The following is a 53,791-nucleotide window of genomic DNA, read 5'->3' as shown; positions in this document are numbered from 1 at the left end:
TGAAGACCGCGCTGGTGTTCGAGATCCTGGGCAAGGACGCCGGCAACGACCTGAGCGCCGTGGTCGCGACGCTCAAGCGCCTGCCGCTGCGCCTGCTGCGCCCGCGGCCGATGGCCGAAGTGATCAGCACCGCCGGTGGCGTGCGCCTGCAGGCGCTGGATGACGGCCTGATGGTGCGCGCCCTGCCCGGCGTGTTCTGCGCCGGCGAGATGCTGGACTGGGAAGCGCCGACCGGCGGCTACCTGCTGACCGCGTGCTATGCGAGCGGGCTGCGGGCGGCCGAGGGTGTCATCGCGTGGCTGGCGGGACGCTGACCCGGGCTTTGTAGGGCCGAGCCCATGCTCGGCTGCAATCAACAGCAGCCGAGCGTGGGCTCGGCTCTACACGTTGCGGTGCATGCGCACCGAGGCCAGGGCCACGCCACTGGGGTGCGGGTAGGCCTCCTCCGCTCCTGCGATGAAACCCTGCCGCTGGTAGAACGGCACGGCATTGAGCGAGGCCGACAACACCACCTCACGCGCCGGATCGGCCAGTGCCAGCAGGCGCTGCATCAGGGCCTGGCCGATGCCCTGCCCGCCCTTGTCAGGATCGACGAACAGCGCATCGACCTCGTTGCCGGCGGCATCGAACACACCAAAGCCCAGCAGGGCGCCCTGCCCGTCCTCGGCCACCACGCAACCGCCCTGCGCCAAGAGGCGTTCGTACTGTGCCGGTGGCGGCGAGGCCGACCACGGCGCGATCACCTCGGGCGGGTAATGGCTGCTGCAGGTTTCGCGTACGCAGCGCGTGCGCAGGGCCCACAACGTGGCCACGTCATCGGTCGTGCCGGTCCTGAACTGCATGATGCCTCCCCGTAGAGTCGAGCTTGCTCGACTGCTCTTGTAGATCGAAAAGCAGTCGAGCGTGGCTCGACTCTACACCAGGGTTACCGCGATTTGCTCGCGCGCAACGCCTGGATGCGCGGCGGCGGCTGGAACGAATCGCTGCGCGCTTCTGCCCAGAACGAATGGAACACCGCATGGTCCGGCACCTTGTGCAGCAGCTCGCCCGGCTCCAGGTAGCGGTACAGCGAGGCCAGCGAACGGATCTCGACCGGCGAAACACGACGCAGGATGTGCTCGGGCCCCAGCTCGGCCGGGTCGTTCAGACCGGCCGCGCACAGCAGTTCCTTCAGCGCATGCAGGGTGTGCTCGTGGTAACTGTGCACGCGCGTGGCCTTGTCCGGTGCGTCCAGATGCTTCCAGCGCGCCGGGTTCTGGGTGGCGATGCCGGTCGGGCACTTGTCGGTATGGCAGCTCAGCGACTGGATGCAGCCGAGCGCGAACATGAAACCGCGGCCGGCGTTGCACCAGTCCGCGCCGAGCGCGATGGTGCGGGCGATCTCGAAGGCGCTGGTGATCTTGCCGGCTGCACCGATGCGGATGCGCTCGCGCAGGTCCAGGCCGACCAGGGTGTTGTGCACCAGCAGCAGCGCCTCGTGCATCGGCACGCCCACATGGTCGACGAACTCGGCCGGCGCCGCGCCGGTACCACCTTCGGCGCCATCGACCACGATGAAATCGGGCAGCAGGCCGGTTTCCTGCATGGCCTTGGCAATGCCGAACCATTCCCACGGGTGGCCGATGGCCAGCTTGAAGCCGACCGGCTTGCCACCGGACAGCTCACGCAGGCGGGCGACGAACTGCAGCAGTTCCACCGGCGTGGAGAACGCGGAATGGCGCGAGGGCGACACGCAGTCCACGCCCATCGGCACGCCGCGGGTGGCCGAGATCTCGGCAGTCACCTTCGGCGCCGGCAGCACGCCACCGTGGCCCGGCTTGGCACCCTGTGACAGCTTGATCTCGATCATCTTGACCTGATCGTGGGTGGCGTTGGCGATGAAGCGCTCCTCGCTGAAACCGCCCTTCTCGTCGCGGCAGCCAAAGTAGCCCGAGCCGATTTCCCAGACCAGGTCGCCGCCCATCTCGCGGTGATACGGCGAAATCGAGCCCTCGCCAGTGTCGTGGTAGAAACCGCCGCGACGCGCGCCGTCATTCAATGCGCGGATCGCGTTGGCCGACAGCGAGCCGAAGCTCATCGCCGAGATGTTGAACACGCTGGCCGAATAGGGCTTGGCGCAGGTGGGGCCGATCAGCACGCGGAAATCATGCGCGGCGATGGTGGTCGGTGCCAGCGAATGGTTGATCCACTCGTAGTCCACCGCGTAGGTGCTGCGCAGGGTACCGAAGGGCACCGTGTCCATCTCGTTCTTGGCGCGCTGGTAGATCAGCGCACGCTGCTGGCGCGAGAACGGCACGTCCTCCAGGTCGCTCTGCACGAAGTACTGGCGGATTTCCGGGCCGATGGACTCCAGCCCGTAGCGGAAGTGCGCCATCACCGGATAGTTGCGGCGCAGGGTGCTGCGTTTCTGCAGCAGGTCCCAGGTGCCCAGTGCCACCATCGCAGCGGTCAGGCCGACGCCCCAGTACCAGGCCGGCCAGATCGTGGCCAACCACAGGCACAGGGGAAACAGCAGGATGGCGAGCAGGTAGACGATATACCGGTGCATGGCGTTCCTCGGTTGCAACCGCCACAGTCTACCGTGCAGGTGTCTACAGGCGGTCGTCGACCACGCTGCGCGGCCAGGCCGACTTCACGTCGTAGACCAGCCCGCCCGGCGCCAGCAGGGCACGGATGCGGTCTTCATCCAGCGCCTTGAAGCTGGCATGGGCCACTGCCAGCACCACCGCGTCGTACTGCCCGGCCTGCGGCTCGGCCACCCAGTGCACGTTGGCATCGGCTAGCGCGGCCGGCCCCACCCACGGGTCGCTCACCTGCACCTGTGCGCCGGCCGACTGCAGACGTTGGGCCAGTTCCAGCGCGCGGCTGTTGCGCAGGTCGGGGCAGTCTTCCTTGAAGGTCACGCCCAGCACCAGGATGCGCGACTGCGCTGCCGCACGACCGCGCTCGGCCAGCATCGCCAGCACGCGGGTGGCGACGTGTTCGCCGACACGGTTGTTGACCTGCCGCGCGGTGTGGATCAGGTCCGGGTGGAACCCCACGCTCTCGGATTTGTGCAGCAGGTAGTAGGGATCCACGCCAATGCAATGGCCGCCGACCAGGCCGGGCCGGAACGGCAGGAAATTCCACTTGCTGCCGGCAGCGTCCAGCACATCCTGGGTGTCGATGCCGAGCCGGTCGAAGATCAGCGCCAGCTCGTTGACCAGCGCGATGTTGACGTCACGCTGGATGTTCTCCACCACCTTGGCCGCTTCGGCCACGCGCATCGACGGTGCCGGGAAGGTGCCGGCGGCGATGATGCGCTGGTACAGGCCGTCGACCACCGCCGCCACCGCCGGGGTCGATCCGGAGGTGATCTTGCGGATATCGGCCAGGCGCCGCTGGCGATCCCCCGGGCTGACCCGTTCGGGGCTGTAGCCGCAGTAGAAATCCTCGTTGAAGCGCAGTCCCGAGCCCTCTTCCAGCAGCGGCACGCACACTTCCTCGGTGGTACCCGGGTAGACCGTGGACTCGTAGATGACCAGGTCGCCGGCGCGCAGATGGCTGGCCACCAGGCGCGTGGCCGAGCGCAGTGGGTCCAGGTCCGGCTGCTCGTACGCATCGATCGGCGTGGGCACGGTGACGATGTAGACGTTGCAGGCATCCAGCTGTGCAGGGTCGCTGCTGTAGCGCAGCTGCACGGCCGCGGCCAGCTCCTCCGGCTCCATCTCCAGGGTGTGATCCTGGCCGCCGCCCAGTTCGGCGATACGTGCCGCGTCGATGTCGTAGCCCAGCGTGGGAACGTGACGGCCGAACGCCACCGCGAGCGGCAGGCCGACGTAGCCCAGCCCGATCACGGCCGGCAGCGGTTGCTGCGCGGCGCCGATGGGCGCGCTCATGGGCGATGCCCCGTGGGCAGCGACAGGGTCTGGGTCATCCGGGTGTCCGCGGTGAAGGCAAGCATGCCCGCAAGGTTAACCGCCCCGGCGGCGACAGGCCACGCCGGGCTCAGGAGCCCAGGCTGACCGCGGCCGGTTCCAGTTCACCGTGGCCGCCGGTCCAGGCCTCCAGCAGCAACGCAAAACCGTGGCTGCTCGACGGCAGCGCGTTGTCGAAGCCCGGCCACGGCGCGGCCACGATGCTGTCCAGCGTAGCCGCATCGATCATGCGGTTGGCCATGGTCCAGCGCGGGAACCAGCGCGACTGCAGGGCGCCCGCAGCCAGCTCGCTGACGCTGCCATGACGGCGCGCATTGAGGATGCGCGCATGCACCGACGCCACGCCATCGCGCGGCCCTTCGATGTACTGCAGGAAGCGGGTGCCATCGAACATCAGCACACCGGTGACACCGGCCATGCGGTTGAAGGTGGTCGCGTCGGCCAGCAGCGCATCGAGATCGGGCACGTCCAGCCCTTCCCTGGCCGTACTGACATAGGCAAACGCATGCAACGCCATCTCCACCACTCCCCTTCCCCTGATACAGGGAAATATGACAGGAAGCTCGGGGACTTCAAGCGCTCGCTATTCCGGCGGCGCCTCGATCACGTAGCCGCGCTGCGTCAGTTCTTCCAGATAGCCTTCGCCCAGCAGCTGGCTGACCGGCACCGTGGCAAACGTGCCGGCATGTCTGGCCAGCGCGGCATCGGCCGCCTGCAACCACCGCGCGCGGACCTGCTGCGGCAGGTTGCTCCAGCCACGGCGGCGCACGAACTCCGAGTCCTGCAGCATTTCGCGGCAGCTCTGCGCCATCGTCGAGGAGGACAGGCGCTTCAACGCGGCGACATCACCCAGCGCCCAGGCATTGGCGCGCTCGCGCAGCACCGGCGCCTGGAACTCCACCGTGTCGAGCGTGCGCTCGAAGCACGCGCGGTCATCCACTTCCGAGGCCTGCAGTTCCTTCAGCGCGCCACGCATGTCGTCGATCTTCAGCTTCACCTGCACGTCTTCCGGCTGCAGGTCATGGGCCTTGTAGACGCGCTTCAGTGCGTCCTTGACCTGCTTGCTGTCGCGCAGGCTATTGCGCTTGAGGAAGGCCTGATACAACCGGCCGGAGGCCACCAGCGGACGCTCCTTTTCCACGCTGCGGTCGTTGCCGAGGTAGGTCTGCTTGAGGCCCAGCCAGCGCGCATAGGTTGGTGCGGGCAGCAGCTGGTCCAGTGTGCGCCCCTGCGGATCACGCGCGGTCTTCTTCGCCAGCGGCAGCAGGGTCAGGCCCTTGAAGAAGCCGATCTTCGCGTCCAGCCCGAAGCCAGGGTCGCCCAGCACGTGGTCGACGCTGGCGATGGTGCGTTCGACTTCATCCGACCGCCATTCCACGCGCGCCGGCAGCGGCGATACCGTACCGAGGATCCACAGGACATGGCCCTGCGGCCCGGTCACTTTCCACAGGCCGGGACCTGGCTGTTCACCGGTGACCTGCACGGTGTCCAGATCGACCACCGCGTCAGGCCCTGCGGGCGGTGGTGCCGGCTGCGCCGACACGGCCCCTGCGGCCAGCCACGCGGCCAGCACCAGCCCACACTTCACCCACTGCCTGCCACGTCCGTGCATGTCGCCATTCCCGGGAGAGTGGGCGGACTGTAACCAGCGCCGCAGCCAGCTGCGTAAAAGCCGCGTTATCCGCCGGCGCGGGCAGCGATTCCGTTACAATCGGCGCGCGCTGCAGGCCCGGATGGCGAAACTGGTAGACGCATCGGACTTAAAATCCGCCGGGGGCAACCCCATGCCGGTTCGATTCCGGCTCCGGGCACCATCGCAGGTTTTGTGGAGCCAACGCGTTCGCCACGATTCACCCCAATCCGACACGAAATCAGTCACTTAAGTTGATCTTGATTTCCTACATCACCACGATTTACCCGGGCTTGCCCGGCCACTCTCCCCAGAAATTCCCCATATGATGCGGCCATGGCCAGCATCCAGAGATCAGAGAACAAGTGGCGCGTCCAGGTGTATGTAGCCGGCGTTCGCGACTCCACTATCAAGTACACGAAGCAGGAGGCTGCGAAGTGGGCTCTTGACCGCGAGGCCGAGTTGCGGGGAGGTATGCTTCCTGATAAGTCGCTGCGCGAAGCCATGCAGCGCTACGTCAAGGAAGAGGCACCCAAGCGAGCCGGCGAACGATGGGAGTCTGTTCGCATCGCGGCTTGGGAAAGATCTCTACCGCTTCTGGACCGGCGCATCGCGGCAATCGACAGTGCGGACATCATTGCGTAGCGAGATGGAAGGCTGAAGCAGGTGAAGCCGGGTACAGGCGCGCGCGAAATGAACCTGATGCGGTCCGTATTCGAGACTGCGCGCCGGGAATGGAAGTGGATTAAGCAAAACCCCATGTCGGATGTGCGTTGGCGCCAGCAACCTAAAGGCCGAGCGCGACGCGTGTCGCCCAACGACGAGGCTGACCTGATCGCAGCGTTTGGGCTCAGTACAGCGCGCGCCAGATCGCGTAAGGCGTCTGGCTTCAATTACGCAAATTGCTTGCGTTAGGCGCCGCCGGCGTGCAACTCCCGGCGGCGCGTTCTACCTCAGCGCAGCAGAAGCTGCGCCTTGGCCATTTCAACGGTCTGGACAGTCACACCGATCGCGCAAGGTCCTGGTCCTGGTGCCATTCTAAATGTGGCCAGTGCACCTCCAATGGTGGTGCCGACAAGCGAATTGGCCCGCGGGTCATGCGGAACCTGAAGAACCAGCAGATTGGGATACTGCGACAGAAGAGTTCGCGTCGAGACGCAGCCTCCGCGAAGGTCAAATGAAAGCTCTTCCAGCTTTCCTGCAGGATCGAGCTGTAGCGCAACATTTGTGCCAGTGAGTCGATCACCGATAGCCAGCTCAGATACTTCTCCGCTAGGCAGACGGCCGTGCTCCAGCGCAACAGCACGCTTGACACTGTCCGCACCCGCCACGGCGGCAAATGAGAGTTGTTCCACCTTTTTCCACAAAGCTTTTTGGTCTTCACGAGAAGCCGGTTTTGAGGCTTTAGGAACGGATAAATCCGTGCCTGCCGCTCGCACGTGCAAAGGCGCCACATGAAGTATCACTAATGCCGACATGGCGGCGAAAAATTTGGTCTTCATAGTTCAGACCTCCGTGCCATAAAGGGATTGTACGCCCACGTTCTCGTCGTACCATCTCCCGTAGAAGGTGCGATAGTTTTCGCCTGTCAATGAATTGGTGTTGTTGTCGCAGAAGCTGCTTCCAACCCTTTCGTCAAGCTTCTCGCCGCCGGCCAATATGAGTGCCTGTAGCTGTGGTGCATTCGAAGCGATAAGTGGAATTTCTGCCATCCCCTCTGATGTATCTAAGATCTCTGATCGGGCTGTCCAATTATTCAGGACAGCACGCCCCTCGTCCGTGCACATGCGCTTGACGAATGCATCCCTGGGCCCTGCCAAGGATGCTGGCGCATCAAAAAAGGCATGCCCCATCTCATGGGAGACCTGGCCCACGGCTCCGTATAGGCCGTGAAGATTGTCAGGAGAACAGGTGTAGTTCATCACGTAAACGACCTTATTATCCTTATCAATCCATGAAGCGTTCGAGTACTGAAAGGTGTAGGGGGCGGTATTCACCTAGTTTGTCAATGTAGACGAACCATAGATCATGAAATCTACGCATTCGCCCAATCCCGTCTGCACGGGCTGCTGCTGCGCTTTTGTTGGCGCGCTTACCACTAAAGCCAACAGCAGTGCCCCAGATATGACCAACTTCATGCATGCTCCTTTGCGAGAAAGTGGGGTCCCCCCTTGCAACGCCACAGCGCTGCGGTTCCGATCTTAGAGGGGTATTTCTCAGCAAGCAAAGCGCGACGCACGTCTCATGAACGGATCCGTGAGTGATGACAGGAGGCTGGTCAAGGCCTAAAGCTTGAGACTCGAGCGAACTCTTGAATTGGTTGAGAAAAATAGACTAGCTCAATTAGCAGTTTCTATTAAAAACGATATTAGCAATCCTTGATCTGCACCCATCAGGCCGGACTCACCGGCCGAGGGGAGCCACAGATGGAAACAGCAAAGCAATCCTGGCGCAGCAGCTACCGAGACGCGCGCAAGCTGGCGCGCTTCATCGTGACCTTCCACGGTCAACTGAGCACACTGCCGGCCAGAGAGCGCACCTTCCCCCAGTGCAGGGGCTTCGGGATTACGCGACTGTCCGGCGACACCCTGGGATGGATCGGCGACGGCCTGTTCGCGCCTAGCATCAAGTGCCAGCGCGCGCGGCTAGCGTGCCTCCGCCATCAGCAACCGATGCTTCCGGCATGAAATCCAACTGCCATCGCAATCGAGCCAGTTACGACCACGAGTCACGGCCGCAGGCATCTACGCTGCTTCGAGTCGGGTGGGTGCTAGTCGCCTGCATCGCAGCCGCAGTCGTGCCACTCCGCATCGCCCGGCCTCCACGCACTGGTTCAGGTCCAGAAGGCCAAGGAGGCGGAGAGCGCCTCTGATGGGAGCGGCCACCATTGGCCGGACGATCTGCGACTCGCTATGCCGGGCGAATCGTTTGCTTCAAGCGTCCAAGAGCTGGTCGATACGCTGCTCTGGATGGAATACGCCAGCCACGTGAGGGAGGTGCGCAATGACGCTGCAGCTGATCGCTGAAGTGCGGTCCGCAGCTGCCCCCCTCCGCCGGCCTGGTGGCACGACCACCGACCGGATCAGCGCCGAGTTGCTCGAACGGGCGGCGCAGACTCTCGCGGTACTGCAGCGCGTGCCGCTGCCGGCCACTACTGTCACGGAGTTTCTGCCGGATATGCGGGACGACTGGACACCAGAGATTCACGGGGCCTGGGCGATCCGTGCGGCCGAGCGCGCGCACGGCATCGGGCCAACATCCCGAACCCACCGGCGCCCAGCTGGGCCGAGGCCCCGGACGGCTACAACTACCGGGCGATGGACAGCGATGGGCGCTGGTTCGGGTTCAAGCGCGGCCGTACACCGGGACATTTGGCAGCTACGACGGATGGGACTGTTAAGAAGGCATCCGCGTGGCGCGTGGGCTGTACTTCTACCCCAAATGGAAGGAAACGCTAGGGGGAAGATCGGAGGCTGCAGATGGCAGATCATGAAACCACGCTCGCCACTCTTGCTGCGCTCATTGAGGGCGACCGTTGGCTCAATGCCGACTCCTGTTCGGTCGTACTGGGCCTAATCACAGCGGAGGGAAAGCCCAATCGGCGAGGGTTCCTGGAGAGTCGCCTGCCGCCCCAGCTTCCCTGCCCCGCTTCAGATCGGTAATGAAAGTGGAAGAGGTCCGAGCTCCTCCGATGGGCGGATGATGAGCGCAGGAGCGGCCGATAAGGCCGTGCTTTCCTCTTTGGCGGCCCTCAAGCACGCTGCCCAAAATTTCCCCAGACTCCCTGTGAAGCCTTGCGCCACAAGGTCTTATGATTCCGGCTCCGGGCACCACGCGCAACACGCCTCAGATCGCCCGCGAATACCGCGGCTGTTCCTGCGCAACGCGCAGATACGGATCGAAGCACATCGCCAGCAGCCGCAGCAGCGGCCTCCCCGGCTCACTGGTGCGCACCACCCCATCGCTGTACTCGGCCAGGCCATCGCGCTGCAGCCGCTGTACGGCCTGCAGATCCTGCGCGAAGTACTCCTCGAAGCGCACGCCATGGCGCTGGGCCAACGCATGGCCATCCACCTCGCCCTGGCACATCAGCTGCTGGATCAGCTCGGCGCGCAGCTGGTCGTCCTCGCTGAGCGCGACGCCGCGCCAGACCGGCAGCTGGCCCTGGTCCACCGCGGCTTCCCATGACGGCAGATCACGCGGGTTCTGGCTGTAGGTCGCGCCCACGTGGCTGATGGCACTGACCCCCAGGCCAAGCAGATCGGTGTCGGCGTGGGTGGTGTAGCCCATGAAATTGCGGTGCAGCTGACCGGCACGCTGCGCGCGCGACAGGTCCTCCTCGGGCAGCGCGAAGTGGTCCATGCCAATGTACTGGTAGCCCGCTGCGGAGAGGCGTTCGACCGCCAGCCCAAGCAGGGCCAGCTTGTCTTCCGGTGAAGGCAGCCGGCTCTCGTCGATCTGCCGCTGTGCGCGGAACAGGTGCGGCAGATGCGCGTAGCCGTACACCGCCAGGCGATCCGGACGCAGCGCCAGCACCAGCTCCAGGGTGCGCCCGAAGCCTTCCAGGCTCTGCCCGGGCAGGCCGTAGATCAGGTCGACGTTGACCGAGCGCATGCCGCTGTCACGGCAGGCCCGCAGGATGTCCAGCGTCTGCCGCACGCCCTGCACGCGGTTGATCGATTCCTGCACCTGCGGGTCGAAATCCTGCACGCCGAGGCTGGCGCGATTGAAGCCCAGGCGCGCCAGCATCGCGACGTCACCGGCATCGATGAAACGCGGATCCAGCTCGATGGAGAAATCGCGCTGTGACGAGTCACTGAAATCAAAACGCCGACGCAGCCCTTCCACCAGCGTGGTCATGGCCTCGGCATCGAGGAAATTGGGCGTGCCGCCACCCAGGTGCAGCTGGATTACTTCGCGCCCGTCATCGAACTGCGGTGCCAGCAGGTCCGCCTCGGCCAGCACCCGCGCAACGTAGCTGTGGCCACGGCCGCGATCGCGGGTGATCACCCGGTTGCAGCCGCAGTAGAAGCACGGGCTGGAACAGAACGGCACGTGCACGTACAGCGACAGCGCGCGCGCCGTCTGGTTGCTGTCGGCGATCGCCTGGCGCAGGGCCGGCGCGTCGAAGCCATCGTGGAAATGCGGCGCGGTCGGATAGGAGGTGTAGCGCGGCCCCGGCCGGTCATGCCGGCGCAGCAGATCAGGGTCGAAGGTCCAGGCAAGGCCACCAGCAGCGGGAGAGAACGTGTCCATGGCGCCAGCATCGCGCCGGCGCGGCGTCCCCGCCTTGACCTTGATCAATCCTGGCCGCGAGCACCCAGCACCGGCAGGCCCACCTGCGGCCAGCGCAGCATCTGGTAGCGGCGCCAGAAGGTCTCGGCGATGCGCTTGGCCACGTCGTCGGCCAGCGCCTGCATCGGCGGGTTGCCGCACTCGGCCGTGGTCCTGTGGAACAGCACCAGCCAGCGGTCGAACAGATCCTTGTCCAGGTCGATGGCCATGTGCTTGGACATCGGCGAACCACTGAAGCGGCGGGTACCGCGCAGCATGGCCGACCAGAAATCGACCAGCTGGTCCAGGTGCGAGGGCCAGTCATGGACATGGCCGTTGAACACCGGCCCCAGCCGCTCCTCCTCGCGCACCCGCGCATAGAAATCGTGGACCAGGCGGGTCACTTCCTCTTCGCTGCACAGCGCCAGCGAGGCGACGGGAAGTTCGGTGGGGGATGCTGCGTTCATCGGGTTACCCAGTACGGATCGGCAGTGTGCCGAAGGCGGCGGCTGCCGCTGTTGATCCAGATCAATGTCGGCGCGGACAGGCCCGCCTAGGCTGACGCGCTTGCAGGACGCATGCCCTGCGGATGCTGCGCCGACCACCGCGAAGTATACGCGCCGCCCTCTTCCTCAGACCTGGGACAGCATGAACACATCGTCTTCCGGCCGCCGCCAGCGGCTGATCCAGCACTGGGGCGCGGTCCTCTGGCCCAGCTTCATCGCCGCCGGCCTGGCCAGCGTGGTGTTCTTCGCCTTCGTCGATCCCCTGCGGCTGCAGGCGATCAGTTTCCCGGGCAGCACGATCAGCCGTGAGCTGGGCTACACCGCGGGGTTCTTCATGTTCTGGGCGGTCACTGCGCTGTCCAGTGCAGTGACCGGCTACCTGCTGCGCCCGATCGGCGATGGCGACGACGATGAGCTGCCACTGGGATGAGCTGCGCCCTGCCCTCCCTGCCGCGCCCCTGGCGCTGGCGTGGCGCCCTCAGTGCCACTCTGCTGGCGCTGTTCTACGTGCTGCCCTGGCTGCGCTGGGATGGACGCCAGGCGCTGCTGCTCGACCTCGCCGCACGCCGCTTCGATCTGTTCGGCTGGACGCTGTGGCCGGATGACATCGGCATGCTGCTGGGCCTGCTGGCGGTGCTCGCCGTGGGCCTGGCCCTGCTGACCCACCTCGCCGGCCGGGTCTGGTGCGGCCACGCCTGTCCGCAGACCCTGTGGATGCGCGCCTTCGACGGCATCGCCCGCGTGCTGGCGCAAGGGCTGCCCCCGCGCGCGGCCACGGTCGCGACCCGACTGTGCTGGGTGCTGCTCTCGCTGTGGACCGGCATCACCTTCGTCGGCCTGTTCAGCCCCATCCACGGCCTGTTCGGCCTGCCCGCCGCAAGCGGCTGGAGCGGGTGGAAAGTGTTCTGGGTGCTGTTCTATGCCGGGGCCACCTACGGCAATGCCGGCTTCCTGCGCGAACAGGTGTGCCGTTCGCTGTGCCCGTTCGCGCGCCTGCAGCCGCTGCTGACCGATCCGCATACCCCGCGCATGCTGTACGACGCGCGCCGTGGCGAACCCCGTGGCGCACGACCTGCCGCACTGGGCGGCGTGCAGGCGCGCGGCCGTGGCCTGCTCGATCCGGTCACCGCGCAGGACTACGTGTTCCGTGCCGCCCATCCGCTGCTGGCGGGGCCGATGCCCACCTTCAGTGCGGACCGGCTGGGGGATTGCACCGACTGCGCGGCCTGCGTGACGGCCTGCCCGATGCAGCTGGACATCCGCCATGGGCCCCAGGCCGATTGCCTTGCCTGCGGTGCCTGCCTGGAAGCGTGCGCGCAGCAGCAGCACCGCGCCGGATTCGGCCCGGGACTGGTGCGTTACTGCAGCCCGCAGGTGATGGCCGGGCAGGCGCCGCGCTGGTGGCGCACACGCACCACCGTGCTGGCATCCCTGCTGGCGGCCCTGCTGGCGTGCGGCGCCTGGCGCCTGTGCTGACTCAACGCGGGCGGCTGCTGCCGTCCGGCGGCACCAGCTGGGCACGGCGGACGATGCCGAGCTGCTCGATGATCAGCGCCAGATCGTTGGTCACTTCGGTACGCTCGGTTCCCTGCGGAACCAGGCGATCAAGCACCTGCTGGTAGGTATCCCAGAACGCCGGACCGCATCCGTGTTTGTGATAACTGGCTTCCAGTTCGCGGCGTACCCGTTCAGCCAAGCCATTCATGCCGTATTCCATACGACCTCCGTTGGACTTGTCCTGCATCTTTGACGGTCAACCGATCTACGTGCGTGGTACTGAAAGACTCCCGGCCTTCACAACCGGTTGATGCCAATTAGTCATAATTTTCACGACAGGTCAATTACAGGGTGCGACTTTTGTGATTGAAATTATTAATCGTTCATGATCTGAGCAACTGGGCCGCCCCGCCCCGCCGTCGCGCCAAAGCCGACACCCTCGCCCGACACGCATTCCGCCGCGCCCCTGCCGCGCCGGTTTCAATCGAATTCAACTATGGCGATAAGCGCGCTTAACAAATCGGCATAACCACGCTAACCGCGACAGTTTCAGTCGTTACTTAGATGGTTTCTACCTGTTCGCTCTTTTCCGCGGGAAACAGACTCGGATAGCGCTGCTGCAGCATGTAGCGCCGCAGCGGCGGAATCGGAAAGTCGCGGGGCCATTGGGAGACAGCGGATCTGCTGATTCCAAAGAGCCTGGCCAGCTCGGCGTCGGTCTCCAGTCCCAGCCGGTTGCGCACCTGACGCTTGCACCAGATTTCGTCCATTTTCGATCTCTTTCGTCATCAGACTTATTCTGGTGGCAAGGATTCTTTTGAATCCACGCGTTAAGCTGGCTTGCATAGATGAATACTCTTGGACAACGACTCGCCGCCGCCATGAAGGATGCCGGGCACCCCCGCCCGGCCGACCTGGCCCGCGCTGCGCAAAGCACCACCGCCACCGTCAGCAACTGGCTCAACGACAACGTCAAGGCCGACCACGTAAAAGCCGAGCAGCTCTTCCGCATCGCCGATGCAGTGAAGATGGATCCGCGCGAACTGCTGTTCGGTCCGGTCGATGGCGCGGTCGGCGAACGCGGCAGCGCCTATATGTACCTGCCCAGCGAGGCCTATCTGGATGTGTGGGAAACCGCCTATGAGCTGGTGGCCAACATCCTCGACCGGCGCGGGCTTGATGTTGGCTTCCGCCGCCAGGCATCGCTGGGGTTGATGGCCAACGATCTGCTGCGCGAAGGCATCAGCCGCAGCAAGGTCGCCCGCGTGGTCGCCACCGCCCTGCCCTGACAGATTCCTGCCCAGCGCCGCGTCGCGCTGGTAGCATGGCGCGTGATGGGGATGGGGCTCCCCCGATAACCGCCTGAGATGGCTGATGGCTCCTGTTGTTGACGAACCCGGCGTTCGTCGATGGCAGGCCGTGCCCGCCATCGCATACGCCGTCGATCCTGCCAATCAGCATTCGAGGCAAACGATGCAAGCACTGAACAACTATGCCCTGGTCTTCCTGGGAGGCGGCGCGGGCGCGTGCCTGCGCCACGCCTGCAACCTGCTCGGCGCGCGCGTCGCCGTCGGCAGCCCGTGGCCCTGGTCGACCTTCCTCATCAACATCAGCGGCGCACTGTTGATGGGCGTGGTGGTGGAGGCCTTCGCCCTGCGCAATGGCGCCTCGCCGCAGCTGCGGCTGCTGCTGACCACCGGCATCCTCGGCGGCTACACCACCTTCTCCACCTATTCGCTGGAAATCGGCCTGCTGCTGCAGCGCGGCCAGCACGGGCTGGCGGCGCTGTATGCCGGCGGCTCGGTCGCACTTGGCCTGGCCGGTCTGTTTGGCGGCATGAAGCTGGCCCGGCTCGCGCTGGGCTGAGCGCTCAGGCGGCGCTGGCGCGATCCTGTTCGCGCCACTGCCGTGGCGACTGACCGGTGTGCGCCTTGAACGCACGCGACAGCGCGGCTTCGCTGCCGTAACCGACGTCGTCGGCAATCCGCTTCAACGGCCGCCCTTGGCGCAGCGCCTGCTGGGCCAGGCTGACACGCCAGCCCTGCAGGTACTGGCCCGGCGTGGTCCCCATCGCCTCGCGGAAACTGGCGGCGAACACGCTGCGCGACATGCCGGCCGTTTCCGCCAGGTCCTCCAGCGTCCAGGCCTGCGCCGGCGCCTCGTGCATGGCCACCAGGGCCAGGCGCAGGCGCGGGTGGCCGAGCCCGGCAAACAGGCCGCCGCGCATCTGCCCGCCTTCCATCAACTGCCGCAGCACCTGGATCATCACCACCTCAAACAGGCGGTTGACCATCACCGTGCGCCCGCAGCGCTGCTCGAACGCTTCCTCGAACAGCAGATCCAGCGCGGCGCTGCCGCCATACAGATCCGTCAGCGGCATGCAGATGAAATCGGGCAACGCCGCGCTGATCGGATTGAGCCGGCCGCCTTCGAAATGCAGGTTGGCGCAGGCCATGTCGGCACCGTGCTGCGGGTCGGTACTGAACCGGTGCGGCATCGGCCGCGGGTACAGCAGCAGGCTGGGCACATCCACCTGCACGGTCTGCTGGCCATGGCTGACCTGCACCGGCCCGCGCCGCACCAGGTGCAGCTGGCCGGCCTCATCCTCGCCCGGCAGGCTGTTGATGCCGCACAGCGCGCCGGCATGGAATACCGAGGCGTTGACCGCGAAACGTTCCAGCAGGATGGCAAGGCGGTCGACCATGACGGGACTCCGGATCAAGCAGATGATGACTGATGCGACCTATCGTATCGAATCCGGGATCATGAAACCGTCGGCGGCGTAGCGGATCACCTGGAAGCCCTCCTCCTGCGCAGGCGCAACGAAATGCCGGGTGATCTGCTCGAACTCCTCGTCGCTGGCCCGGAACGGATGCTCGCCGCGCGCGTTGCGGGCGCGCAGCCGCGCCTTGCACACCGCATCATCCACATCGAGGAAATGCAGCGCGTGTGCGGCAGTGACCGCCTCGAACACCTCGCGCGCCCAAGCGCGGGTGGCCGCCGTGTTGAACGGGAAGTCGAGCACCACCGACACCCCCGCCCGCAGCAGCGCCCGCAGGTGAGGAGCCAGCACATCGCGCAGCAGGGCCGCGCGCTGCAGGTAATCGGCGACGGAGCGGATCTGCGCCGGATACAGCGCTGCAAGCCAGGCGTCCTCGCTGATGAGGACCGTGCCGGGCGCCTGTGCCAGCTGCCTGCACAGGGTCGATTTGCCGGCACCGATCTTGCCGCACACCAGGTGCAGGGTCGGGGTGGCGTGCGCGGGTGAAGCGGTCTGCATCGTTGATCTCCTCGGGGATATCCAATGCCCGGGGGAGAGGACCATGCAATCCGCCCTCCCGTGGCGGGTTGCATGGCCGTGGCGACCGCGCGCTACCCCGCCTTCCCGTGGGGAATGCGGATAATCGACGCGGTGCGCTTGATGACCATGCACCGAGGGTAGATCGGCGGCACCACGCCGCGCAACATCCTGCGGCAGCGCAGCGCGCGTGCCCCGCCCCCAGGCCCTATGCTCGGCGCACCCCAGCACGGATGACTGCGATGCGCGCCCTGCTCCCCCTGGTCCTGGCGATCGGCCTGCTTCCCACCAGCACCCTGCACGCGGCCGCGCCGCCAGCGCCGCGCACGTTCAGCGGTGAACTGCAGGGCGCCCCCTGGCGGCTGGATGTTCCCGCGCAGTGGAACGGCGAGCTGGTGATGCTGGCCCATGGCTATGAACCGGTGGGCGTGCCGCGCGAGACGCCGATGGCGGCTGCAGACAGCACCCAGGCACTGCTCGATGCCGGTTATGCCGTCGCCCAGAGTGCCTACTCCAGCCAGGGCTGGGTGGTGGCCGATGCGGTGGCCGACATGGAGCGCCTGCGCCAGCACGCACTGGGCGAACTCACGCACGTGCGCCGCACCTGGATGCTCGGTTTCTCGATGGGCGGCGCGGTCACCGTGGCCAGCCTGGAGCGCCATCCGCAGGGCTATGCCGGTGGCGTCTCGCTGTGCGGCGCCAACCTGCCCGGCGACGTGCTGGCTGGGGATCTGCTGACCACCCTGGTGGCCTTTGACTACTTCTTCCCCAAGGCCGAGGGCCTGCCGGCCGGCGGCCTGCTGTCGAGCGAGGCCGGCGCGCTGCCGCAGATGGCGCTGTACCAGGGCATCGCTGCCGCACTGGCGACTCGTCCGGCACAGTCCGCACAGCTGGCCACGCGGCTGCAGGTCGCACCCGATGCACTTGCCGGTGCGATCAGCCTGCACGCATTGGTCCTGCACGAACTGGCGAAGCGCGCCGGTGGCATGCCGGCCGGCAACATCGGCATCGTCTACAGCGGCTTCGGTGACGACGCGGCCTTCAACGCGGGCGTGCAACGCGTGCAGGGCACAGCCGTGGGGCAGGCGTACGTGCGCGACCGTCTGGCACTCAACGGTGCGCTGCAACGGCCACTGGTGATCCAGTTCAACCATGACGATCCGAGCATCGTGCCGCGCATGCAGGCGGTGTATCCGCAGCTGGTGGCACGTGCAGGCAGCGCATCGAAACTGCATGTACTGCCTCCCGTCGGCGAAGGCCATTGCGGTTTCTCCGGCGCGCAGGTGGTGGATGCACTGAAGGCGGCTTCCGCGCACTGAGGCTACGATGGAGGCACGGCGCAGTGCGCGTCGCGCACTTCATTCCACTGCCCTGTGAGCCCATGGCCTTCTTCGAACGACTGAGCGACACCCGCTACCTGCCGACCGCACACGTGGGCGGCGCCTGGAACACCAACGAGCAGCACATCGCCCCGGCGATGGGATTGCTGGCCCACCACCTGGAACGCGACGCCGCGGCGCGAGGGCACGGCTTCCTGATCGGCCGCCTGTCCTACGACATCCTCGGCACCATTCCGATCGAAGCGATGGACGCACACGTGCAGATACTGCGCGGCGGCCGCACCATCGAACTGGTGGAAGCCACCCTCAGCCACCAGGACCGCGCCGCCCTGCGCGTGCGTGCGTGGCTGATGCGCCCGAACGATACCGCGGCGATTGCCGGCACGCCGCTGGCGCGCATCGCAGCTGCCGACACGATGCCCGAATGGGATCCGGCGACGGTGTGGCCGGGCGGCTTCATCGAGAACGTGCAGATCCGCCGCGATGACCACGGCCCCGGCCGTGCGACCTACTGGGCACGCGCGAAGCAGCCGCTGCTGGACGGCGAGACGGTAAGCCCGCTGGCCCGCGCCGCCACCCTGTTCGACCTGTCCAACGGCATGGCCGTACGCGCCGATCCAAAGGACATCGCGTTCCCCAACCTGGACCTGACCGTGCACCTGTTCGGCACGCCGCAGGGCGACTGGCTGGGCTTCGACACCTCGGTGTCGTTCGGCAGCGAAGGCATCGGCCTGACCAGCACGGTGCTGCATGACGAACGTGGCCCGATCGGCAGCATCGGGCAGGTGCTGACCGTGCGCCCCTGAGCGCAGCCGCGCAGATGCAGCGGGCGGCGTCAGCCGCCCAGCGTGCCCATGGTGAAGGTGTAGCCCGAGCGCATCAGGAAATCGCGCATGCGCAGTTCAGCGCGACGCGGTGATGGCAGATCGGAGGGCCCATACAGGGCGTAGACCACGCCCGAGCCTTCGATGCTCTCACGGCGCACGCCGCAATGGCGCGTTTCGGCCGCGATCACCCAGCCGTCCTTCAATTGATCCGGCCCGATCGACTGACCGTTCTTGAGCCGGAATGTCAGCCAGCGCACATCCGCAGTGGATCTGCTCATCGCTGGCCTGCCGCGTGCTGCATGCGGTCTTGCATGTCCCTGCGTGCCATTGCTGCTCCCGAATACCGAAGCTCGACCATACCCCCTTCTCATGTCGTCCCGGTTTGAGATTGGTGACGCTTGCACATGCATTAGCGCTAATGCATATTGCCTCTTATGAATCGAACTGTCGGACTGGGCGAACTGCTCCGCTACACCGCCGAACTCGTGGACCAGGGGGCCGAAACGGTCTACCGGGACATGGGCCTGGACTACCGCGCGCGCTACACCCCGGTGATGCGCGCCATTGCCGGTGGCGCCCGCACCGTAGGCGAGATCACCGACGCCAGCCGCCTCACCCAGGGCGCGATCAGCCAGACCGTCGGCCTGATGATCCAGCAGGGCCTGCTCGAACGCCTGCCGATGGCCGAGGACGCACGCAAGAGCGCGCTGGCTTTCACCGCCGACGGTCGCGCACTGCTGCGCCGGCTGGAGCCGCACTGGTCGCTGGTATTCGAGGCGATCGGCACGCTGGAGGCGGAGATCGGCCATCCCCTGCTGGACGTATTGGAGGCCACGGCATCGGCACTGGAACACAAAGGCTTCGCCGCGCGTCTGACCGAAGTGCGAGGACTGCATCCATGAATGCCGCCACTCCCACCAACTGGTTCGACGCAGGTGGCAGCGCCTACGCCGCACATCGCCCCGACTACCCGCCTGCCCTGGCCGACTTCCTGGCGCAGGCCTGCAGCACGCACGCGCTGGCCGTGGACGTAGGCTGCGGCACCGGCCAGCTCACCCGCCTGCTCGCCCCGCACTTCGACGCGGTCGTGGGCCTGGACTCCAGCGCCGACCAGCTGCACAGCGCCGCTCCTGCGGCGGGTGTCAGCTACCAGCAGGCCTCGGCCGAACACCTGCCCGTGGCACCCGGCAGCGCCAATCTCATCACCGTTGCCCAGGCCGCGCACTGGTTCGACCTGCCGGCGTTCTACGCGCAGGTGCACGAGGTGGCGGCTCCGGGAGCGGTCATCGCACTCATCAGCTACGCCACACCGCAGCTGGAGCCCGACCTGCAGCCGCGCTTCGCCCGCTTCTACGCCGATGACCTCGGCGCGTACTGGCCGGCCGAACGCCGCCAGGTCGACAGTGGCTATGCGGAACTGGAGTTCCCCTTCGCCGAGTTCGACTACCCGCCGCTGGCCATCAAGCGCAACTGGACCCTCGCCGATACCTTCGGCTACTTCGGCACCTGGTCGGCGGTGCGCCGCGCGCGCGAAGCCGGACAGCAACCGATGCTGCAGGCCTACGCGGAAGCGTTGGCCGCGCAGTGGGGCGACCCGCTGCAGCGCCGCGCGATTTTCTGGCCCATCAACATGCGGATTGGACGGCTATGACGACGATTGTTTCCCTGCAGCCAGGCGTGCGCTTCGAGGCGTCCCAGGTGGTCTCGGCGAATCAACTGGTACCGAACGTGGCGCCGGACTGGCCCGGCTTCGTCGGCATGCCACCGGTGTTCGCCACGGCGATGATGATCGGCTTCATCGAACAGACCTGCATCCAGGCCCTGGCCCCGTATCTCGACGCCGGGCAGGCAACGGTCGGTACGCACGTCGATGTCAGCCATGTCGCGGCCACGCCGCAAGGCATGCGGGTGAGCGCGCAGGTGGAGCTGGTCGCCATTGAAGGGCGCACCCTGCTGTTCAAGGTGCGCTGCGAGGACGAAGGCGGATTGATCGGTGAATGCCTGCACCGTCGCGCGATCATCGACAGCGCGCGCTTCCTGCAGAAGCTTGCAACGAAGACCCCGCTGCCAGGCTGAAGCCTCCGCAGGCAGCTACGCGTGCGCGGCCTGGTTGCGCTGGTAAAGCGCATCGGCCAGCACCTGGATTTCCGCGCGCATCGCCAGCACCTGCAGCCAGTGCGCGGGGATGCCGGCCGCACCATGGAAGGCACCGGCCAACTGGCCGAGCACCGCGGCCGTGGTATCGGCATCGTCGCCCAGGTTGGCCGCTTCCAGCACCGCAGCGGCGAACGTGTCGTGCCGATGGAAGCACCAGAACGCCGCCTCCAGGCTGTCCACCACATAGCCACTGCCGCGGATCTGCTCTCGGCTTGCCTGCTGGTACTGCCCGGCGGCGATCTGCTGCAGGCGCTCGCCCTGCACCGGGACGTCACGCAGATCCAGCACGGCCTGCTTCGATTGCCCATCCAGCGCACGCTCGATCGCGGCTGCCAGCAAGCGGCATGCATCCAGGCATTCGCGCGTGGCATGGGTGGTTCGCGAACTCAGCTCGGCCATCGCCGGCAGTTCCGGCGTTCCGGCATAGCGCAGCACCACCGGCGCCAGGCGCATGATCGAGCCATTGCCTGCACTGCGCGGGTCTTCATTGCCCGACAGCGGCTGCCCGCTGAGCAGGAACTGGTCGATGGCCGCGCGCGTGGCCATGCCGATGTCGAAGCACTCACCGGTCGCGCTCCAGTAACCGTTGCGATACCAGTTGGCATAGCGGGTCATCTGGTCGCGCGTATCGAATTCATCGCAACGCACCAGGCTTTCGGCCAGGCACATCGCCATCGAGGTGTCGTCGGTCCACTGCCCCAGCTTCAGATTGAACGGGCCACCGCCGACCATGTCGGTGAGCGGGGTGAAGCTGCCGCGCGGCTTGAATTCCACCGTGGTGCCGACGGCATCGCCGCAGGCCAGTCCGAGCAGTGCGCCGCGGAAGTTGTCGATCTGGTTCATGCCTTGAGTGTAACCAGACACACCATCAGCTGCTGCCGGACAGCCGTCGCAGTTCCAGTGCGGCGAACGTGTACCAGCCAAATGCCGGCAACAGCGCGATGCGCTGGGTCAGCCCGTGCCAGGGCTGCGGATCGAAGCCCGACAGCATCAACCAGAGATAGGCCATGCCCAGCAGCGAAGCGGCGCGTGCCACCCAGGCGATGCGCCTGGAGGCATCGGCACCGAGCTCAACCAGGAACAACAGCGGCGTCAGGATGGAAAAGATGCCGATGGAGTACATGCCGTGCAGCGGGCTGCCGGTGGTGAACACCCCGTTGCTGAGCATGGCCACGCCGAACAGCATGGAGGTGAGCGCGGTGAGTGCGAAGCGGCGGCCCCAGCCCAGCAGCGCAAGACTGAAGACGATGATGGCCGCGCCATTGACCGCGATGCAGGCCGTCAACATGTTTGCCGGCAGGCCCGGCATCAGCCCCATCTCGCTGAGGTGCTGCGAGAGCGAGCTGTAGCCGGGCACGGTGAAGCCGAACGCGATTGCGGCGAACATTGCACCGAGGGGAAGGTAGATTGCCTGCCGGATTGCCAACGCGCGCACTGCCCGCCCCTCTTCCTGAGTGTGACGGCGGACGTTAGCAGGGGCGTCTGCGGGCCAGCAGTGCGGTTTGGCAGGGGGCCGCGCAAAGAAAAAGCCCTGACCGGAGTCAGGGCTTTTCAATTGGAGGCCTCAAGCGGAATCGAACCGCTGTAAACGGATTTGCAATCCGGTGCATAGCCACTCTGCCATGAGGCCAACGTACTGCGGCCAGGAACGATGCCCCTGACATGACAAAACCCCGCGATGGGGCCTGTCGAAACTGGAGCGGGAAACGAGACTCGAACTCGCGACCTCAACCTTGGCAAGGTTGCGCTCTACCAACTGAGCTATTCCCGCGTAAGCCGCCATGGTACCGGAAATCCGGAACACACACCAGCGATTTCACCTTTCTGACTGCGCGCAAAGCCTTGTGGCCCAACGTGCCCCGCCTTGCCGAGGCGGGAGAAAAACAAGGCCCCTACCGGGGCCCTGTAGAATCTGGAGCGGGAAACGAGACTCGAACTCGCGACCTCAACCTTGGCAAGGTTGCGCTCTACCAACTGAGCTATTCCCGCAGATTCCGTTCGACCTGCGTCGAAGGAGAGCTATTGTGTCCAAATTCCTTCACGCCGTCAACAGTCTTCACGCACCGCGATCCGGGCCTTGCGCGGTGGGGTTCCCTGCCCCGCCCGGACGCCTCGGCCCATGTTCCTGCACGGCAAATCCCTGCTGATCTCCCTGCTGCTGCACCTGCTGGTGGCCGCGCTCTACTGGACGCTGATGCCGCTGGGCATGAACTGGTATCGCGATCATGTTGATTTCAGCTCGCACGGCAACATCGGCCTGGGCCTCGCGCAGTACTACGCGTTCGTGCTGTTCCTCGGCGCACAGCCGTTGATCGCCGTACTGCGGCCGTTGGCAGCGAAATTGTTGGTGCTGGCCATCCCGCTCGCATTCGCGACCTGGACGCTGATGCACAACAACCCGCTGCGCATGGTGTACTTCACCGTCGGGCCAGGCGTGCTTGCACTTGCCGCGATCGCCGCGAGCATGCGCTTCGCTGCGCGCACTACCACCTGGAGCACGCGCAAGGAGCCCGCGCATGAGTGATCGCAGCACTCGCTTGTACTACCTGGCGGCAGTCGTGATCTGGCTGGCCGTGATGGCCGCGCTGATTCATGCCGGTACGCAGACCGACTACTGGATGCAGCGCTGGCTGGAACCCGGCGAAGTGCAGCCCTATCCCATCCGCGCCGTTGCGATCTTTGCCCTGATGAGCACGATCGAGATCGCGGTTGTCATGCTGATCGTGCGCCCATGGCGATGGCGTCGGCTCTGGCTGCGCCTGCTGATCGCCTTTGCGCTGCTGCTGACGTGGTCGGTACCGTTCGCGATGGGCGCGATGCACCAATCGCCGGTCTACGGCACACACCTGCTGTGGTTGCTGCTGCTGGATCTGAGCCTGTTCCTGGCCCTGTGCGCGGTGTCCGTCATCAGTGCGTGGCAGGGGTTTCGCAGCCGCGCTTCCACCGCACGCAGATACCCTTCATCGTGAGCGCAGCACTACGCCATGCAGCCACCGACATGGGCCTGATGTTCGCAGCCTGCGCGCTCGCAGTCTGCCTTTCGACCCACCTGGTATCGAAGCACTGACGCAAACGAAAAACGCCCCCTTTCGGGAGCGTTTTTCTGCAATCTGGAGCGGGAAACGAGACTCGAACTCGCGACCTCAACCTTGGCAAGGTTGCGCTCTACCAACTGAGCTATTCCCGCAGATTCCGTTCGACCTGCGTCGAAGGAGCGCTATTGTGTCGATATTGCTGCACGGCGTCAACCGGATTTTTCGGGTCGTCTGCACCGCGTCGTTCAGCTTGGCGGTCAGGCCCGCACCCCGCGCCGGTGGAAGTAGATCTGCTCGGCCACGCGCCGCGTCGCGGCGGTGCGCAGCAGCGCATTGAGCGGCCAGTCCTGCTGCAGATGGTCCATCGCCCAGCGCAGCACGCGCTTGCGGCGGAAGGTCGGTGCCACCCGCCGCGCCACCTGCTCGGCGGCGGGGCCCTGGCCACGCAGGTGCAGGCCGATGGCATCGCCGACCGCCCAGCCATGCCGCCACGACGAGTGGATGCCGCCGGCCGACAGCGGCGAGACGATGCCGGCCGCATCCCCGGTCAGGACCAGGCGGTGGCCGGTGATCGGGCCATCCGGCAGGCCGCAGGGCACCAGCCCGGCGCGGGTGGACGACGGCCGCAAGGACGGTGGGATGCCGACGATGTCGCGCACAAGTTCGATGAAGCCATCGATGTCCGGCACCCGCGCCTGCAGCGGATCATGGCGCAGGGCGAGCCCGACCTGCACGCCCGTGGGATTCTGCGCGACCCAGCCGATGTAGCCCGGCGCATAGCGCTTGCTGACGAAGCAGTGCAGCGCATCGCCCTGTGGCAACTGCAGGCCATCGAACTCGCGCTCGACGCCGTAGAGATTGTCACGCACCTGGCCCAGGGCGGTACGCCGGGCGACGCGTGATCGCGCGCCATCGGCACCCACCAGATATGCGCACCGCCCTGCCCCGTCCACCTGCCAGCCATCGCCATCGGCCTCTGCATTGCTGAAAGACTGCTGCAGGCGCAGATCCACGCCGCTGGCACGCAGTTCGTCGGCCAGCCAGCGCATCAGGTTCGGGGTGTCGGTGGTGAGGAAGTAGTACCCGGGCGCGGCCAGCTGCACGCTGCGCAGATTCGGCGCGTACAAGCGCACGCGCGCGACACGCTGGACCAGATGCTCGGGCATGCGGCCCAGCCAGGTCTGCTCCATCGCTTCCTTCACCACGATGCCGGTGGTGTGCAGGCGCTCACCGGGATCTGCCTTGCGTTCCAGCACGCAGACGCGCAGGCCGTACTGCGCGGCGGCCAATGCGCAGGCAGCACCGGCGAAGCTTGCGCCGACGATGACCAGATCGTGGTCGTAGGCAGAGGACATGTGGGGCATCGCTGCATCACCGCTTGGAACGGTGTTGCAGCGTCGCTGGCGCGCGTGGCGGGGCGATGGGGTGGCGGTGAAGTGGGGATGAAGCGGCGCTTTGCCCGTGGCGCATCGGAAGGACAACGCCCGCATCCGCGGGCGTTGTTCCGTGTGTCTCACCGTGCCGTCAGGCGACCACGATCCGCAGCGGGTCCGCCGACGCCAGGATCTCCGCGCGCTCACCCACGGGCGGGTAGATCCATTCGGTGTTGATGCGGGTCTTCAGCGCCTTGGCTTCGGCACCAGCCAGCGCCACCTGGCGATCCCAGCCCTCGGTGTAGACCGCGCCCCACGGGCCCAGGTCCAGGCAGGTCACGTACTTGGGCTGCGCATAGTCAATCATCGCTTCACCCAGCAGGTCAGCGGCGGCGTTGTGGCCGGCGGAGCGACCGAGGTTCATTGCGTGCTGGCAGGACATCATCGCCACATTGCCCTCGTCATCGGTGGCGGCATGCGCGCAGTCCCCGGTAGCGAACACCGCGTCGACACCGTTCGCCTTCAGGGTGCGGTCCACATGCAGGCGACCCACGGCGTCGTGCTGGCCGGGAATCTGCTCGGTCAATGCACTGGCGCGCGCACCGGCCGTCCAGATGACGGTGGCGGCGTCGATGCGCTCACCACTCTCGAGGGTCACGCCCTCGGCATCCACGCGGGCCACGCCCGAGCCCAGGCGCCAGGACACACCCAGTTCGGTCAGGGCCTGGGTGATCACGGGCCGCGGGCCTTCGCCCAGGTCCGGGCCCAGCGCATCGGCACGCTCGACCAGGATGACCTCGACCGCCGCATCGGCACCGAGTACTTCGCGCAGGCGTGCCGGCATTTCGGCCGCGGTTTCGATGCCGGTGAAGCCTGCACCCGCCACCACCACCGTGTTGCGTGCAGCGCTCTGCACACGGCCGGCAAGTCCCTGCAGATGTGCCTGCAGGCGCGCTGCATCGGCGATCTGGTCGACGTTGAAGGCGTGCTGCTGCAGGCCGGGAATCGGCGGGCAGTTCAGGCGGCTGCCGGCGGCCAGCACCAGGCGGTCGTAGTGCAGCGTCTGCGCCGCAGCATCGGTGCCCGCAGTCGCCACCACGACCTGCTGGTGGGCGACGTCGATGCGTTCGACGCGACCGGCGAGGTAACGCACGCCGACGGTGTCGAAGATGCCCTGCAGCGGCGCCGTCATGCGCTCCGGTGCCTTCTCGTAGAGACGCGGGCGCACATGCAGTTCCGGCGACGGCGCGACCAGGACGATCTCCACGTCGCGGCGCGCGGCCTGGTCGAGAAGACGGGCGGCGGCAAGCGCGCTCCACATGCCGGCAAAGCCGGCGCCGATGACAAGAATGCGTTGGGACACGGAGGAAGTCCTTCTGGGAATCAGGGTTCAGGCGCCCGGATGCACGAACGGCATGGGCGGGGGTGATGTGCTGCGCCGACGCGCCACATAACGCGGATCATATGAGTCCGCGTTATGTGGCGCAAGCGCGTGATGGCGGTGCCGTTCAGGCCCGGGCGGTCTTGCCAGGCGGCCCTTCCAGCCACAACGCCAATGAAATCAACGCCCTGCACAAGGCGCGACGCGCTTGCGGGCGGTAACTCAGGCCCCTATAGTCCGCGTTATATTTTTCTGGACCGGTCCCATGGCTCACATCGGAACAGGCGTCGAGTACGCCCTGCACTGCCTGCTCTGGCTGCTTCCACCGCTGGAACAGCGGCCCAGCAGCCGCGACCTCGCCGAACTGCAGGGCGTGCCGGCAGCCTTCATGGCCAAGATCTTTCCCAAGCTTGAAAAGGCGGGGATCGTCGAATCCACCGGCGGTATCCGCGGTGGCTACCAGCTGGCACGCGCGCCCGAGGACATCAGCGTGCTGGATGTGGTTGACGCCGTGGAAGGCCAGAAAGCGCTCTTCGACTGCCAGGAGATCCGTGGGCGCTGCGCGCTGTTTGATGGCAGTCCACCGCGCTGGGCCAACCGCGGGGTGTGCGGCATCCATGCGGTGATGATCAATGCGCAGAAGGCCATGCGCGAGGAACTGGCACGGTCCAGCCTGGCCTCGATTGCCGAGGGCGTGCAGGGCAAGGGGCGCCCGGCGAGCTTCGCAGGCGACGTGCAGGAGTGGTTTGCCGACCGCCAGGTGGCACGCGAGGAAGCGCGCATCACCGGCATGCGTTCGCGTGCATCGGCGCAGGACGAAGACTGATTGCCGGCGGGATGACCGCACAACGAAAAACGCCCCCTTTCGGGAGCGTTTTTCTTGAATCTGGAGCGGGAAACGAGACTCGAACTCGCGACCTCAACCTTGGCAAGGTTGCGCTCTACCAACTGAGCTATTCCCGCTTGGGAGGCGAAATTCTACCTGTTCTGGGAATGGCGTCAAGCGGTTTTTTCAGGGGGATTTCGCGGCGCTTCGGCATGGCGTATCCACGCATGGCGTGGATCTACTACGGCGCGCGATGTGTCGGTAGATCCACCAGCAGATCCACGCCATGCGTGGATGCGGGCATCCCGCTCCGGTAGATCCACGCCATGCGTGGATGGAGGCATCTCGATCCAGTAGATCCACGCCATGCGTGGATGGGGGCGACCGTGGGGTCAGAGCCCTTTCCTGCGGAAAGGGATCCGACCCCGGGGCTCAGTTGCCCAGCTTCTTCTGCCGCGAACGCTCGCGCGCGGCGCGCTCGTCTTCGCGCAGGCTCGGCCAGGCGGCATGCAGGTACTGCAGGCCCGACCACAGGGTCAGCACGGCGGCAATGGCCAGGGTCCAGTCGCCGATATGGAACACCGGCGGGCCCATCCAGATGTCATTGACCGGCACGTTCGGTGCCACCGAATACAGCAGGCACAGCAGCGCGACCATCTGTGCGGTGGTCTTGACCTTGCCGATCATGGCCACGCGCACCTTGGCGCGCTGGCCCAGCTCGGCCATCCACTCGCGCAGCGCCGACACCGCGATTTCGCGGCCGACGATCACCGCCGCCCAGAACGCCATCCACGGCGTCGGGTGGCCCTGCACGATCAGGAACAGCGCCACGGCCACCATCAGCTTGTCCGCCACCGGATCGAGGAAGGCGCCGAACGCCGATTCCAGCTTGTACCGACGTGCGATCCAGCCATCGAGCCAGTCGGTGATCGCGGCTAGGCCGAAAATCGCCGCGGACGCGAAATTGGTCCAGGTGTAGGGCAGGTAGAACACCAGCACCAGCACCGGGATCATCACGATCCGCAACAACGTCAGCCAGGTGGGCAGGGTCAACTTCATGCGGCTTGCTTCTCTCTCTACTCGGCCGGGTCAGGCGTGGCCAACCCGTGCAGGTTAGCGTAGATGCGTGCAGCGAGGGCGTCATTGATGCCCTCGACCTTGGCGATTTCAGCTTCGCCGGCGGCTTTCAGGCCGACCAGACCACCGAAATGCTTGAGCAGGCTGGCGCGCCGGCGCGGGCCGATACCGGGAATATCTTCCAGCTTGCTGGTCATCCGGGCCTTCTGACGGCGGCCCCGATGTCCGGTGATGGCGAAGCGGTGCGCTTCGTCGCGCACCTGCTGGATGAACTGCAGCGCAGGATTGGCCGCGCCCGGGCGCAGCTCGCGGCCATCGGGCATCACCAGCGCTTCGTGGCCGGCGCGGCGCTCCACGCCCTTGGCCACGCCCACCAGCAGCACGCCTTCCACGCCCAGGTCGGCCAGGGCGGCCTGGGCCTGGGCCAGCTGGCCGGCGCCACCATCGATCAGCAGCACGTCGGGCAGCACGCCCTGCTCTTCCACGGCGCGGCGGAAGCGGCGGTCGATGGCCTGGTGCATGGCCGCGTAATCATCGCCGGGCTCGATGCCGCTGATGTTGAAGCGGCGGTACTGCGCGCGCACCGGGCCGGCGGCATCGAACACCACGCACGACGCCACGGTCGCTTCGCCCATGGTGTGGCTGATATCGAAGCATTCCACCCGCTTGACCGGTTCGGCCAGGCCCAGCATCTCGCGCAGGGCTTCGCTGCGCGCGTGCTGCGCGTTGCGGCTGTTGAGTTCGGTGGCCAGGGTCAGCTGCGCGTTGCGGCTGGCCAGCTCCAGGTAGCCGGCGCGCTCGCCACGCACGTTCCACTTCAGCTGCACCTTGCGCTCGGCCGAGGCCGAAAGCGCGGCCACCAGCAGGTCGGCATCGGGAATCTGCCGGTCCAGCAGGATCTCGCGCGGCGGCTCGAATTCGATGTAGTACTGCGACACGAACGCGGCCAGCACCTCTTCGGGGCTGTCCTCGCCATTGGTGCGCGGGAAGAACGGGCGGGTGCCCAGATTGCGTCCATCGCGGAAGGCCAGCAGCAGCACGCAGGCCTGCGAGCCGTGCATGGCCACGGCCAGCACGTCCAGGTCGGCGGCGCGGCCATCCACGTACTGGCGGGTCTGCATGCTGCGCAGCGAAGCGATGAGATCGCGCAGGCGCGCGGCCTTCTCGAACTCCAGCGCCTCGCTGGCACCCTGCATCTGCTCGCCCAGCTCGCGGGTCAGCTCATCGCTCTTGCCTTCCAGGAACAGCGTGGCGCGGCGCACTGATTCGGCATAGTCCGGCGCCGGCACCAGGTCCACGCAGGGCGCACTGCAGCGGCCGATCTGATACTGCAGGCACGGCCGCGAACGGTTGCGGAACACGCTGTCCTCGCAGCTGCGCAGCTTGAACAGCTTGTGCATCAGGTTCAGCGTTTCGCGCACCGCGGTGACACCCGGGTACGGCCCGAAATAACGCCCGGGAATGGCGCGCGGGCCACGGTGCAGGGCGATGCGCGGCCAGTCCTCGCGGGTCAGCAGCACGTGCGGGTAGGTTTTGTCGTCGCGCAGGGACACGTTGTAGCGCGGCGACAGGGATTTGATCAGCTGGTTTTCCAGCAGCAGCGCTTCGCCTTCCGAGCGCGTGACCGTCACGTCCATGCGCGCGATCTGCGAGAGCATCGACATGATGCGCGCGTTCTTCGGGCTGCCGTTGAAGTAGCTGCCGACGCGGTTGCGCAGCGCGCGCGCCTTGCCCACGTACAGCAGCGTGTCGTCGGCCGCGTACATGCGGTAGACGCCGGGTGCGGTGCTCAACTGGGCCGCGAAGGCCTTGCCGTCGAAGGCCGGGGCGGTGATGTCGGTCATTCGCTGATCGGCACTTCGCTGAGCACGCCGCTGTCGGGGTCGAAACGCAGCACCGCGTGCGCGTCGGTCTCGGCAATCCACACTGCACCGGCGCCGACGGCCAGGCCGGCCGGGCCATGCAGGCGGCGCGGCAGTGGCTGGGTGACCAGATCGCCGCCGCCCAGGCGCAGCGTGCGCAGGCGGCCGTTGCCGGTGTCGGCGATCCACAGCACGGGTGCGTCCGGGCTCAATGCGATGGCCTGCGGATACTGCAGGCTGGCCTGCCCGCGCGGGCCATCGTCGGCGCCGAAGCGCCAGGCGCCCTGCCCGACCAGGGTCTGCACGAGGTCACCGCGCAGCTGCACCGCACGGATGGACGAGCCCAGCGCATCGGCCACGTACAGCACCTGCTGCACCACTGCCAGGCCGGTGGGCTGGGCGAAGGCGGCCATGTGGCCACTGCCGTCGCGCTCGTCGATGGCACCGCTGCCGGCGCGCCATTGCAGGCTGCGCAGGCCCAGGTGGAAGCTCCACAGGCGGTTGTCGCCGGCCATGGCGATATGCAGCTGGTTGTCGGCGATCGCCAGGCCAACCGGGTTGTCCAGCGCCACCTGCCGCGCCTGCGCCACCGGCCCTTCGACCGGCGTGCCAGGGCGACCGTTGCCGCACAGCGTGTCGACCTGTCCGGTCGCCAGGTTGATGCGGCGCACCGCGTGGTTGCCGGTATCGGCCACGTACAGCGACTCGCGCTCGAGCACCAGCCCCTGCGGGCGATGGAACGCGGCTTCGGCCAGGTTGCCATCCATGAAATCAGCGGTACCCAGCCCGAACTGGCGCAGCACGCGCCCGCCATGGCTGCACTCGAGGATGCGATGGCGCCCACTGTCGGCGATGTACAGGCGGTCCCGGTTGACCGCCAGGCCGGCCGGGAAACGCAGCGGATGCGGCAGTTCGGGATGCAGCTCGCTGCCCCCGCGCGACGGTGCCAGCGGCGCGCCTTCGCAGAGATCGTTCAAGGCGCGTTCCAGCTCGCCGGGTGCGCCCAGGCCGATCAGGCGCTGCTGTTCGCGCCCCTGCGCGTCGAGCAGGATGACGGTCGGCCAGGCCGTGACACCGAAGCGGCGCCAGCCGTCCCAGTCCGCATCGAGCAGCGCCGGCATCGACAGCCCCTGCCTGCGCAGCAGCTTCAGCGCAGCGCCGGCGTCGCGTTCGAAATCGAAGCGCGGCACATGCAGCACCAACGGCTGCAGGCGGCCCGGGTTGCGTGACAGCCATTGGCCGAACTCGGCCAGCCGCTGCATGCTCCAGGCCGATGCGGCATTGACGAACAGCAGCGCGACCGGCCGGCCACGCAGTTCGGTCAGGGTGCAGGGGGCGGCATTGAGCCAGGTGGCAAACTCGGGCAGGTCCTGGACGGGCTGTGCGTTCATGGCCTGATTATGCCGGACTCGGCGTCACGCAACAGTCGTGCCACGGTCCGTTGCGCGGCCTGGTCGACCATCGCCCAGACCTGCTCGAAATGATCCTGGTCGCCGGTATAGGGGTCGGGGATGGCCTGCGCGCCCTGCCCGCCCGACCACGGCATGTACAGCGACAGGCGCCCGCGCTGGGCGGCCGTGGCCAGCCGCGCGGCGTCGCGCAGGTTGGCCTCGTCGGCGCAGAGGATCCAGTCGAAGCGTTCGAAATCCCCCGCCTGCAGCTGGCGCGCACGCAGGCCACCGATATCCACGCCGTGGCGGGCGGCACAGGCAATGGCGCGCCGGTCAGGTGCTTCGCCGACGTGCCAGTCGCCGGTGCCGGCCGAGTCAACCTGCACCCGGTCGGCCAGCGGCGAGGCCTGCAGTCGGGCACGCAGCGCGCCCTCGGCCATCGGCGAGCGGCAGATGTTGCCCAGGCAGACGACCAGCAGGTTCATCGCGCGGCCATGGACTGCAGCAGGGCTTCGGCGCGGGCCAGGTCTTCGGGCGTGTCGATGCCCGGCGGGAAGGCTTCGGGCGAGATCGCCACGCTGATCGGGAAACCGGCTTCCAGCACGCGCAGCTGTTCCAGCGCCTCGACCTGCTCCAGCTGGCCCGGCGGCATCGCCGCGAACTGCTGCAGGAAGCCGGCACGGTAGCCGTAGATGCCGATATGGCGCAGCCAGCGATGGCCATCCGGCAAGGCCTCGCGGCTGCGCGCGAAGCCATCGCGGTGCCAGGCGATCGGCGCGCGGCTGAAATACATCGCTTCGTTGCGCACGTTGCGCACCAGCTTGACCACGTTCGGGTCGAACAGGGTTTCGGCATCCTCGACGGAGGTGGCCAGGGTCGACATCGGTGCATCACCCTCGACCAGCGCCTGCGCCACGGCACGGATACCGGCCGCCGGGGCGAACGGCTCGTCGCCCTGCAGGTTGACCACCACGGTTTCGTCGGACCAGCCGGCGATGCGCGCGCACTCGGCCAGGCGGTCGGTACCGGAGGCGTGGCTGACCGCGGTCATGGCTACCTTCACCTCGGCCAGGCCATCCAGGGCATCGGCAATGCGGGTGTCATCGGTGGCCACCCAGACCTCACGGGCGCCGGCCAGCAGCGCGCGGCGTGCCACGTGCAGCACCAGTGGTTCACCGCCCAGCGGGCGGAGCGGTTTGCCCGGCAGCCGCGAGGCGGCGTAACGGGCCGGAATGGCGACAACGAATTCAGTCATGCGGGCGGTACTCGGCAGGCGCGATACAACGGGAATGCGGCCGGCGGCGGGCGATTGCAAGCGCCGCGCGGCCGCTCAGTTCGGGCGCAGCTTGTCCAGGCGGTCGGTCAGCGCCACCCAGAACGCAGCCGGCAGTTCGGCGCGCAGCGGCACCGCGTAATGCCAGTCGTTGCCGAAGGCGCGGCACTTCACCGCATCCTTCTCGGTCATCAGCACCGGCAGCTGGCTGCCGAAGGACAGGTCCTGCGGCTGGTAGACCTGGTGGTCGGCGAAGGCATGTGGCACCACGCCGATGCCGCGCGCACGCAGCATGTCGAAGAAGCGCTGCGGGTTGGCGATGCCGGCCACGGCATGCACGCGCTGGCCCGCGAAATACGCCAACGGGCGCGGACGCCCACCCGGCAAGGGCTGCGCGCTGTCGATGTGCAGCGCCATCGGCCACTGGCCAAAACCGCAGGCCTGCGCGGCGGTGGCCTCATCGGCCTGGCCGAGATTGACCACGCGGAAATCACATTCGTCGGCACGGCTGACCGGCTCGCGCAACGGCCCGGCGGGAATCATCCGGCCATTGCCGTAGCGGCGCTGCGCGTCGATGACCTCGATTTCGATGTCGCGCTGCAGCCGGTAGTGCTGCAGGCCGTCATCGCAGACGATGACATCGCAGCCGGCCGCGATCAGCGCCTTGCCGGCCGCCACGCGATCGCTGTCCACGCGCACCGGCACGCCGGTCTTCCACGCGATCAGCACCGGTTCGTCACCGCCCAGCGCGGTCGACGTGTCGGCCTCGACCCAGCGCGCCTTGTCTGCTTCTTCGCGACCATAACCACGGCTGGCCACGCCCGGCTTCCAGCCGGCCGCGCGCAGGCGCTCGACCAGGGCGATGGTCAGCGGCGTCTTGCCGGTGCCACCGGCGGTGATGTTGCCGACCACGATGACCGGCACCGGCAGCGCGTGGCGCTTGAACCAGCCCTTGCGGTACAGCCGCCGACGCAGCGCGGCCACGCCGGCATAGACCGGCGCCAGCAGCCGCATCGCAAATGGAACCGGGCTGCCGTCGTACCAGTACGGCGGGGTCTGGGTACCCTTGCCTGCCATCAGTCCTGCCTTTCGCGGAACTGCATGCTGTGCAGGTGCTGGTACAGGCCACCCATTTCCAGCAGCTCCTTGTGGGTGCCACGCTCGACGATGCGGCCATGGTCCATCACCAGCACCTGGTCGGCGTGCTCGATGGTGGACAGGCGGTGCGCGATCACCAGGGTGGTGCGCTCGGGCATCAGGCGCTGCAGTGCGTCCTGCACCAGGCGTTCGGATTCGTTGTCCAGCGCGGCAGTGGCTTCGTCCAGGATCAGGATCGGCGCGTCGCGCAGGATCGCGCGGGCGATCGCCAGGCGCTGGCGCTGGCCGCCGGACAGCAGCGCGCCGTTCTCGCCCACCGGGGTCTGCAGCTGCTGCGGCATGCGCGCGATGAACTCCCAGGCGTTGGCGGCTTCGGCCGCGGCACGGATCTGTTCGTCGGTCGCGTCCATGCCATAGGCGATGTTGGCGGCGATGGTGTCGTCGAACAGCATGACCTTCTGCCCGACGATGGCCACCTGACGGCGCAGGTCGGCCAGCGGATAGTCATCCAGGGCCACGCCATCGAGGGTGATGAGGCCACCGCTGGGCTCGTAGAAGCGCGGCACCAGGCGGATCAGGCTGGTCTTGCCGCTGCCGGAACGACCGACGATGGCGGTGACCGTGCCGGGCCTGGCGACGAAGCTGATGTCATCCAGGGCGATGCCGCTGTCGGCGCGGTAGCGCAGCATGACGTGCTCGAAGGCCAGTTCGCCGCGGGCGCGCTGCAGCGGCGTGCGCCCTGCGTCGCGCTCGACCGGCATGTCGATGATGCCGAACAGGCGCTCGGCGGCGGCCACGCCGCGCGAGATCGAGGTCTGCACGCTGGTCAGGCGGCGCAGCGAGGGAATGATGGCCATCATCGAGGTCATCAGGCCCATGAACTGGCCAGCGTTGAGCTTGCCGGCCAGCGCTTCGCGGGTGGACACCCAGACGATGACCGCCAGCGCCAGCGCGGCCAGGAACTGGACCACGCTCGACGCTGCAGCGCGGGTCACTTCGACTTTCATGTTCAGCGCCAGCATGCGGTTGGCCAGGCGCGAATAGCGGCTGATCTCGTGCTGCTGGGTGCCGTGCACCTTCACTTCCTGCTGCGCGGCCAGCGACTGCTCGGCGGTCTGCGCCATGGTACCCATGCCGTCCTGGATGCCGCGGCTGATGCGCCGGTAGCGCTTGCCCACGTAGGAGACGATGGCACCGATCAGCGGCACCACCAGCAGCATGGCCAGGGTCACCTTGACGCTCATCTGCAGCATCACCACCAGCATGGCGATGATGGTCAGGGTGTCGGCCACCACGGTCTTCAGCGCGTCGGCGCTGGCCTGGGTGACCTGCTCGGTATCGAAGTTCAGGCGGCTGACCATCACCGGCGTCGCTTCGGTATCGAAGTGCGAGGACGGCAGGTGCAGGTACTTTTCCAGGATCTGCTCACGCAGGTCGCGGACCACGCTGCGGCCGGTCTTGGCCAGCGTGTAGTCGCTGACCCAGGTGGCCAGGCTGCGCATCAGGAACAGGCCAAGGATGGTCAGCGGCAGGATCACCGCCATGCGCGGCTCGGGGTTGACGAAGCCGCGGTTGACCAGCGGTTCCATCAGCTTGGTGAAGTGGTAGCCGGCCAGGGCCTCGACCACCATCGCGATGACGGCGGCCACCATGAACACCCAGTAGGCCCGGGTATAGCCGAGCAGGCGTTTGTAGATCGGCCACACCGGCGCGTGATTGGAACTCATGGACGCACCTCTGGCGCTGTTGCGATTGCGATACGGCGGAAGCCGAGCTGGCCCAGCGCATCCTGCGCGGTGACCACGGCCTGGTAGGGAGTGCGCGCGTCGGCACGCAGCAGCACGGTCTGCTCGCGGTCGGTACCGGCCACCGCAGCAATGATCTGCTTGACCGACTCGACGTCGGTGCGCAGCACTTCCTGGTCGTTGACGAAGTAGCGGCCGTCGGCGTTGATCAGCACGCTGAGCGAACGCGGCGGCTCGTTGGTCTGCTGGTCGCTGGCGGTCGGCAGCTGCACCTGCAGCGTCGAGCGCGCATCGAACGTGGTGGTGACCACGAAGAAGATGATCAGGACCAGGATGACGTCGATCAGCGGAACCAGATCGATATGCGGCTCATCCTGGGATCGGTCGTTGCCGATGCGCATCGATCAGGCCTTGGCCGTGGCAGGTGCGGCGGCACGCGGCGCCGGTGCGCCGTTCATCACGCCCGGGCGGCCGTCCAGCGTGTCCAGCAGGGCGCTGGCTTCCTGTTCCATCTCCACCACGTAGCCGTGGATGCGGCCCTTGAAGAAGCGATGGAACATCAGCGCCGGGATGGCCACGATCATGCCGGTGGCGGTGCACACCAGCGCCTTGCCGATGCCACCGGCCAGCTGGTTCACATCACCGACGCCGTGGTCGAGGATGCCCAGGAACATCTGGATCATGCCGATGACCGTGCCGAGCAGGCCCAGCAGCGGGCCGGCCGAGGCGATGGTGCCCAGCGCGTTGAGGAAACGCTCCATGCGGTGGACCAGGTGGCGGCCGGTGTCCTCGATGCGCTCGCGGATCTGGTCGCGCGGGCGGTTGCGGGCTTCCAGCGCCGCGGCCAGCAGTGCGCCCAGCGGCGAGTTCGCCCGCAGGGTCTGCAGGTGGGCCGGGTCGAGCTTGCCGCGGGCAGCCCAGTTGCGCACTTCCTGGCCGAGGCCAGGCGGCAGCACCTCATTGCGCCGCAGGGACCAGAAACGCTCCAGGACGATCGCCAAAGCCAGTACGCCCAACAGCAGCAGCGGCACCATCGGCCAGCCACCGGCCTTGACCAGTTCCCACACGTTTCAACCCTCCGGCCCAACGGCCGCTTGTTCGATCGGCGATAGGATAGCAGCCGACCGCGCCCGCCCAGCGGCATCCCACCACCGGGCCGCGTGGATACGCTGTTCACGCACCTGCAGCCCTTGTGCGCCAAGCCATACGCGGATCGCGCCGGCGTCGGCCGTGGCCAGCACCTCGGCGCCCACGGCCCGCCAGCGCAGGACTACGTCACGTTTCGGGTGGCCGAAGCGGTTCTGGTGGCCGGCCGAGACCAGCGCCAGCCGGGGCGACACGGCCGCCACCCAGGCCGCCGTCGAGCTGCCGCCACTGCCATGGTGCGGCACCAGCACCACGTCGGCGCGCATGGCCGCCGCCTGCGCCTGCAGCAGCTGCTGTTCGGCCCGGGTGCCGATGTCGCCGGGCAGCAGCACGACGCCGTGGGCACCGGCCACCCGCAGCACGCAGCTGGCCTCGTTGTCACGTTCGCTGCCATCGGCCGGCGGATGCAGCACCTGGAAGTCCACCCCGTCCCACTGCCAGCGCAGGCCTTTCATGCAGGGCCGGGCGCCCTCGACCTGGCTGCCCGGCGGGGCCAGCACCTGCAGCCCTGGCAGCGTCCGGCGCAGGGCCGGCAGCGCGCCCGCATGGTCGAGATGGTCGTGGCTGAGCAGCAGGTGCGCTGGCGGTGCCTGCCCCAGCGCGCGCACGGCCGGCAGCAGCACACGTTCCCGGCCCTCCCCGGCCGGCGGCCCGGCGTCGTACCAGAGCGCATGGGTGGCGGTGCGCAGCAGCACCGCCGCACCCTGCCCCACATCGTGCACCAGCACTTCCAGCTCGCCGTGGCGCGGCCCCGGTGCGGCGGGCCACAGCAGCGGCAGGCACAGCAGCACGCCCGCCAGGCCGCCGCCTGCCCCGCGCGGCAGCAGCCACCAGAACACCCCGGCAAGGGCCGCCGGCAGCGCCCAGCCCGGCGCCTGCGGCAGCCACCACATCGCCTGCGGGTGCTGCGCCAGGGGCTGCAGCAGCCCCCAGCTGAGATCGAACACCCATGCCGCCGCGCGCCAGGGCCACATCCCCGCCCCGTCGTGCAGCGCCTGCAGGCCGGTACCGAGCAGAGCCAGCGGCACCACCAGCAGGCTCCACCAGGGAATCACCGGCAGGTTGATCAACGGCCCCAGCCACGACGTCCCGCCGAACAGCACCACCGCCAGCGGCAGCAGTGCCACGCTGGCCACGCCCTGCCCGGCCAGCGCCGCGCGCAGCACGCCGCCGATGCCGGACGGCGGCCGCTGCGGCAGGCACCACAGCAGCCACAGCACGCCACCGAAACTGAGCCAGAAGCCTGCCGACAGCACCGACAGCGGGGCCGGCAGCAGCAGCAGCGCGGCCGCCAGGGACAATGCCGGCGCCGTGCCCAGTGGCCGCCGGCTGGCCCGCGCCAGTGCCACCGCGGCGACCATCATCGCGGTGCGCACGGTGGGCAGTTCGCTGCCCGCCAGCAGCGTGTAGAAGGCGGCCGCCAACGCCGCGGTGCACGCGGCGGCCTGCGGACGCGGCCAGGCGCGTGCCAATGCAGGGCAAAGCCACCAAAGAGCCGCGCACAGCAGCGCCGCAAAACCCGCGACCAGCCCGACGTGGAAGCCGGAAATGGCGATCAGGTGGGTCAGGCCCAGCGCACGCAGCTGCTCCCAGTCGGTATCGGTCAGGCCCCGCGTATCGCCCACCGCCAGCGCCTGGACGAATCGCGCGGACGGCCTGCCGACCTGCGCAGCGATGGCGGTACTGCAACGCTCGCGCCACGCGGCCAGGCCGTGGGCGGTGCGCAGCTGTCGGGCGCCTCCGGGATCGCGCACGCTGGCGCTGCCGGCCAGGCCCTGCAGCAGCGCATGGCGTTCCGCATCGAAGCCCCCCGGATTGATCCGTGAGCGCGGCGGCCGCACGCGCAGCGACAACTCCCAATGGGCACCGGCGTGCAGCGTGCCACGCAGGGCATCGGGATCCGCGGAACGCCGCGGTGCATGCCAGCTGACCTGCAGGCGCCTCCCCTGCAGCGCCGGCCACCCTTCTGCCTCGGCCACATCGAACAGGAAACGGCTGTGGTCATCGCGCCGTACCGGCAGGTCAGCGATGCGCCCACGTACCCGCACATCCTGTGCCGTCGCCGCCGCCGGCACCTGCTGCTGCAGGGCCATGTGCCCGTGGCAGCCGGCCCAGGCCAGGCCGAATACGGCGGCGGCCACCGCACGTCCGCGCCACCGCCACGCCCACCCCGGCAGGGCCAGCAGCGTCAGGCCGATGCACAGCCAGCGCGGCGGCAATGCCGGCAGCAGCACGCACGCCAGCGCCCCCAGCACCAGGCCGGCGGCACAGGCAGGGCCCAGCAGGCGGGCAACCACGGCAACGGTGCGCATGGGCGCAGCGTCGCCCCGCGGCGGCCGGGCTGCCTATCAGGCAAACCCGCGCGCCGCTGTGGGCAGGCTCAGCGGCGCAGGCCGGCGCGCTGGAAGTTGACCCGGAAGCTGGCGCCACCACCGACGGCTTCGGCCACGCTGACGGTGCCACCGTGGTGCTGCACGATCTCCTTGACCAGATGCAGCCCCAGGCCGCTGCCACTGCCGGCGGCACGCAGGCGATGGAAGGGTTCGAAGATCGCCTCGCGGTCACCCACCGGCACGCCCGCCCCCTGATCGCTGATCTCCAACAGTCCCTCCGCATCCAGGCGCACGCAGATGGTGCCGCGACCGCCACCGTGGACGATGCCGTTGTGCACCAGGTTGGCCATCACCCGGCCCAGCGCCAGGCCATCGCCCTGGATCCAGACCGGTGCTTCTGGCGCATCCACTTCGAAGCCATACCCCGCGCCGACCACCAGCGGCGCCAGCTCGGCCGCCGATTCACGCACCACGTGGGCCAGATCGACCCGCTGCAGCGTGCTGACGTTGCGGTCCAGACGCTGCAGGTCGAGCAGGTGCTCGGCCACGTTGCCCAGCCGCGCCACGTCGGTCAGCAGCTGCGACTTCAGTTCACCCTGCGGAAGCTGCGACAGCCGTGCCTGCACCACCGCGATCGGCACGCGCAGTTCGTGCGCGGCATCGGCCAGGAACTTGTCGCGCGCGGCGTAGCCCTGCTGCACCTTGTCGATGGCATCGTTGAAGGCACTCACCAGGGGCGCGACTTCAGTGGAGACGAGCTGTTCGTCCAACCGGGCACCGGGCTGGCCGATGTCCAGCTCCTTGGCCTGCTGCGCCAGCCGGCGCACCCCGCGCATCGCACGATGGATGACGGTGGGCATCACCAGCAGGGTCACCACGATCAGCGGCAGGAAGAACCAGAAACCGATCAGCCGCAGCACCATTAGCGCGCCATCGACCAGCCCGCCCTTGGGCGCGCCACCGGCCATCACCGTGATGCGACGTCCATCCTCGATGCGCACCATTACCCGCGCCACGTCCAGATAGGGCGGCACCAGCGATCCGACTTCGGTGGCGCCCAATGCCGGCAGCCGCGCCAGCAGCGGCGCGTGCAGCGCGGGCACCTTACCGCGCTCCAGCCAGATGCCGCGGTCATCGACGGCGACGAACCACAGGTTGCCGCCGGCGCGCGCGTTCAACGCCTGCCAGCGCGGCTCGTCCAGCACCAGGTGCGCTCCCTGGCTGTGCACGGCCTTGGCGACGTCCTCTGCGGTGAACATGTCCATGTTCCAGGACTCCTTGTCACCCCAGGTCAGGATCAGCGCCACCACCGCGAACAGCACGGTGAACGCCTGCGCCAGGAACAGGCGCCAGGCCAGGCCGAGGGTGATCGAACGGATCTGCCTGGCCATCTCAGGCCTCCGCCAGCAGGTAGCCGACGCCGCGGATGACGTGGATCTCCACGCCCGCGCCCGCCTGCTGCAGCGCCTTGCGCAGCTTGGAGATGTGCGCATCCAGTGCGTTGGACTGGATCTCATCGTCGAAGCCGTACACCGCCGCCTCCAATGCGCTGCGGGTGACTGTGCGCCCCTGGCGCATGGCCAGCGCCTGCAGCACCAGCACCTGGCGCCGCGGCAGGGTCAGCAGCTGGCCATCCACCTGCGCCTGCAGCGATTCGAAATCGAACTCGAAGTTGCCCAGCCGCAGGCTCGGCGTGACCATCGCCGACGGCCGACGCGAGACCGCGCGGATGCGCGCCATCAGTTCTTCGATCGCCACGGGCTTGACCAGGTAGTCGTCGGCGCCGACATCGAGCCCCTCCACCTTGTCCGACAACGTGCCCTTGGCGGTCAGCATGATCACCGCGATGTTCGGCCGCAGCGCACGCGCGGTGGCAACGAAACCGGCGCCATCGCCATCGGGCAGCTGGCGGTCGAGCAGCAGCAGCTGGTGCACGGGTTCTCGCAGGGCCAGCGCCGCCTCGGCCAGGCTGCCGACCACGTCGGCGACCACGCCCTGCCGTTCGAGGCCCGACTGCAGGGCCCGCGAGAGATCGGGATCGTCTTCCACCAGGAGGATGCGCATCGTGGGCTCGGCTACCGGAAACGCTGCCGATGATAGTGCCTGCCGGGCACCAATGAGGCCTTTGCACGGACATTGCCGTGGCGCAATGTTCCGACAATGTTGCGCGGTCAGGATGCAACGCGGTTCCCTGCAAAGTGCCCCTCGATGCTCCCGTTGCCCCCTGCCCTGCTGCGCCCCCTGCTGTGCACCGTCGTTCTCTCCACGCCGCTGCTGGCAAGCGCCCAGGAACAGGCACCGGGCGTGCAGGCCGGCATCACCTTCGGCGCGACCACCGGTGCGTACGCGCACTACGATGACAAGCCGCTGGTGGTGCCGGCGCTGGCATGGCAGGGCAAGCGCTTCTATGCCAGCCCCGGCTCGCTGGGCATGTACCTGTACAAGGAACAGGGCCTGCGCGTTTCCGCGGTGGTCACGCCCTACACGCTGCGCTTCAAGACCGATGACGTGAACGATGCGCAGCTGCGCCGCCTGGACAGCCGGCAGATGTCGGCCATGGCCGGCGTCAGCGCCGAGTACAGCGCCGACTGGGGTGCCCTGTCGGCCAGCGTCAAGCGCGAGGTCAGCGGCCACGGTGGCGGCCTCGAATCCAGCCTGTATTACAGCTATCCCATCCAGGCCGGGCGCTTCATCTGGGTGCCGCGCGTGGGCGTGGTGCACAGCAGTGCACGCCTGCTCGACTACTACTACGGCATCAGCGACGAGGAAGCCCTGCGCTCGGGCCTGGCCGCCTATTCGCCGGGCAGCGCCACTTCGCCGGGCCTGCAGATCGCGGTCAGCACACCGCTGGGCACGAAGTGGCGCGCCACCGGCGTGGTCGCCAGCCAGTGGTTCGGCGATGCGGTGAAAGACAGCCCGATGGCCCGCCGCGGCGCGCAGAACTCCGCCTTCATTTCCCTGATGCGCGCGTTCTGATCGCGCCCCCTGCAACGGACAAGGACACCCCCATGGCCTCCGTCTCCTTCCCCACCGATGCGCAGGCCATCCTGCGCGCGCCCGACCTGGACAGTGCAGAGCAGGCCTACCTCGGCCTGATGCCGGACCAGGCCCACATCGACGCGCTGGTCCGCCGCGCACTGGGCCTGTCGCGTGTTGCCGATGCGGCCCGCGGCTATGCGCTGTCGATGACCCTGGTCGGCCTGCGGCTGCAGGAACTGGAGATGGACGAGCCCTGCGCCACGGCGCACCGCCAGTCGACGCTGCGAAACCTCCGCCAGGTCTACGCCGCGGCCTGAGCGGCGCTGCTGGCGCGCGGATCAGCCCGCCAGCGCACGGATTCATCCCCGCAGCGAGCCCTTGGCACGCACATTTCCCCGCTTCGTCGCATGCCGGTATCGATCCGCCAGCGCCGGTGACACGCTGGACTCCCTTCTCCGGAGCACCGCGCCATGCCGATGCTTGCCCTGCTGCTGTTGCACGCGGTCCTGTCCAGCGTCGGCAGCGGCGGCCCGGATGCGGGCCAGGCGCTTCCTGCCAGGCTCACCCCGGCCAGCCCCGACGATCTCTGCCTGCAGCTGCGCCTGCGTCAGGACAGCATGCTGCGCTGGGAGCGCGGCGCAGGCGGGAAGACGCATGCCCTGGGCGTGGTGCACCAGGTCGAGGGCCACTGGCAGCTGCGTCACCGCTTCAGTGTGGGCGCATCTGCCGCGCACTGATCGCCAGCGGCGATTCATCCTCGCCGTCACGCCCGGTGACAGCATGGTGCCCTGTCGAAAGGATGCGCCATGAAGACCCGGACCGTTGCCCATGTACTGTTGCTGCTTGCCGTCGTGCTGCTTGCCGCCTGCTGCCCGTTCGGCAGCGAGATCCGCACCCGCCCGGTCTACGTGAACCCACAGCTGACGCCTGCCGCATCGCGCGCGCTGGTCGCCGACTGCGATCGCCAGGGCGCGCAGCTGCGCCGCCAGCTGGAGGCGGCGTATGTGGAAAATGCCCGGCAGGAATGCGCGCTGCCGCAGCCGTTCGCGGACTACCGCTTCGTCAATGCCATGGGCGAGGCCGTTTCCCCGGCGCGCGCCATCGAGGCCCGCGCCGATCACGCGCAGCGCGTCTGCACAGCGGCGCAGGGCAAGGACAGCGCGCTGGCCGCGCTGTGCCCTGAGTGCCGCAGCAGGGCCGAGGCGCGCGTGCAGCAGTGCCGCACGGACAAGGGCCTGGTGCGCAGCGAGCGACCGGTGCGGATGTGCAGCATGATCCAGTTCTGAGGGCGGAAGCCGGGCAACAAAAAAGCCGACCCACCGGGCCGGCTTTCCTGTTTCCACCGCTGCACCGGCAATGCCGGGAGCCAGGTGGTGGGCGGTACAGGGTTCGAACCTGTGACCCCTACCATGTCAAGGTAGTGCTCTACCGCTGAGCTAACCGCCCATCTTGTTCGTGCCGCCCGAAGGCTGGCCTTGCTACGTAAAAACCCGGCGCCAGGGCCGGGCTTTTCAGGTCACGACAGCCCCTCTGGAAGGGACTTCGTGGTGGGCGGTACAGGGTTCGAACCTGTGACCCCTACCATGTCAAGGTAGTGCTCTACCGCTGAGCTAACCGCCCGTTTTGCTTCTGCATCTCCGCGATTGCGTCGGTGCAGGCCGCGTATATTACGGATGCCGACAGGTAAGCGCAACACTTTTGTGAAGATTGCCGCGCTACCGTGTTCAGCCGAGGCTGGCCTCCTTCAGCTGCCGGATCTGGTCACGCACGCGGGCGGCATCTTCGAACTCCAGATCCTTGGCGTGCTGGTACATCTGCTGCTCCAGCGCCTTGAGCCGGGTGGCCAGCTGGGCCGGCGACATCGACCGGTAATCGGCCGCATCCTCGGCCACCGCCCTGCCCTTGCCTTTGCCCTTGCGGGACTCCTTCTCCGCAGCATCCGAGCGCGCGCCTTCCAGCACGTCCACGATCGGCCGGGCCACCGAACGCGGCACGATACCGTGCTCCTCGTTGTACTCGACCTGCTTGGCGCGGCGGCGGTCGGTCTCGTCGATCGCCGCCTGCATCGAGCGGGTGATCTTGTCCGCATACAGGATGGCCTTGCCGCGCACGTTTCGCGCAGCGCGGCCGATGGTCTGGATCAGTGAACCGGTCGAACGCAGGAAACCTTCCTTGTCCGCATCCAGGATCGCCACCAGCGAGACCTCCGGCATGTCCAGGCCTTCGCGCAGCAGGTTGATGCCCACCAATACGTCGAACTTGCCCAGGCGCAGGTCGCGGATGATCTCCACGCGCTCCACCGTGTCCACGTCCGAATGCAGATAGCGCACGCGGATGCCATGTTCAGTCAGGTACTCGGTGAGGTTCTCGGCCATGCGCTTGGTCAGCGTGGTGACCAGCACGCGGTCACCGGCCTTGATGCGTTCGTTGGCCTCGCTCATCAGGTCGTCGACCTGGGTGCCGACCGGGCGGATTTCCACCACCGGATCGATCAGGCCGGTCGGGCGCACCACCAGCTCGGTGATGTCATCACCGGTCTCGCGGTACTCATACGGACCCGGCGTGGCGGACACGTAGATCGCGCGCGGGCAGCGCGCTTCCCATTCCTCAAAGCGCAGCGGCCGGTTGTCCAGCGCCGACGGCAGGCGGAAGCCGAACTCGACCAGGGTTTCCTTGCGCGAACGATCGCCCTTGAACATCGCGCCGATCTGCGGAATGGTCACGTGCGATTCGTCGATGACCAGCAGCGCGTCCGGCGGCAGGTAGTCGAACAGGGTCGGTGGCGGCTCGCCCGCACTCTTGCCGGTCAGGTGCCGCGAGTAGTTCTCGATGCCGTTGCAGAAACCAACCTCGGCCATCATCTCGATGTCGAACTGGGTGCGCTGGGCCAGGCGCTGCGCCTCGACCAGCTTGTTTTCCGCGTACAGCTGCTCCAGGCGCTCCTTCAGCTCCACCTTGATGGTCTCCACGGCGGCCAGCACGCGCTCGCGCGTGGTCGCGTAGTGGGTCTTCGGGTAGACGGTGAAGCGCTGCATGTTACGGATCGTCTCGCCGGTGAGCGGATCGAACATGGTGATCTTCTCGACCTCGCCATCGAATAGCTCGATGCGCAGGGCCTCGCTGTCCGATTCGGCCGGGAACACGTCGATCACCTCGCCACGCACGCGGAACGTACCGCGCTGCAGCTCGTACTCGTTGCGCGTGTACTGCAGCTGGGTCAGGTGGTTGATCAGGTCGCGCTGCTCGATGCGCTCGCCCTTGGACAGGATCAGGCGCAGCGACAGGTAGTCTTCCGGCGCGCCCAGGCCGTAGATGGCCGACACCGTGGCCACCACGATCGCATCCGGGCGCGACAGCAGCGTCTTGGTCGCCGCCAAACGCATCTGCTCGATGTGCTCGTTGATCGAACTGTCCTTCTCGATGAAGGTGTCCGACGACGGCACGTAGGCTTCGGGCTGGTAGTAATCGTAGTAGCTGACGAAGTACTCCACCGCGTTGTGCGGGAAGAACGCCTTGAATTCACCATACAGCTGCGCGGCCAGCGTCTTGTTCGGCGCCATGATCAGCGTCGGCTTCTGCACGTTCTGGATGACGTTCGCGATGGTGTAGGTCTTGCCCGAACCGGTCACGCCCAGCAGCGTCTGCTTGGCGATGCCCGCTTCAAAATTATCGGTCAGCTTCGCGATCGCGTTGGGCTGGTCGCCCGCCGGTGAATACGGCGAGACGAGTTGAAAACTGTCGCTCATGGTATTGCCAGGTCCCGGGAATGATGATTATAGCGGCCGGTTTGGTGACGGCCTGTTGAGGAAACGCCCGGCCCCGCATTGCGCGCTGGGCCGATGGTGGGCATGGCAGGCCGACGTTCAGTCTGAAGCAATGACGCGCCGCCCTTCCCTGACTCACCCGCCCCACCCCGCGCCGGGGTTCCATCTGACGGAACTCCTGCTGGTCGTCATGCTGCTGGCCGTCCTGCTCACGCTCGCATGGGGTCCCTGGCAGCGCCTGGTGGCACGCCTGCGCGCGGACACCCTGCGCGCCGAGCTCACCGGCAGCCTGGTGCTGGCGCGCTCTACGGCGGTGACCCAGCGCAGGCGGGTCACCGTCTGTGGCTCGCTCGACGGCATGTCCTGCAGCCAGGAATGGAGCCACGGCTGGCTGGTGCGTACGGAAGACTCACCGTGGGGAGCAGCACCGGGCAAGGTCGTGCATGTGCGCGACCGGCAACCGGGCGGCATCAAGGTCCAATCCAGCCAGCACCGCCCTCATGTGCAGTTCCTGCCGGACGGACGCAATGCAGGCACCAACCAGTCCCTCGTGCTGTGCGTGGACGGGCGCGAGCACAGCCGTGTGGTCATCAACGTGACCGGCCGGGTACGCAGCGAGCGCCCCCGATCACCCGCCGACTGCTGAGGCGGCGGCAGAGCAACAACGAAAAAAGCCGCGATTTCTCGCGGCTTTTTCGAATCTGGCGCCCGAAGTTGGACTCGAACCAACGACCCCCTGATTAACAGTCAAGTGCTCTAACCGGCTGAGCTATTCGGGCGGGGAGGCGCATTCTAGACGGTCATTGCAGGGGATGCAACACCCACTTCACCAGCAGCCGGCGACTTTCGCCGCAGTGGGCGTCTTGCGCCCGGCCTGATCCAGAGTCAGGGTGCCGCACTTGTCCTTGTCCTGCCCCGTCGCCGGCACCGCCTGCAGGGTGAAGGCCGATGCAGTGGCCTTCCCGCTCAACGAAATCGTGTAGCGCGACGTGCCATCACGCGGCGACTGCTCGAACGGCAGCGTCGCCCCCGCATAGGTGTTCTGCACGGTGTGGAAACGCTCCAGCTGCTGGGCAATCTCAACCAGATCGGCCTTGGCCTGGGCGCGGCGCGAACGCAGCACGTACTCGCTGTAGGACGGGATCGCGATGGCGGCAAGGATCGCCACCACCGCTACCGTGATCATCAGCTCGATGAGGGTGAAACCACGCGCCGTGCGCGAGAACGAGTTGATCTTCATACGATGCTCTCCGGCAACCTCATCAGCGGATCTGGCGCCAGGACTGGCGACCACAGGGGCGCGGCATGTACATGGCATCTGCGCCAGGGGCGCGCAGCACGAAGGTGCATGCTTCGGCGTCCAACAGCTGCTGGACGGTGCAGGTGGCCTTGGTCGGATCGCACGGCGTCAGCTTGGGCACGAAGATACTGGTGTCCTTCACCGGCGGCCCCTGCGCCGGTGCACCGCCCTTGTTCAGAGCTACCGCGCCGCAATTTCCGGTACACACCGGTGATCCGTTGATGCTGGTACTGAGGCCGCTCATGGCGCCACCACCAGTCAACAGGTTCAGGCCATACAGCCAGTTGACGCCGCCACCACTGCCGCAAATGGCAGTACCAGGCACATAGGTTGTGAAGAAGACCGAGCCGTTCTGGATGTTGGGATTGCCAACGAAACGCTCGCCGTCAAGTGTGCTGCCTACGACCAGATCGACGTACCAACCTCGAACATCACCATAGACGAACTCGTTGCGAGTCACTGCGCGCCCTGAGTAACCTGCGCTCGCAGTGGTGGTCGTGACGCTCTGCCCCTGCAGCACGCTGCGCCCGCTGACAGCGGTCTTCAGATTGTCCCAGATGCCATACAGGCTCTGCACTGGCGAGGAACTGCTGACCGCATTGTCATCGGCAGCAAAGTACTGGCCGGTACCAAAGTAGATGCTGACGCCACCCGACGGCCCGCTGGTCACCTCGATGCCGCTCATGATCGGCTGCACCTTGTTGTCACGCACCGCGGTGAACAGCGGCGCGCCATCCAGCGCGACCCCCCAGTTGTTGATGTTGGTGTCGGACAGGTCGAACTTCCAGAGGTTGCCCTGCATGTCGCCGCCGTACACCGTGTCGGTAATGCCGTCGTTATTCTTCAGCGCGACCGGCGCCAGGTTGATCAGGCCATTGCGAACGGCGTAACCGGCACCGCTGGGTGAGATGCGGCGCAACACCTTGCCCGTGGCCACATCGACCACAAACAGGACCGGCTTGCCGCTGGTCGAATTGACGCCGTTGCCGAACAGCGCCACGAAGCGCGGCTGCCCGCCTGCCGTAGTGCCCGTGGCCGGCACCACTACCGGCTTGCCCAGTACGAAACCGAGGTCTGACTCGGTTTTACCCGAAACTTCCCAGAGCACGTTGCTGGCACCGAAGGTGGTCGGGCTACCGATGTCCAGGCCGAACACCGAGCCATTGCTGGCCCTGCCGCTGTACGGCGCAACCGAAGATCCGCCACCACCGGTGGTCCCCACCAGCACGGTGCGCCACTTGCTGCCGTCATAGATGTCGGACGAGGTCAACGGACCATCCACGTAATAGCGATGGCCATATTTCGGATTGGCCAGCTCGGCGATGTGCTGCAGCGCCGTGGACGGGATGAATGCCAGCTCCTCGTTGCCTGCGGCCGTGGTGTCGGACGCGTTGAAGCCATGCAGCATGCCGTCGTTGGCACCCACGTAGACCATGGTCGGCGGGCCACTCGTAGCACTCTTGTTTTCCAGGAACGTGACATAGGCCGCGCCGAGGGTCTTCTTCCACTCGGTGGCATTGCTGGCCCATACCGAGTAACCGTAGTCATCTCGCTTGGAGACGACCTCGGTAGTGGAGTTCACGATGTCACCCAGCGGCGACGTGCGCGACCGGAAGCCGCTGATCGCAGAGCCGCGCAGGTAGCTGACCAGATTCTCGGACGTCTTTCCGGTGTACCAGTCCGGGCGCGTGACCAGGCCCATCGTGGCGACCTTGGCATTGCTGTCGGCGCCCGGCATGTTGCCGGAAGTGAACTCAGCCACCTTTGCCGCAGTCACGGTGCCATTGGTGTCCGTGCTGGTGGGCGCCGTGGCCATGTAGATGCGTCTGGTGGACGAGGCAATCTTGTTCGATGCCTTCCACAGTTCGGTACCGTCAGTGCCAGTACTGGTAACCCGTGTCGCGATGACATCACCGGTCCAGTCGTTACTGCCCGACGGCACGCGGAAGTGAGAAGCGACAGTGAACGAGCCGGTGCTGATGCGTGCGCCCGAGCCATCGCCACCGACGGGGGCATCGCCCTGGGCCGCGCTGTCGAAGATCTCTTCCAGCGCCTGCTTCAGTTTGGTCGGGTTGCGGGCCAGGAAGTAGTTGTCCGGCACACCCTTTTTCTTGCTGTCCCAAGCCTTGCCACCGGCCGGAACACCATACTTGGCGGCGTACCAGAGCGGGCTTTCGAGCTGGCCAGCGGCACCGGTGGATGCCTTGTATTTGATGACGACCGGCTTCTGCCAATTGTTGGGGAAGTTGTTGGTGTTGGTCAGCACCGAGTTGTTGGAATCACCCGGACGCAGCGCAAGGCGCTGAACCGTGGTCGCGGCATTGGAACCGGTGATCGTGTAGCCGGTCAGCATCGCGTTGCCGGCGTAGGCCGACAGGTTCTCGATGCGGATCAGGACCTCGTCCTCGGCGGGGGTGCTGATCAGGCCATTGGTGTTACAGATCGCGGCATTGTTTGCGGCGCTCACGCTCTTGCTGGTATCTGCACGCCAGCAGATGTTGTTGATGCCGGTGCTGTCCGTGCAGGTGGAACCCACGCAGTAGCTCAGCATGGCAACGACGTCGTTGTCGTGGTCATTGCCCCACAGCGAGTCTTCCCAGACCAGCGAGAAACTACCCGACTTGCCATCGGCACGGTAGGGCCGCCCGTACACCAGATTGCTACCGGTGCTGTTGGCGGTCTTGGTACCGATGCCAACCGAACCCAGGAAGCAGCTGCGCCAGCCACTGGAGGCCTGCGTCGCGCTGCCGCTGTTGTTTGCCTGACACAGAGGCGCCAGGCCGATCTTGCTGTTGCCTACCGCGATTTCGAACTGCGGCAGGGTCTCCGCCATGGCGACGGTATAGGTGGTGGCCGTGACTTTGTAACTGGAAGGCTTGCCTTGTACGCCAGGGCGAAGGTCGGTCGCAGCTGCGCCCTTCGCCATGCCTGCCATAAGGTAGCTGCCTTCCATGCTTGGAATATCGGGGCAGATACCACGTGCCGTACTCAGACCATTGATGGTTCGGCCCTGACAGATGTCTTCGTGGGTGTTATTGGCGTCGGTGGCGGTGGCGGTATCACGCCCGACCATCCACGATTTGCCGGAAATGCCGTCGCCAGTGCCGATGGCATTGGTCTGCGCAGCAGCATCGATCTGCTGCGGCAGCGTGCCGATGTTGTCGCCGTCGAAGGACGGCAGGCCGGACGACAGCACCAGGATGTTGCAGGTCGCGCAGTAGGAGTTGCCGCCATTGGCCGGCAGCGCATAGGGATCCTTCCACGCGAGGCCGGTGGGCAGGCCGCTCAGGTCGGTTCCACTGTTGTAGCTGGTGGTCTTGGTCGAGTTGCCGATGTAACGCAGCGCCTCGGCATACATTTCGGCAAGCGGGTTACCCCAGGCACTGCACTTCTGCGAGCCGCTGCCCGGGTTATCCAGGATGCGCGCCTTGTCGGTGCCGGCGCGATTGAGGATGCCGTAGTTGTTGCAGTCGTTCCAGTTGCTGCTCCAGTTCCATTGATCGATGCGGAAATTGGAGATCGTATTGATGATGCCTTCGGTGCCGCTGGTCAGCGTATTGCAGAAACGGCCATTGGACAGATTGATTTCATCACCGGCGGCGCAGAAAGCCGTGCCGTTGCCGGCGATCTTGCCGATGTTACGGCGCAGCACGCCACCGTCACGGGGGCTGGAATAGGTGCCGCTGATGAGGCCGAAACGCAGGCGACCACTCTCACCATAGGTCTGCAGCACGCCGGCCGGCTTATAGCGGTCGGTCGCACCATCGTTGTACTTGCGGCAATAGCCCTCGCGCAGGGCGGCACTGGTGGATGCGCAGACTTCAGCACGGACCGTATAGTCGCTCGTGGTTCTCGGGGTATCCGCGCCACCATCACCAGAGCGATTGACGCCGCACTGGTAAGACGCCGTCGAGGCCCACTCCGACCAGTTGCCGGACGCAACACGCATGAGCGGCGCACCGTTGGAGGCAATGGTGGAGTTGCAGAAGGACTGCGTGCCCGTCAACGGCGCGAAGCTGCCGATGTCGGCACCACTGTAGACCTTGACCCAGGCGTGCAGATCGCTCGGAATCTGCGCGCGTTCGATTACGGTCTTGTCCAGATCGTCAGTAGAGCGCTGGCCGCCGTAGAGAACGCTGCGCATCACGTCCAGCCGGCTCATGGTGATCCAGTTCAGGAAATTGCCCGACCATGCGGAGCTGCAGCTGTGCTTGTTGGTACCGCCCGCAGCAGCGGATGCCTTGAACACGCCACCAGAGTACGCGTAGCAGAGATTGGAATCGAAGTACCCGCCGTACTCGAACGTATCAAGGTAGGTGGTGTCGAGGATCCCATCGTCGTTCAGATCGCTGTAATCGCTGTACGCCTTGTTGAACAGCTGCTCGTCGCGCGACATCACCATCATCATCAGCGGCGGCTGGCTCTGCTTGGTGTACAGCGGCTCTTGGGCGATGTCGTAGTCGCCGAGGGCCGCATGCAGCGGGATGATCAGCGCGGCCAGGCCGGCAAGTACGGCCAGGCCCGCACCGGCACGGAGCCAGGTGGAGGGGCGCAGGCGAAGAAAGCGTTGGTCGTTGTTCATGGGATGAAGACCGTGTCGATGACAGCGCTGGCAGTTGCGTCGGTGGCCTGGTCACTGGCAAGCGCCGTGACCTGGTAGATGTTTCCGGTTTCTTCGTTGGCCTTTTCGCCGATACGTCGGCTGGAGGCGGCGAAGCATTTGTCGATGCGCCGGGTGTACTGGGATGACGTCTTGGTGATCCCGTTGGCCCACGTCAGCGGATCGTAGGTCGGGCTGCACTCCTCCTGGTTCGCCCTGTACACGTTGGCGCCGCTGTCCAGTGCGGTTTCAATGGTCGCTTCGGTCGAGCGCGCGCTCGATTCCGCGTTCTGAAACGCCAGATTCGTGCGCAGGTAGTTGGACGCCATGCGCTCCTGCATGCTGGTGACCTGCATGCCGGCAATGCCGATCAGCGCAAGCAGGATCAGCATGATCAGCGCCACATAGAGCACCGCACCACGCTGGCGTTGCGGGAAGGCGGGTTGGGATCGTGGCGTACGCATCTTGACCTCAATTGCCGTAAAGGCGGTTACGCAGCGCGACGGTGGTCTGGTAGACCGCACGCATGCGCCTGTCGGTAGGTGTGGTATAGGTCACGCCCATGCCGATCAGGGCAGCCGCGCCGTCCCCTTGGCGCGCCGATGCAGGGTCCGGGCTGGACATCAACAGACCGATCTGCACCGCGCCGACACGACGCCATGCCAGCTGGACATCACTGGGCAACGATTCCTGGACGGCCTTGGCGGTTCCCTGGCGATCGACATAGCCTGACGGCGAAATGGTGTCCAGGTTGCGATCCTGGCCATACAGCAGCTGCAGGTTGTCCACACCCTCGACCAGCGGCTCGGGAGCGCCGGCAGCAAGATCACCGCCGGGCGTGGCACTGAAGCGCACGCGATACAGAGAGCTCTGCTTCGTGTCTGCGTCGTAACCGACGTAGTAGACGGCACTTTCTGCCCGGTAGAGGTTGGCCTGGCCTACCGTGTAGCCTTGGACGAAAGTTCGCGAAGCGTTGAGCTTGCCCGTGTTGAAGGTGATGCTTGCGGTGCCGGTATTGACCGCACTGGCCTGGAACACGGTGGCCGACGAGCAGTCCGCCACGCCATACAGACCTGGGTTGGTCATGCCACTGCGCAGCACCGACAGACGCGAGGCATCGAAATTGAAGACCGGCTTGGAAGCGTCGCCGCCCATTGAGGTGACCGGCACGCCGTCGGGCATCAGGTAGCGCAGCGCGATGATGTCACTGCCATTGACCCGGTTGGTCAGCGCCTTGGCAATGGCATCTGGCAGCGCCGGCGTGTAGTCCGTGCCGCCGGTCGACGGCGTTGCTGCGATCGTAAGCGTCTTGCCCGGCTCGGTGCCGTTGGCCTCGTAACCCTGGATAGACCGGTTGAAGTCAAGCACCGGATTGGTGCCATCCAGCGTCGAACGCAGGGAAATCCGCGTCGGCGAGGTGTGCGCCTGGTCGTTCACGCAACCGAAGTGCCCGACCATGCGGATCTCGCGCTGCAGGGTGTCCATGGCGAAGCGGCTGTTTTCCTGCACCCGCGCGAGGCCTTCGGAAAGGCGGTAGGCCTCGCGCGATGCGGCAAACACCTGCACGACAGCCAGCATGATGATCAGGCCGATCACCATCGAGATCATCAACTCGATCAGCGACAGGCCGCGGGCAGCGCCACGAAAGCGGTAGGCGTCATTCACAGTCGGGTACTCGCACTGAAGGTGGTATCGGCGGCGTCGGCCTTCCAGCGGTCGTCGCCCCAGGTCACCTGCACGGTGTACAGGGTCCCGGCGCGGCTGACCTTCGCCTTGGCCCCCTCGCCCAGCGACTTGCCCATGCGGCAGCGCCAGTCGGTCATGTAAGTGTCCTTGGCGATGTCCTTGCCGGTCGGCGGCGAGCAGTTGCTGGTGGTCGCGGTGTAGTCGCCCAGGTAGAAGGCAGCCCCCACCCGGTTGGCACGGATCTGGTCGAGCAGTTCGTAGCTCAGGTTGGTCGCCTGTGTACGGAAGTTCGCACTCTGCACGTAGCGCACGTTCATTGTCTGCAGCAGGGCGAAGCCAAGCAGGCCGAAGCCAAGCACCAGGATCGCGATCAGCACTTCGATCAGGGTGAAGCCCTGCTGGGTGCGGGGACGCATCGGGAATCGACGGAACGGTCTGGGCTTCACTTGCATGCTTCCTTCTGCAGCCGGACCTGT

At 66.7% G+C, this 53,791-nt stretch carries 57 protein-coding genes, 9 tRNA genes and 1 riboswitch (2 of these 67 running past the window's edge); of the genes, 21 read left to right on the top strand and 45 right to left on the bottom strand.

What is annotated here, in order from left to right; genetic code table 11:
• Window positions 1-314 carry the 3' end of a TIGR03862 family flavoprotein gene (locus C1925_RS08160; protein ID WP_108768448.1) on the top strand. Its footprint begins 934 nt before the window's first position, so the window shows 314 of its 1,248 coding nt (coding positions 935-1,248); the start codon falls outside the window, past its left edge; the stop codon is at window positions 312-314.
• 66 nt (window positions 315-380) lie between these two features.
• On the opposite strand, the gene C1925_RS08155 is transcribed toward C1925_RS08160, so the two are convergent.
• From C1925_RS08155 to C1925_RS08135, 5 genes are all read right to left on the bottom strand, one after another.
• Entirely contained in the window at window positions 381-842 is a 462-nt protein-coding gene (locus C1925_RS08155; protein WP_108768447.1) for a GNAT family N-acetyltransferase, read from the bottom strand.
• A gap of 83 nt (window positions 843-925) precedes the next feature.
• Window positions 926-2,548 carry an FMN-binding glutamate synthase family protein gene (locus C1925_RS08150; protein WP_108768446.1) on the bottom strand — a complete coding sequence of 541 codons (1,623 nt, stop codon included), beginning with the start codon at window positions 2,546-2,548 and terminating at the stop codon, window positions 926-928.
• Window positions 2,549-2,591: 43 nt separating this feature from the next.
• A complete protein-coding gene (locus C1925_RS08145) occupies window positions 2,592-3,878 on the bottom strand; it encodes a nucleotide sugar dehydrogenase (RefSeq protein WP_108768445.1) in 1,287 nt (428 codons plus the stop codon).
• Between the two features lie 109 nt (window positions 3,879-3,987).
• Window positions 3,988-4,434 (bottom strand): BLUF domain-containing protein, encoded by a 447-nt coding sequence (locus tag C1925_RS08140; RefSeq protein WP_108768444.1) that lies wholly within the window; start codon window positions 4,432-4,434, stop codon window positions 3,988-3,990.
• A 66-nt stretch (window positions 4,435-4,500) separates the two neighbouring features.
• The gene (locus tag C1925_RS08135) at window positions 4,501-5,529 is read right to left on the bottom strand and encodes a TraB/GumN family protein (protein ID WP_108768443.1); all 1,029 of its coding nucleotides are present in this window, start codon (window positions 5,527-5,529) and stop codon (window positions 4,501-4,503) included.
• A 115-nt stretch (window positions 5,530-5,644) separates the two neighbouring features.
• On the opposite strand from C1925_RS08135, the gene C1925_RS08130 reads away from it, so the two are divergent.
• Both C1925_RS08130 and C1925_RS08125 read left to right on the top strand, forming a co-directional pair.
• Window positions 5,645-5,731, top strand: a tRNA-Leu gene (locus C1925_RS08130).
• 152 nt (window positions 5,732-5,883) lie between these two features.
• Entirely contained in the window at window positions 5,884-6,192 is a 309-nt protein-coding gene (locus C1925_RS08125; RefSeq protein ID WP_108768442.1) for a hypothetical protein, read from the top strand.
• A 308-nt stretch (window positions 6,193-6,500) separates the two neighbouring features.
• Here C1925_RS08125 and C1925_RS20925 read toward each other — a convergent pair whose 3' ends face one another.
• Window positions 6,501-7,049 (bottom strand): hypothetical protein, encoded by a 549-nt coding sequence (locus tag C1925_RS20925; protein WP_159097499.1) that lies wholly within the window; start codon window positions 7,047-7,049, stop codon window positions 6,501-6,503.
• Window positions 7,050-7,052: 3 nt separating this feature from the next.
• Window positions 7,053-7,544 (bottom strand): hypothetical protein, encoded by a 492-nt coding sequence (locus tag C1925_RS08120; RefSeq protein WP_254051409.1) that lies wholly within the window; start codon window positions 7,542-7,544, stop codon window positions 7,053-7,055.
• Window positions 7,545-7,973: 429 nt separating this feature from the next.
• Here C1925_RS08120 and C1925_RS08115 point away from each other — a divergent pair, with 429 nt between their 5' ends.
• Window positions 7,974-8,234 (top strand): hypothetical protein, encoded by a 261-nt coding sequence (locus tag C1925_RS08115; protein WP_108768441.1) that lies wholly within the window; start codon window positions 7,974-7,976, stop codon window positions 8,232-8,234.
• Window positions 8,235-9,393: 1,159 nt separating this feature from the next.
• On the opposite strand, the gene hemN is transcribed toward C1925_RS08115, so the two are convergent.
• Window positions 9,394-10,803, bottom strand: coding sequence for an oxygen-independent coproporphyrinogen III oxidase (gene hemN, locus C1925_RS08105; RefSeq protein ID WP_108770651.1), 1,410 nt, complete (start codon window positions 10,801-10,803; stop codon window positions 9,394-9,396).
• Window positions 10,804-10,847: 44 nt separating this feature from the next.
• Window positions 10,848-11,288 carry a group III truncated hemoglobin gene (locus C1925_RS08100; RefSeq protein WP_108768440.1) on the bottom strand — a complete coding sequence of 147 codons (441 nt, stop codon included), beginning with the start codon at window positions 11,286-11,288 and terminating at the stop codon, window positions 10,848-10,850.
• Window positions 11,289-11,469: 181 nt separating this feature from the next.
• Between C1925_RS08100 and C1925_RS08095 the strand changes: the two genes are divergently transcribed.
• Both C1925_RS08095 and C1925_RS08090 read left to right on the top strand, forming a co-directional pair.
• A complete protein-coding gene (locus tag C1925_RS08095; protein WP_108768439.1) occupies window positions 11,470-11,757 on the top strand; it encodes a hypothetical protein in 288 nt (95 codons plus the stop codon).
• Window positions 11,754-12,803, top strand: a complete 1,050-nt coding sequence (locus C1925_RS08090; RefSeq protein ID WP_108768438.1) for a 4Fe-4S dicluster domain-containing protein — start codon at window positions 11,754-11,756, stop codon at window positions 12,801-12,803. Before C1925_RS08095 ends, C1925_RS08090 begins: the two co-directional genes overlap by 4 nt.
• 1 nt (window position 12,804) lies before the next feature.
• On the opposite strand, the gene C1925_RS08085 is transcribed toward C1925_RS08090, so the two are convergent.
• Window positions 12,805-13,044 (bottom strand): hypothetical protein, encoded by a 240-nt coding sequence (locus C1925_RS08085; protein ID WP_108768437.1) that lies wholly within the window; start codon window positions 13,042-13,044, stop codon window positions 12,805-12,807.
• Window positions 13,045-13,384: 340 nt separating this feature from the next.
• Window positions 13,385-13,594, bottom strand: coding sequence for a hypothetical protein (locus C1925_RS08080; protein ID WP_108768436.1), 210 nt, complete (start codon window positions 13,592-13,594; stop codon window positions 13,385-13,387).
• A 78-nt stretch (window positions 13,595-13,672) separates the two neighbouring features.
• On the opposite strand from C1925_RS08080, the gene C1925_RS08075 reads away from it, so the two are divergent.
• Both C1925_RS08075 and crcB read left to right on the top strand, forming a co-directional pair.
• Window positions 13,673-14,113, top strand: coding sequence for a helix-turn-helix domain-containing protein (locus tag C1925_RS08075; RefSeq protein WP_234456129.1), 441 nt, complete (start codon window positions 13,673-13,675; stop codon window positions 14,111-14,113).
• Window positions 14,114-14,151: 38 nt separating this feature from the next.
• Window positions 14,152-14,215, top strand: a riboswitch (Fluoride riboswitch).
• 82 nt (window positions 14,216-14,297) lie between these two features.
• Window positions 14,298-14,690, top strand: coding sequence for a fluoride efflux transporter CrcB (gene crcB, locus C1925_RS08070; protein WP_108768434.1), 393 nt, complete (start codon window positions 14,298-14,300; stop codon window positions 14,688-14,690).
• A 4-nt stretch (window positions 14,691-14,694) separates the two neighbouring features.
• Here the strand turns inward: crcB and C1925_RS08065 are convergent, their stop codons facing one another.
• Window positions 14,695-15,528, bottom strand: a complete 834-nt coding sequence (locus C1925_RS08065; protein WP_108768433.1) for an AraC family transcriptional regulator — start codon at window positions 15,526-15,528, stop codon at window positions 14,695-14,697.
• Between the two features lie 39 nt (window positions 15,529-15,567).
• The gene (locus C1925_RS08060; RefSeq protein WP_108768432.1) at window positions 15,568-16,104 is read right to left on the bottom strand and encodes an ATP-binding protein; all 537 of its coding nucleotides are present in this window, start codon (window positions 16,102-16,104) and stop codon (window positions 15,568-15,570) included.
• A 260-nt stretch (window positions 16,105-16,364) separates the two neighbouring features.
• On the opposite strand from C1925_RS08060, the gene C1925_RS08055 reads away from it, so the two are divergent.
• Together C1925_RS08055 and C1925_RS08050 are read left to right on the top strand one after the other, a co-directional pair.
• The gene (locus tag C1925_RS08055; protein WP_108768431.1) at window positions 16,365-17,441 is read left to right on the top strand and encodes a hypothetical protein; all 1,077 of its coding nucleotides are present in this window, start codon (window positions 16,365-16,367) and stop codon (window positions 17,439-17,441) included.
• Between the two features lie 62 nt (window positions 17,442-17,503).
• Entirely contained in the window at window positions 17,504-18,268 is a 765-nt protein-coding gene (locus C1925_RS08050; RefSeq protein ID WP_108768430.1) for a thioesterase family protein, read from the top strand.
• Between the two features lie 29 nt (window positions 18,269-18,297).
• Here C1925_RS08050 and C1925_RS08045 read toward each other — a convergent pair whose 3' ends face one another.
• Window positions 18,298-18,567 carry a hypothetical protein gene (locus tag C1925_RS08045; RefSeq protein ID WP_108768429.1) on the bottom strand — a complete coding sequence of 90 codons (270 nt, stop codon included), beginning with the start codon at window positions 18,565-18,567 and terminating at the stop codon, window positions 18,298-18,300.
• A gap of 156 nt (window positions 18,568-18,723) precedes the next feature.
• Here C1925_RS08045 and C1925_RS08040 point away from each other — a divergent pair, with 156 nt between their 5' ends.
• The 3 genes from C1925_RS08040 to C1925_RS08030 are packed head-to-tail and all read left to right on the top strand — an operon-like array spanning window position 18,724 to window position 20,365.
• Window positions 18,724-19,191, top strand: coding sequence for a MarR family winged helix-turn-helix transcriptional regulator (locus C1925_RS08040; protein WP_108768428.1), 468 nt, complete (start codon window positions 18,724-18,726; stop codon window positions 19,189-19,191).
• Window positions 19,188-19,940: a class I SAM-dependent methyltransferase gene (locus tag C1925_RS08035; RefSeq protein WP_108768427.1), complete on the top strand. Its 753-nt coding sequence runs from the start codon at window positions 19,188-19,190 to the stop codon at window positions 19,938-19,940. Before C1925_RS08040 ends, C1925_RS08035 begins: the two co-directional genes overlap by 4 nt.
• Window positions 19,937-20,365: a thioesterase family protein gene (locus C1925_RS08030; protein ID WP_108768426.1), complete on the top strand. Its 429-nt coding sequence runs from the start codon at window positions 19,937-19,939 to the stop codon at window positions 20,363-20,365. Before C1925_RS08035 ends, C1925_RS08030 begins: the two co-directional genes overlap by 4 nt.
• A gap of 15 nt (window positions 20,366-20,380) precedes the next feature.
• Here C1925_RS08030 and C1925_RS08025 read toward each other — a convergent pair whose 3' ends face one another.
• From C1925_RS08025 to C1925_RS08005, 5 genes are all read right to left on the bottom strand, one after another.
• Window positions 20,381-21,289 (bottom strand): ADP-ribosylglycohydrolase family protein, encoded by a 909-nt coding sequence (locus C1925_RS08025; RefSeq protein WP_108768425.1) that lies wholly within the window; start codon window positions 21,287-21,289, stop codon window positions 20,381-20,383.
• A 25-nt stretch (window positions 21,290-21,314) separates the two neighbouring features.
• Window positions 21,315-22,001: a DUF998 domain-containing protein gene (locus C1925_RS08020; protein WP_159097498.1), complete on the bottom strand. Its 687-nt coding sequence runs from the start codon at window positions 21,999-22,001 to the stop codon at window positions 21,315-21,317.
• A 1-nt stretch (window position 22,002) separates the two neighbouring features.
• A tRNA-Cys gene (locus C1925_RS08015) sits at window positions 22,003-22,076 on the bottom strand.
• A 65-nt stretch (window positions 22,077-22,141) separates the two neighbouring features.
• A tRNA-Gly gene (locus C1925_RS08010) sits at window positions 22,142-22,217 on the bottom strand.
• Window positions 22,218-22,359: 142 nt separating this feature from the next.
• Window positions 22,360-22,435 (bottom strand) — tRNA-Gly (locus C1925_RS08005).
• A gap of 130 nt (window positions 22,436-22,565) precedes the next feature.
• Between C1925_RS08005 and C1925_RS08000 the strand changes: the two genes are divergently transcribed.
• A complete protein-coding gene (locus C1925_RS08000; RefSeq protein WP_108768423.1) occupies window positions 22,566-22,970 on the top strand; it encodes a hypothetical protein in 405 nt (134 codons plus the stop codon).
• Entirely contained in the window at window positions 22,963-23,415 is a 453-nt protein-coding gene (locus tag C1925_RS07995; RefSeq protein WP_108768422.1) for a hypothetical protein, read from the top strand. The genes C1925_RS08000 and C1925_RS07995 overlap by 8 nt, the downstream gene beginning before the upstream one ends.
• Window positions 23,416-23,557: 142 nt before the next feature.
• Here the strand turns inward: C1925_RS07995 and C1925_RS07990 are convergent.
• The 3 genes from C1925_RS07990 to C1925_RS07980 form a co-directional block, all read right to left on the bottom strand.
• Window positions 23,558-23,633, bottom strand: a tRNA-Gly gene (locus tag C1925_RS07990).
• 105 nt (window positions 23,634-23,738) lie between these two features.
• Window positions 23,739-24,845 carry an NAD(P)/FAD-dependent oxidoreductase gene (locus C1925_RS07985; protein ID WP_108768421.1) on the bottom strand — a complete coding sequence of 369 codons (1,107 nt, stop codon included), beginning with the start codon at window positions 24,843-24,845 and terminating at the stop codon, window positions 23,739-23,741.
• A gap of 160 nt (window positions 24,846-25,005) precedes the next feature.
• Window positions 25,006-26,217: an NAD(P)/FAD-dependent oxidoreductase gene (locus tag C1925_RS07980; RefSeq protein ID WP_108768420.1), complete on the bottom strand. Its 1,212-nt coding sequence runs from the start codon at window positions 26,215-26,217 to the stop codon at window positions 25,006-25,008.
• Between the two features lie 283 nt (window positions 26,218-26,500).
• Here C1925_RS07980 and C1925_RS07975 point away from each other — a divergent pair, with 283 nt between their 5' ends.
• Window positions 26,501-27,061 carry an Rrf2 family transcriptional regulator gene (locus tag C1925_RS07975; RefSeq protein WP_108759594.1) on the top strand — a complete coding sequence of 187 codons (561 nt, stop codon included), beginning with the start codon at window positions 26,501-26,503 and terminating at the stop codon, window positions 27,059-27,061.
• Between the two features lie 61 nt (window positions 27,062-27,122).
• Here the strand turns inward: C1925_RS07975 and C1925_RS07970 are convergent.
• The 13 genes from C1925_RS07970 to C1925_RS07910 form a co-directional block, all read right to left on the bottom strand.
• Window positions 27,123-27,198: transfer RNA gene (locus C1925_RS07970), tRNA-Gly, on the bottom strand.
• Window positions 27,199-27,493: 295 nt separating this feature from the next.
• Complete coding sequence (gene pgsA / locus C1925_RS07965) at window positions 27,494-28,120, bottom strand: CDP-diacylglycerol--glycerol-3-phosphate 3-phosphatidyltransferase (protein WP_079221387.1); 627 nt, start codon at window positions 28,118-28,120, stop codon at window positions 27,494-27,496.
• 17 nt (window positions 28,121-28,137) lie between these two features.
• A complete protein-coding gene (uvrC, locus tag C1925_RS07960; RefSeq protein WP_108768419.1) occupies window positions 28,138-29,982 on the bottom strand; it encodes an excinuclease ABC subunit UvrC in 1,845 nt (614 codons plus the stop codon).
• Window positions 29,979-31,391: a hypothetical protein gene (locus C1925_RS07955; RefSeq protein ID WP_108768418.1), complete on the bottom strand. Its 1,413-nt coding sequence runs from the start codon at window positions 31,389-31,391 to the stop codon at window positions 29,979-29,981. Before C1925_RS07955 ends, uvrC begins: the two co-directional genes overlap by 4 nt.
• Window positions 31,388-31,876, bottom strand: a complete 489-nt coding sequence (locus C1925_RS07950; RefSeq protein WP_108768417.1) for a low molecular weight protein-tyrosine-phosphatase — start codon at window positions 31,874-31,876, stop codon at window positions 31,388-31,390. Before C1925_RS07950 ends, C1925_RS07955 begins: the two co-directional genes overlap by 4 nt.
• Window positions 31,873-32,646 (bottom strand): 3-deoxy-manno-octulosonate cytidylyltransferase, encoded by a 774-nt coding sequence (kdsB, locus tag C1925_RS07945; protein ID WP_108768416.1) that lies wholly within the window; start codon window positions 32,644-32,646, stop codon window positions 31,873-31,875. The genes C1925_RS07950 and kdsB overlap by 4 nt, the downstream gene beginning before the upstream one ends.
• 75 nt (window positions 32,647-32,721) lie before the next feature.
• Entirely contained in the window at window positions 32,722-33,741 is a 1,020-nt protein-coding gene (lpxK, locus tag C1925_RS07940; protein WP_108768415.1) for a tetraacyldisaccharide 4'-kinase, read from the bottom strand.
• Entirely contained in the window at window positions 33,741-35,489 is a 1,749-nt protein-coding gene (msbA, locus tag C1925_RS07935) for a lipid A export permease/ATP-binding protein MsbA (RefSeq protein ID WP_108768414.1), read from the bottom strand. Before msbA ends, lpxK begins: the two co-directional genes overlap by 1 nt.
• Entirely contained in the window at window positions 35,486-35,908 is a 423-nt protein-coding gene (locus tag C1925_RS07930) for a biopolymer transporter ExbD (RefSeq protein WP_108768413.1), read from the bottom strand. Before C1925_RS07930 ends, msbA begins: the two co-directional genes overlap by 4 nt.
• A gap of 3 nt (window positions 35,909-35,911) precedes the next feature.
• Window positions 35,912-36,574, bottom strand: a complete 663-nt coding sequence (locus C1925_RS07925; protein ID WP_108768412.1) for a MotA/TolQ/ExbB proton channel family protein — start codon at window positions 36,572-36,574, stop codon at window positions 35,912-35,914.
• A 3-nt stretch (window positions 36,575-36,577) separates the two neighbouring features.
• Window positions 36,578-38,965 (bottom strand): DNA internalization-related competence protein ComEC/Rec2, encoded by a 2,388-nt coding sequence (locus tag C1925_RS07920; protein WP_108768411.1) that lies wholly within the window; start codon window positions 38,963-38,965, stop codon window positions 36,578-36,580.
• Window positions 38,966-39,033: 68 nt separating this feature from the next.
• Window positions 39,034-40,377: a HAMP domain-containing sensor histidine kinase gene (locus C1925_RS07915; RefSeq protein ID WP_108768410.1), complete on the bottom strand. Its 1,344-nt coding sequence runs from the start codon at window positions 40,375-40,377 to the stop codon at window positions 39,034-39,036.
• A gap of 1 nt (window position 40,378) precedes the next feature.
• Window positions 40,379-41,050: a response regulator transcription factor gene (locus tag C1925_RS07910; RefSeq protein ID WP_108768409.1), complete on the bottom strand. Its 672-nt coding sequence runs from the start codon at window positions 41,048-41,050 to the stop codon at window positions 40,379-40,381.
• 144 nt (window positions 41,051-41,194) lie between these two features.
• Here C1925_RS07910 and C1925_RS07905 point away from each other — a divergent pair, with 144 nt between their 5' ends.
• The 4 genes from C1925_RS07905 to C1925_RS07890 all read left to right on the top strand — a co-directional run bounded on the left by C1925_RS07905 (window position 41,195) and on the right by C1925_RS07890 (window position 43,251).
• Window positions 41,195-41,962 (top strand): MipA/OmpV family protein, encoded by a 768-nt coding sequence (locus tag C1925_RS07905; protein ID WP_108768408.1) that lies wholly within the window; start codon window positions 41,195-41,197, stop codon window positions 41,960-41,962.
• A 32-nt stretch (window positions 41,963-41,994) separates the two neighbouring features.
• On the top strand, window positions 41,995-42,282 hold the full coding sequence (locus tag C1925_RS07900; RefSeq protein WP_108768407.1) for a hypothetical protein: 288 nt from the start codon (window positions 41,995-41,997) through the stop codon (window positions 42,280-42,282).
• A gap of 153 nt (window positions 42,283-42,435) precedes the next feature.
• Entirely contained in the window at window positions 42,436-42,702 is a 267-nt protein-coding gene (locus tag C1925_RS07895) for a hypothetical protein (RefSeq protein ID WP_108768406.1), read from the top strand.
• 69 nt (window positions 42,703-42,771) lie between these two features.
• A complete protein-coding gene (locus C1925_RS07890; protein WP_108768405.1) occupies window positions 42,772-43,251 on the top strand; it encodes a hypothetical protein in 480 nt (159 codons plus the stop codon).
• An 85-nt stretch (window positions 43,252-43,336) separates the two neighbouring features.
• Here the strand turns inward: C1925_RS07890 and C1925_RS07885 are convergent.
• The 3 genes from C1925_RS07885 to uvrB all read right to left on the bottom strand — a co-directional run bounded on the left by C1925_RS07885 (window position 43,337) and on the right by uvrB (window position 45,711).
• Window positions 43,337-43,411: transfer RNA gene (locus tag C1925_RS07885), tRNA-Val, on the bottom strand.
• Window positions 43,412-43,510: 99 nt separating this feature from the next.
• A tRNA-Val gene (locus C1925_RS07880) sits at window positions 43,511-43,585 on the bottom strand.
• A 104-nt stretch (window positions 43,586-43,689) separates the two neighbouring features.
• A complete protein-coding gene (gene uvrB / locus C1925_RS07875) occupies window positions 43,690-45,711 on the bottom strand; it encodes an excinuclease ABC subunit UvrB (protein WP_108768404.1) in 2,022 nt (673 codons plus the stop codon).
• A gap of 208 nt (window positions 45,712-45,919) precedes the next feature.
• Between uvrB and C1925_RS07870 the strand changes: the two genes are divergently transcribed.
• A complete protein-coding gene (locus tag C1925_RS07870) occupies window positions 45,920-46,375 on the top strand; it encodes a GspH/FimT family pseudopilin (protein WP_254051407.1) in 456 nt (151 codons plus the stop codon).
• A gap of 56 nt (window positions 46,376-46,431) precedes the next feature.
• Here C1925_RS07870 and C1925_RS07865 read toward each other — a convergent pair.
• The 7 genes from C1925_RS07865 to C1925_RS07835 all read right to left on the bottom strand — a co-directional run.
• Window positions 46,432-46,508: transfer RNA gene (locus tag C1925_RS07865), tRNA-Asn, on the bottom strand.
• 47 nt (window positions 46,509-46,555) lie between these two features.
• The gene (locus C1925_RS07860) at window positions 46,556-46,969 is read right to left on the bottom strand and encodes a type IV pilin protein (RefSeq protein ID WP_108768402.1); all 414 of its coding nucleotides are present in this window, start codon (window positions 46,967-46,969) and stop codon (window positions 46,556-46,558) included.
• A 22-nt stretch (window positions 46,970-46,991) separates the two neighbouring features.
• Complete coding sequence (locus C1925_RS07855; RefSeq protein ID WP_108768401.1) at window positions 46,992-51,611, bottom strand: PilC/PilY family type IV pilus protein; 4,620 nt, start codon at window positions 51,609-51,611, stop codon at window positions 46,992-46,994.
• A complete protein-coding gene (locus C1925_RS07850; RefSeq protein WP_108768400.1) occupies window positions 51,608-52,093 on the bottom strand; it encodes a PilX N-terminal domain-containing pilus assembly protein in 486 nt (161 codons plus the stop codon). The genes C1925_RS07855 and C1925_RS07850 overlap by 4 nt, the downstream gene beginning before the upstream one ends.
• A 7-nt stretch (window positions 52,094-52,100) precedes the next feature.
• A complete protein-coding gene (locus C1925_RS07845) occupies window positions 52,101-53,294 on the bottom strand; it encodes a PilW family protein (RefSeq protein ID WP_108768399.1) in 1,194 nt (397 codons plus the stop codon).
• Window positions 53,291-53,731, bottom strand: a complete 441-nt coding sequence (gene pilV, locus C1925_RS07840) for a type IV pilus modification protein PilV (protein WP_108768398.1) — start codon at window positions 53,729-53,731, stop codon at window positions 53,291-53,293. Before pilV ends, C1925_RS07845 begins: the two co-directional genes overlap by 4 nt.
• Before the next feature lie 26 nt (window positions 53,732-53,757).
• Window positions 53,758-53,791: the final stretch of a Tfp pilus assembly protein FimT/FimU gene (locus tag C1925_RS07835; RefSeq protein WP_108768397.1), read on the bottom strand. Its footprint extends 485 nt past the window's final position; only the last 34 of its 519 coding nucleotides appear in the window; its start codon lies off the right edge, out of view; the stop codon is at window positions 53,758-53,760.

The sequence above is a fragment of the Stenotrophomonas sp. SAU14A_NAIMI4_5 genome (assembly GCF_003086795.1).
Lineage (GTDB): Bacteria > Pseudomonadota > Gammaproteobacteria > Xanthomonadales > Xanthomonadaceae > Stenotrophomonas.
This window is presented reverse-complemented; position numbering and strand designations above follow the sequence as displayed.

Excerpts from the sequence above, each read along its gene's own strand:
- hemN (WP_108770651.1), bottom strand. The coding sequence starts at position 10,803 with ATGGACACGTTCTCTCCCGCTGCTGGTGGCCTTGCCTGGACCTTCGAC.
- C1925_RS08025 (WP_108768425.1), bottom strand. The coding sequence starts at position 21,289 with ATGAACCAGATCGACAACTTCCGCGGCGCACTGCTCGGACTGGCCTGC.
- crcB (WP_108768434.1), top strand. The coding sequence starts at position 14,298 with ATGCAAGCACTGAACAACTATGCCCTGGTCTTCCTGGGAGGCGGCGCG.
- C1925_RS07920 (WP_108768411.1), bottom strand. The coding sequence starts at position 38,965 with ATGCGCACCGTTGCCGTGGTTGCCCGCCTGCTGGGCCCTGCCTGTGCC.
- C1925_RS07975 (WP_108759594.1), top strand. The coding sequence starts at position 26,501 with ATGGCTCACATCGGAACAGGCGTCGAGTACGCCCTGCACTGCCTGCTC.
- C1925_RS07890 (WP_108768405.1), top strand. The coding sequence starts at position 42,772 with ATGAAGACCCGGACCGTTGCCCATGTACTGTTGCTGCTTGCCGTCGTG.
- C1925_RS08040 (WP_108768428.1), top strand. The coding sequence starts at position 18,724 with ATGAATCGAACTGTCGGACTGGGCGAACTGCTCCGCTACACCGCCGAA.
- C1925_RS08050 (WP_108768430.1), top strand. The coding sequence starts at position 17,504 with ATGGCCTTCTTCGAACGACTGAGCGACACCCGCTACCTGCCGACCGCA.
- C1925_RS08060 (WP_108768432.1), bottom strand. The coding sequence starts at position 16,104 with ATGCAGACCGCTTCACCCGCGCACGCCACCCCGACCCTGCACCTGGTG.
- C1925_RS07900 (WP_108768407.1), top strand. The coding sequence starts at position 41,995 with ATGGCCTCCGTCTCCTTCCCCACCGATGCGCAGGCCATCCTGCGCGCG.
- C1925_RS08090 (WP_108768438.1), top strand. The coding sequence starts at position 11,754 with ATGAGCTGCGCCCTGCCCTCCCTGCCGCGCCCCTGGCGCTGGCGTGGC.
- msbA (WP_108768414.1), bottom strand. The coding sequence starts at position 35,489 with ATGAGTTCCAATCACGCGCCGGTGTGGCCGATCTACAAACGCCTGCTC.
- C1925_RS07895 (WP_108768406.1), top strand. The coding sequence starts at position 42,436 with ATGCCGATGCTTGCCCTGCTGCTGTTGCACGCGGTCCTGTCCAGCGTC.
- C1925_RS07910 (WP_108768409.1), bottom strand. The coding sequence starts at position 41,050 with ATGCGCATCCTCCTGGTGGAAGACGATCCCGATCTCTCGCGGGCCCTG.
- C1925_RS08075 (WP_234456129.1), top strand. The coding sequence starts at position 13,673 with ATGAATACTCTTGGACAACGACTCGCCGCCGCCATGAAGGATGCCGGG.
- C1925_RS07995 (WP_108768422.1), top strand. The coding sequence starts at position 22,963 with ATGAGTGATCGCAGCACTCGCTTGTACTACCTGGCGGCAGTCGTGATC.
- C1925_RS20925 (WP_159097499.1), bottom strand. The coding sequence starts at position 7,049 with ATGAAGACCAAATTTTTCGCCGCCATGTCGGCATTAGTGATACTTCAT.
- C1925_RS08080 (WP_108768436.1), bottom strand. The coding sequence starts at position 13,594 with ATGGACGAAATCTGGTGCAAGCGTCAGGTGCGCAACCGGCTGGGACTG.
- C1925_RS08045 (WP_108768429.1), bottom strand. The coding sequence starts at position 18,567 with ATGAGCAGATCCACTGCGGATGTGCGCTGGCTGACATTCCGGCTCAAG.
- uvrC (WP_108768419.1), bottom strand. The coding sequence starts at position 29,982 with ATGACCGACATCACCGCCCCGGCCTTCGACGGCAAGGCCTTCGCGGCC.
- C1925_RS08155 (WP_108768447.1), bottom strand. The coding sequence starts at position 842 with ATGCAGTTCAGGACCGGCACGACCGATGACGTGGCCACGTTGTGGGCC.
- C1925_RS08030 (WP_108768426.1), top strand. The coding sequence starts at position 19,937 with ATGACGACGATTGTTTCCCTGCAGCCAGGCGTGCGCTTCGAGGCGTCC.
- C1925_RS08100 (WP_108768440.1), bottom strand. The coding sequence starts at position 11,288 with ATGAACGCAGCATCCCCCACCGAACTTCCCGTCGCCTCGCTGGCGCTG.
- C1925_RS08115 (WP_108768441.1), top strand. The coding sequence starts at position 7,974 with ATGGAAACAGCAAAGCAATCCTGGCGCAGCAGCTACCGAGACGCGCGC.
- pgsA (WP_079221387.1), bottom strand. The coding sequence starts at position 28,120 with ATGAAGTTGACCCTGCCCACCTGGCTGACGTTGTTGCGGATCGTGATG.
- C1925_RS07870 (WP_254051407.1), top strand. The coding sequence starts at position 45,920 with ATGCTGCTGGCCGTCCTGCTCACGCTCGCATGGGGTCCCTGGCAGCGC.
- kdsB (WP_108768416.1), bottom strand. The coding sequence starts at position 32,646 with ATGACTGAATTCGTTGTCGCCATTCCGGCCCGTTACGCCGCCTCGCGG.
- uvrB (WP_108768404.1), bottom strand. The coding sequence starts at position 45,711 with ATGAGCGACAGTTTTCAACTCGTCTCGCCGTATTCACCGGCGGGCGAC.
- C1925_RS07985 (WP_108768421.1), bottom strand. The coding sequence starts at position 24,845 with ATGCCCCACATGTCCTCTGCCTACGACCACGATCTGGTCATCGTCGGC.
- pilV (WP_108768398.1), bottom strand. The coding sequence starts at position 53,731 with ATGCGTCCCCGCACCCAGCAGGGCTTCACCCTGATCGAAGTGCTGATC.
- C1925_RS08150 (WP_108768446.1), bottom strand. The coding sequence starts at position 2,548 with ATGCACCGGTATATCGTCTACCTGCTCGCCATCCTGCTGTTTCCCCTG.
- C1925_RS07855 (WP_108768401.1), bottom strand. The coding sequence starts at position 51,611 with ATGAACAACGACCAACGCTTTCTTCGCCTGCGCCCCTCCACCTGGCTC.
- C1925_RS08055 (WP_108768431.1), top strand. The coding sequence starts at position 16,365 with ATGCGCGCCCTGCTCCCCCTGGTCCTGGCGATCGGCCTGCTTCCCACC.
- lpxK (WP_108768415.1), bottom strand. The coding sequence starts at position 33,741 with ATGGCAGGCAAGGGTACCCAGACCCCGCCGTACTGGTACGACGGCAGC.
- C1925_RS07955 (WP_108768418.1), bottom strand. The coding sequence starts at position 31,391 with ATGAACGCACAGCCCGTCCAGGACCTGCCCGAGTTTGCCACCTGGCTC.
- C1925_RS07950 (WP_108768417.1), bottom strand. The coding sequence starts at position 31,876 with ATGAACCTGCTGGTCGTCTGCCTGGGCAACATCTGCCGCTCGCCGATG.
- C1925_RS08125 (WP_108768442.1), top strand. The coding sequence starts at position 5,884 with ATGGCCAGCATCCAGAGATCAGAGAACAAGTGGCGCGTCCAGGTGTAT.
- C1925_RS08145 (WP_108768445.1), bottom strand. The coding sequence starts at position 3,878 with ATGAGCGCGCCCATCGGCGCCGCGCAGCAACCGCTGCCGGCCGTGATC.
- C1925_RS08085 (WP_108768437.1), bottom strand. The coding sequence starts at position 13,044 with ATGGAATACGGCATGAATGGCTTGGCTGAACGGGTACGCCGCGAACTG.
- C1925_RS07905 (WP_108768408.1), top strand. The coding sequence starts at position 41,195 with ATGCTCCCGTTGCCCCCTGCCCTGCTGCGCCCCCTGCTGTGCACCGTC.
- C1925_RS08065 (WP_108768433.1), bottom strand. The coding sequence starts at position 15,528 with ATGGTCGACCGCCTTGCCATCCTGCTGGAACGTTTCGCGGTCAACGCC.
- C1925_RS07850 (WP_108768400.1), bottom strand. The coding sequence starts at position 52,093 with ATGCGTACGCCACGATCCCAACCCGCCTTCCCGCAACGCCAGCGTGGT.
- C1925_RS07915 (WP_108768410.1), bottom strand. The coding sequence starts at position 40,377 with ATGGCCAGGCAGATCCGTTCGATCACCCTCGGCCTGGCCTGGCGCCTG.
- C1925_RS08095 (WP_108768439.1), top strand. The coding sequence starts at position 11,470 with ATGAACACATCGTCTTCCGGCCGCCGCCAGCGGCTGATCCAGCACTGG.
- C1925_RS08135 (WP_108768443.1), bottom strand. The coding sequence starts at position 5,529 with ATGCACGGACGTGGCAGGCAGTGGGTGAAGTGTGGGCTGGTGCTGGCC.
- C1925_RS08035 (WP_108768427.1), top strand. The coding sequence starts at position 19,188 with ATGAATGCCGCCACTCCCACCAACTGGTTCGACGCAGGTGGCAGCGCC.
- C1925_RS08140 (WP_108768444.1), bottom strand. The coding sequence starts at position 4,434 with ATGGCGTTGCATGCGTTTGCCTATGTCAGTACGGCCAGGGAAGGGCTG.
- C1925_RS07930 (WP_108768413.1), bottom strand. The coding sequence starts at position 35,908 with ATGCGCATCGGCAACGACCGATCCCAGGATGAGCCGCATATCGATCTG.
- C1925_RS08000 (WP_108768423.1), top strand. The coding sequence starts at position 22,566 with ATGTTCCTGCACGGCAAATCCCTGCTGATCTCCCTGCTGCTGCACCTG.
- C1925_RS07860 (WP_108768402.1), bottom strand. The coding sequence starts at position 46,969 with ATGAAGATCAACTCGTTCTCGCGCACGGCGCGTGGTTTCACCCTCATC.